Below are 51,727 nucleotides of genomic sequence, written 5' to 3' on the forward strand. Positions count from 1 at the left end.
AGCAGACGGTGACGCAAGAGGAGGTCGGCGATTCCGCGGTCTATTTCCTTTCAAACCTTTCACGCGGCGTCACCGGCGAGGTCCACCATGTCGATTCCGGGTACCATGTCGTCGGCATGAAGGCGGTCGACGCGCCTGATATTTCGACCGTCAAGGAATAGACCCGCCTCGAATATACTCTCCCGCCTCCAGCCTGCTCTCGACAGCTCTCCGGATGACCTGATGTATCCGCTCGTCTACATCGCGCGCCATGGCCAGACGGTGTGGAACGCCGAGTCCCGGCTGCAAGGACAGGCCGACACCGATCTCAACCCGCTTGGCCGCGAGCAGGCGACCCGCAATGGCCATCGACTGGCCGAATTCGTTCATAACCCCGAAGATTTCGATTTTGTCGCCAGCCCGATGCGGCGAACGCGTGAGACCATGGAACGCATTCGCATGGCGATGGGGCTCGATCCCCAAGCTTACCGCACCGATCCGCGGCTCGTCGAAATGAGTTTCGGAGATTGGCAGGGGTTCACCTTTCCCGAACTCGAGGCCCGGCATCTCGGCTCGGCCAGGGAGCGGCGCCTCGACAAGTGGAATTTCCTGCCGCCCGGCGAGGGCGCCGAAAGCTATCAAATGCTGCTCGAACGGGTAAAGCCGTGGTTCGACGCGCTGGACCGCCAGACAGTCTGCGTGACCCATGGCGGCGTCGTGCGCGCCTTATTTCGAATGGTGCTGGGAATGCCCGAGAAAGAAGCCGCAAAGCTGAATGTGCCGCACGATCGCTTGCTCAGGCTGCAGGGCCGACGCTTGGAGTGGCTCTAAGAGACCGTTTGGAAACTCTACTCTGGCGGCCATCTGATGGCGTTTTCTGCGCTTCCGGTGCTCACGGACCAGCGCATGACCCCGGAAACCGATTTCGGTTTCCGGAAAAGGATCATGCGGAAGTGCAAAGTGTTAGAGCGTCCTTGCGCGTCCAATTGGACGCGCAGCGCTCTAATGTCCGCTACGCGCCGGTTCTCGAAACCACCACCATATAACTCGCTTGAATGGGTTGGCCGGAAAGCCTCTATTCGGTTGAATCGCTGTCCGGCAATTGCATGTCGGTGATGATGTTCTCGCCGTTTGCCTCGTCGTAGGCGATCACGATGTCCATGCCGGGTTTCAGCGCTTCGAGATCCGTTTCGGCGTTCAGCTTGTAGGATTTGCCGTCGTCGAGTGTCAGCGTCAACGTGTCCTTGTCGATCTCCTTGATCAGCCCTTCCGTTTGGCCGGCAAAGGCGGCGGTGGAAATCAGCAAAGTCGCGGCAACGGCGCCGATCAGGATACGCATCATCGTCCTCTTATCATTGCGCCGGCTCAGTGGCGGCGGGTGTTCAACAGACGGTGTTCAACAGACGGGTCGAGGGAAGCAGAAACCAACCGAATGTGTCAAAACTAAATCCGCCAGATCACAGTTTGACCACTGCGGAAAACGCCAATAGAACGCAGCTACTGCGCCGCGCGTCCTGACACAGAAACGACGCTGTGGCACTTTTGATTTTGCGCATGATCCTTTCCAGAATCGCTCCGGTTTTCGGGGTCATGCGCTAAGCCGGGTCGATGCCGGCAGGGCTGGTTTTCATGTCTCACAATACGTTTGGCCATCTTTTCCGCGTCACCACCTGGGGCGAAAGCCATGGCGTAGCGCTCGGCTGCGTGGTCGACGGCTGTCCTCCCGGCATCCGCTTCACGCGCGCTGAGGTCCAGGCCGAACTCGACAAGCGCCGCCCGGGTCAATCGCGTTTTGTGACGCAGCGTCGCGAACCCGACGAGGTCAATATCCTGTCCGGCTTCATCCTAGACGACGACGGCGAGACCATGATCACCACCGGCACGCCGGTGTCGATGCTGATCGAGAACGTCGACCAGCGCTCCAAGGACTATGGCGAGATCGCCCGCCAATACCGGCCGGGTCATGCCGATTATACCTACGACACCAAATACGGCCTGCGCGATCATCGCGGTGGCGGCCGTTCTTCGGCCCGCGAGACGGCGGCGCGGGTGGCGGCCGGAGCCTTGGCCCGCAAGGTCGTGCCCGGCATGATCGTGCGCGGCGCGCTGGTGTCGATGGGAGAAAAATCGATCGACCGCGCCAACTGGAACTGGAATTTCGTTGGCGATGCCGAAAATCCATTCTTCACACCCGATCCGGCATCGGTCGCCGTCTTCGCCGCGTATCTTGACGGCATCCGCAAGGCGGGTTCATCGGTCGGCGCGATAATTGAGATCGTCGCCGACGGGGTTCCGGCAGGCCTGGGCGCGCCGATCTACGCCAAGCTCGACCAGGACATTGCCTCGGGCTTGATGTCGATCAATGCCGTCAAGGGTGTCGAGATCGGCAACGGCTTCGAGGCCGCCCGCATCACCGGCGAAGAAAATGCCGACGAGATGCGTATGGGCAATCACGGAAAACCGGTCTTCCTGTCCAACAATGCGGGCGGCATCCTCGGCGGAATCTCGACCGGCCAGGCGATTGTCGCGCGCTTCGCCGTCAAGCCGACCTCGTCGATCCTGACCCCGCGAAAGTCGATCGACAAGGACGGCAATGACGTCGAGATCATGACCAAGGGCCGCCACGATCCGTGCGTCGGCATCCGCGCAGTGCCGATCGGCGAGGCGATGGTTGCCTGCGCGATCGCCGATCACTATCTGCGTCATCGGGGACAGACAGGGAAGGGAGTAGGGGAGTAGGGCAGCAGGGCAGTATATTATCCCGCCGAAGCAGCCAATTTTTTCCTTTTCCCTAATCCCTTACTGCCTTACTGCCCTACTGCCCTATTCCCTGCGAACGAAGCGAGCGTCCATGCCTTACGACCAGAAGAAGATCGTTGAAGCCCTGCGCGCCTTCGAACGCGGCGAGATTGTCGTCGTCATGGACGATGACGGGCGCGAGAACGAGGGCGATCTGATCGTCGCGGCCGTCCATTGCACGCCGGAAAAGATGGCGTTCATCGTCCGCAACACCTCCGGCATCGTCTGCACGCCGATGCCGCGCGACGAGGCCAAGCGCCTCAACCTGTCGCCGATGGTCGCCGACAATGACTCGGCCCACACCACCGCCTTCACCGTCAGCGTCGATTTCAAGCACGGCACCACGACGGGCATTTCGGCCGACGACCGCACATTGACGGTGCGAAACCTTGCCAACGGCAATGTCGGCGCCTCCGATTTCGTCCGCCCGGGCCACATCTTTCCGCTGATTGCGCGCGAAGGCGGCGTGCTGATGCGTTCGGGCCATACCGAAGCGGCCGTCGATTTGTGCAAGCTTGCCGGCCTGCCGCCGGTCGGTGTCATTTCCGAGCTGGTCAATGATGACGGCACGGTGATGCGCGGCCCGCAGGTGCAGGCCTTCGCCGAAAAGAACGGTTTGAAGCAGGTTTCGGTCGCCGACCTCATCGCCTATCGGCAGCGCAAGGAAACGCTGGTCGAGCGTGTCGCCTGTTCGGAGATCGACACGCCCGGCGGCAAGGCGCAGGTCTTCACCTATACGCTGCCCTGGGACTCGATGCACCATGTGGCGATCGTGTTCGGCGACATCCGCGACGGCGAGGAGGTGCCGGTGCGGCTGCATTCCGAGGATGTCGTGACGGACGTCTTCGGCACCGGCCACAGGCTGGACGGCATCATGAAATCGATGGGCGAGCGCCGCCGCGGCGTCATCGTTTATCTGCGCGAAGGCTCCGTCGGCGTCGCCCATCAGGAGCGCAACCGACCGGCCGCCGGCGACCGCGAGGACCATGAAGAGGCGCGCCGCCGCGAAAACGAATGGCGCGAGATCGGCCTCGGCGCGCAAATCTTGAAGGATCTGGGCATTTCCTCGATCAACCTGATCGCCTCGCGCGAACGCCACTATGTCGGCCTCGAAGGCTTCGGCATCCATATCGCCAACACCGAAATTCTCTGAGGCTGGCTTAGCGGATCGCCGGCATGCGTCCGGTCCCGCTTGGGACCGGACGCATGGAGACTATTCGGCAGGAACCGCGACCGCGTCGCACGTGGCGGTGCCGCAATCCGCCGTGGCGAGGCTGCGCTGGCCGGCGAGCACGGTGACCAGCGCGATTGCGCCCGCCGCCACCGACACCAGGAACCCGCTCTGTGCACCGAAGGCGTCCACCACCCATCCGGCGGCGAAGGAGCCGAGCGCCATGCCGATGCCTATGCCGGTCATGACCCAGGTCACGCCCTCGGTCAGCATCGCCTCCGGCACGCGCCGCTCGATCAGGCCGAATGCCGTGATGAAGGTCGGCGAGATCGCCACACCGCTAACCAAGACAGCCAGCGCCAGAAGCGGCACCGTGTCTGCGACAAGCACCGGCAGCGTGGTGAGCGCGATGATGGCGACCGCGATGGCAAGCTGAATCTGCAGTGGTGTTTTCAGGTTCAGTGCGCCGAGGACGATGCCGACGACGAACGATCCGAGAGCGTAGACGCCGATAACGAGGCTGGCAGCGCCCGGCTGGCCGAGCTCCTTGGTGATCGCGACGGTGCTCACCTCGGTGGTCGCGAAGGTCGCGCCAATGAAGATCAGGGCGAAGGTGATGATTTGGACCGGCCGCAGGCGGATTGCCGATCCGCGCGAACCTTGGTCGACCGGTCGCACGCGCGGCTCGGTCGAGCGCTGCAGGATGAGGGCTGTCGAGCCGAAGGCGAGGAACAATGTGCTCGCCAACATTCCCGCTTCCGGGAAGAGCGCGACGCTCAGGCCCACCGATAGCGAGGCCCCGGCGATGTAGACCAGTTCGTCCGCCGCCGACTCGAAGGCGAACGCTGTGTTCATCTCGGGGCGATCCCGGAAGAGCTCTGTCCAGCGCGCGCGCACCATCGCTGGGATGCTGGGCATTGCGGCGGCCAGCAGCGCTGACACGAACAGTGTCCATATCGGCCAGTCCTGATTGGCCGCCGCAATCAGCACCACGAAAGCGAGCACGGAAATGACGGTGGTGGGCACCACAACCCGCGCCTGACCGAGGCGGTCCACCAGTCGCGATATCTGCGGCGCGACGAAAGCATTGGCCAGCGCATATGTCGCGGAGGCGGCGCCGGCCAGCCAGTACTCGCCGTGCGTCTGCGACAGCATCGCGACGATTCCGATCGGGGCCATGGCCATCGGCATCCGGGCGACGAAGCCGGCTGCGGCGAAGCCCTTGGCTCCCCTTGCCTTGAAGATTTCACTATAGGGATTGGCCATGAGAACACTCCTGGATTTTTGAGGCCGAGTCACTTATATACGTGGCGTATGCGAATCAGATAATGGCATACGACGCGTATGTCAATTGATATACGAGACGTATGTGAAGGATTAGGCGAATGGGGCACAAACCACGCAAGGAAATGATCGCGGAAACCCGCGCCAAACTGGTCGCGGCGGCGCGCCATGCCTTTGGCAGTGTTGGCTATGCTGAGGCCTCGATGGACGACTTCACCGCATCGGCCGGGCTGACGCGCGGCGCGCTTTATCATCACTTCGGCGACAAGAAGGGCCTTCTCCAGGCGGTCATCGCCGAGATCGACGCCGAGATGCTGGCCCGGTTGAAGATCGTTTCGGCCAGGGCGGACACGCTCTGGCAGGGCTTTGTCGACGAATGCACTGCCTATATCGAGATGGCGCTGGAGCCGGAGATCCAGCGTATCGTCCTTCGCGACGGACCGGCGGTGCTCGGCGATCCTTCGCAATGGCCGAGCCAGAACGAATGCATCCGCTCGATGAGCGAGAACCTTCAAAAGCTGAGGGACGAGGGAACCATCGTTGCCGTTGATCCCGAAGCCGCAGCAAGGGTGGTCAGCGGCGCCTCGCTGCATGCCGCGCAGTGGATCGCAAATTCGGACGATCCAGAGGCGACGTCGAAAAAGGCGGTGAAGGCGTTCAACGTGCTTTTGGAGGGACTGCTCAAGCCGGGCCGCAGGATTGGCCGTCCACAAGCAGCGGCTGAGGTGGACAAATCGCCGGCCTTAGCCTGTATCAAGACCACCAAAGCCAAGGCGCGACCTCGAATGGGACGGCCGAAGCGCGCCTCAAAATTCGGGCAGCTCAAGGAGAAGTCGCTGGTCTCGGTCGGTCGCTCGCGCCGGACCCACCAGCACCCAAAATTCTAAACCCTGTTGAACGTCGGCCTTTGACGGCTCCAAAACATGGTCAAAGCCGCCGCGCGCGCCTATATCGGGGGCATGGTCACACGGCTTTATACCCACCCGATCTTTCTCGAACATATAACGCCGCCCGGTCATCCGGAGCGGCCGGACCGCCTGCGCGCCATCGAACGCGCGCTCGACGACGATGCCTTTGCGGCCCTTGATCGTGCCGAGGCGCCGGAAGGCGACGAGGCCACCATCCTCTACGCACACCCGCAGGAATTCGTCGAGCGGGTCCGCGCTATGATACCGGCCACCGGTATCGCTCGTGTCGACGCCGACACCACCGCCAGCCCGAAAAGCTGGCAGGCGGCCGTCACGGCGATTGGCGCTGCCAACGCCGCCGTCGACGATGTCTTTCGGGGCAGCGCCGCCAATGTCTTTGTCGCCGCCCGGCCGCCCGGCCACCACGCCGAAAAGACCACGTCCATGGGCTTCTGCCTGTTCAACACCGCGGCGATCGCGGCGCGCTACGCGCAAAGGCAGCACCAAGCCGAGCGTGTTGCCATCGTCGACTGGGACGTGCACCACGGCAATGGCACGCAGGACATTTTCTGGGACGATCCGTCGGTGCTCTATTGTTCGACGCACCAGATGCCCCTTTACCCAGGGACCGGGGCGGTGAGCGAAACCGGCGCCGGCAACATCGTCAACGCGCCGCTGGCGCCGCAGACTGGCAGCGAAGTTTTCCGCGACGCTTTCCTGTCGCGGATCTTGCCGGCGCTCGACAATTTCGCGCCCGACCTCATCATCATTTCGGCCGGCTTCGACGCGCACCACCGCGATCCGCTGGCCGAGATCAACCTGACCGAGAACGATTTCGACTGGGCAACCGGCCAGTTGATGCAGCGCGCCGGTCGCCACAGCGACAACCGGCTCGTCAGCCTGCTCGAGGGCGGCTACGATCTGCAGGGATTGGCATTTTCGGTCGCCGCCCATGTCGGGCGACTGATGAAAGGATAGACGATGGCTGGTGAGAGCAACGAAGACGTCAAGGCGATGAGCTTCGAGCAGGCGCTCGACGCGCTGGAGAAAATCGTCGATGATCTGGAGCGCGGCGACGTGCCGCTCGACCAGTCGATCCGCATCTATGAGCGCGGCGAGGCGTTGAAGCTCCATTGCGACCGGCTGCTCAAGGCGGCCGAGGACAAGGTCGAAAAGATCAGGCTTTCGCGCGACGGCAAGCCAGTAGGGGCAGAGCCGCTGGATGCGGATTGAGGCGCGGCCTCGAACGAATTTCCCCCTTACCGGCTTTTGGACATGATCATGACTGAGGATAATACTCATCCCGTTTGAAACGGCTCCAGGACGAGAGGAGATTGTGAACGATGTGCAGAAACATCAAGACACTGTTCAATTTTGATCCGCCGGCAACCAATGACGAGGTCCGCGATGCCGCACTCCAGTTTGTCCGCAAGCTGAGCGGAACGACGCGGCCGTCGAAACAGAACCAGCATGCGTTCGACCACGCCGTCGAGGCCATAGCCGCGTCGGCGCGCGAATTGCTGGATAGCCTCGAGACGACACAGCATCCGCGCAATCGTGAAGAGGTGGCGGCCAAGGCGAAAGCCAGGTCTGCACTCCGCTTCGCCTGAGGAAGACCGCATGAGCTTCTTCCCCGGAAACGACCCTCTGCCCGGTGACGCCTTCGCCAGCGATCAGATCGAACTGATGGTTATTCCGAACGCCAAGGACATTGGCGGCTTTCAGGTTCGCCGTGCCTTGCCGACCGCCAAGCGTCGGCTGGTCGGTCCCTTCATCTTTTTCGATCGCATGGGACCGGCGATTTTGCGGGCCGGCCAGGCGCTCGATGTCCGTCCGCATCCCCATATCGGCTTGTCGACGGTCACTTACCTGTTCGACGGCAAGATCAGGCATCGCGATTCGCTCGGCACCGAAATGGTCATCCAGCCCGGCGACGTAAATTTGATGACCGCCGGTCGCGGCATCGTCCATTCCGAGCGTACGCCGCAGGAATTGCGCGGTGCGCCGATGTCGGTTTCGGGCCTGCAGACATGGCTGGCGCTGCCGGACGATAAAGAGGAGGTTGACCCGGTCTTCGAGAATACGGCGGCCATGCGTCTGCCCGAGATCGACGCTGAAGGCGTCAGCGGACGCGTTGTCATTGGCGCGTTTTCGGGGCTGCGATCACCGGTCGCGACCGCTTCGGACACGATCTATGCAGACCTCAGCCTGACGCCCGGCGCCAGCGTGAAAATCCCTGCCGACGCCGAGGAGCGCGCCATCTATACGTTGCAAGGCGAGGTTTCGATCTCCGGTGACCGCTTTCCGGCAGAGCGGCTGCTGGTGTTTCGGCCCGGCGACGAGATCGTCGTGTCGTCGGAGGGTGGAGCGCATTTCATGCTGTTCGGCGGCGCCTCGCTCGGCTCCAGGCGCTACATCTGGTGGAATTTCGTGTCATCGTCGAAGGAACGCATCGAACAGGCGAAAGAAGAATGGAAGACAGGCCGTTTCGATATCGTTCCGGGGGATGAAGAAGAGTTCATTCCGCTGCCGGACAATTAGAGCGCCGCGCTCCCTTAGGACACGTAAAAGAAACCCTAACAGTTTGAATCTACGCCGCGTCACTCGCACGCATTTACATTCGTCGGCCAGCAGCCTATTTCGCAGATGAATAAAAAGCAGGCCCTACCACCAGTGAACGCAAAGCTCCATACGCCACTTCTCGACAAGGTCCGCATCCCGGCCGACCTCAGGACGCTCGACGAACGTGCTCTGCCGCAATTGGCATCGGAGCTTCGCACCGAGTTGATCGACGCCGTGTCCCACACCGGCGGACATCTCGGTGCTGGCCTTGGCGTGGTCGAACTGACTGTTGCGTTGCACTATGTCTTCAACACGCCAGACGACCGGCTGATCTGGGACGTCGGTCACCAAGCCTATCCGCACAAGATCCTGACCGGCCGCCGCGACCGTATCCGCACGCTGCGGCAAGAGGGCGGCCTGTCCGGTTTCACCCAGCGCGCCGAGAGCGAATACGATCCGTTCGGCGCCGCCCACTCCTCGACCTCGATTTCCGCCGGCCTCGGCATGGCAATGGCACGCGATCTCTCCGGGGGGCGCAACAATGTCATTGCCGTTATCGGCGACGGCGCCATGTCGGCCGGCATGGCCTATGAGGCGATGAACAATGCCGGCGCGCTCGATGCCCGGCTGATCGTCATCCTTAACGACAACGACATGTCGATCGCTCCGCCGACCGGCGCGATGAGCGCCTATCTGGCCCGCCTCGCGTCGGGCAAGGCCTATCTGGGCTTGCGCGATTTCGGCAAGAAGCTGACCTCCTATCTCGGCGAGCGCGCCGATCGCGCCATCAAGCGGGCGGTCGAGCATGCGCGCGGCTATGTCACCGGCGGCACGCTGTTCGAGGAAATGGGTTTTTATCACATCGGCCCGATTGACGGTCACAATCTCGAGCACCTGATCCCGGTGCTGAAGAACGTCCGCGACAATGCCGACGGTCCGGTGCTGATCCACGTCGTGACCCAGAAGGGCAAGGGCTATGGACCGGCCGAGGCGGCCGCCGATAAATATCACGGCGTCAACAAATTCGACGTCATCACCGGCGCGCAGGCCAAGGCGCCGGCCAACGCGCCGAGCTACACGAAAGTCTTTGCCGAAAGCCTGGTCCAGGAAGGCCGCGAAGATGATCGCATCGTTGCCATCACCGCCGCCATGCCGAACGGCACCGGTCTCGACCTCTTCGGCGAGGCGTTCCCGTCGAGGACCTTCGATGTCGGTATCGCCGAGCAACATGCGGTGACTTTCGCCGCCGGCCTTGCCATCGAAGGCTTCAAGCCTTTCGCGGCGATCTATTCGACCTTTCTGCAGCGCGCCTACGACCAGGTCGTCCACGACGTGGCGATCCAGAAACTGCCGGTGCGCTTTCCGATCGATCGCGCCGGCTTCGTCGGGGCCGACGGGGCGACCCATTGCGGCGCCTTCGACACGACTTTTTTGGCGACGCTGCCCGGTTTCGTCGTCATGGCCGCGGCGGATGAGGCGGAACTGCGCCACATGGTGCGCACGGCGGCAAGCTACGATGAAGGCCCCATCGCCTTCCGCTACCCGCGCGGCAACGGCGTCGGCGTCGACCTGCCGGAGCGTGGCTCGGTTCTCGAAATCGGCAAGGGCCGTATCGTCAGGGAGGGCACCAAGGTTGCGCTGCTTTCCTTCGGCACGCGGCTGCAGGATTGCCTGGCTGCGGCCGAGGAACTCGGCGCGGCAGGGCTTTCCACCACGGTCGCCGATGCTCGTTTCGCCAAGCCGCTCGACGAGGACCTGATCCGGCGTCTGGCGCGCTCGCACGAAGTGCTGGTAACAGTCGAAGAGGGCGCGGTCGGTGGCTTCGCCAGCCACGTTCTGCAATTTCTCGCCCATGAAGGGCTGCTGGAAAACGGCCTGAAGGTACGCCCGCTAGTGTTGCCCGACAGCTTCGTCGATCACGCCAAGCCCGAAAAGATGTATGCCGACGCCGGGCTTGATGCCGCCGGTATCGTGCGCACCGTCTTCGTGGCGCTGGGACGCACCGCCAGCGCGCAAAGCGCCTGAATCAAAATCTCAACGGCTTGCATCAGTTTGCCGACCGGCGGTCGTAACTGACTGTTTGCGTTGTCATTTGGCATTCGCCTGCGGTGTCTCCTGGTACCGGTCTGGACATTCCTTTTGCTGCCTCGCATGGCGGGGAACGCGAGAGCGCCATGTCGCGGACCACCGCCCCGAACTTGTACACCATCCCCGCGCGTGGTATTGGTAAGAATGCGTTTACTATTCGCACTTTGCGCGTTGGCTGTCGCCTCGACACCGGCAGACGCGGGCGATGCGTTGTTCGACGCCATCTCCGCCGGCGACAAGGCCGCCGTCGAGCAAGCATTAGCTAGCGGTGCCGACGTCGACAGCCGGGCGCGCGACCAAGGTACTCCCCTCATCGCTGCTGCTCTCGACGATCAGCTTGCCATTGCGGAATTCCTGCTGAGCAAGGGCGCCGACGTTATGGCGCGCAATTCGGGCGGCTTCACGCCGCTCCACGCGGCGGCTTTTTCGGGCAGCCTTCCGATTGCCAAGCTTTTGCTCGAGAAGGGGGCGGTGCTCGAAGACTCGGCCAACAAGTCAGGGGTCACGCCACTAATAGTAGCGGGTGAGGAAAACCACGTTGAACTCGCAGAGTTCCTTATCAGCAAAGGCGCGGATGTGAACCATCCCGAAGGTCATGGCTACTCGCCGACCACGCGCGCGTTCTGGAAGGGCAATACCAACATCATAAGACTATTCAAACGGCATGGCGCCACGTGCCAGGCCAATATCCTTGGAGCGGCGAACGCTGCGAAGTGCGAAGCCATCCACGATTGAACGGAGAAAGCAGATGAGCATAGCGATCACGACGAGACTGGTTCGCAATCCGGTGTCGGCAGCCGTGTGTGCGCTGGGCCTGATGGCCGGTGCAGGCTCCGCTTTCGCCGACGGCTCGGTGAACACTGGTTATTTCGGCGGCGTGGCGATCATGGGCTACGACACCGTTGCTTATTTCACTGACGGCAAGGCGGTGAAGGGCTCCGAAGAGTACTCCTACGAATGGTTGGGGACGCCTTGGCATTTCGCCAGCAAGGAACACCAGGACATGTTCATGAGCGAACCTGCCAAGTACGCTCCTCAATACGGTGGTTACTGCGCGGGCGAGGTCGCACTCCATGAATCCGTCACCGTCAATGTCGATCCGGAAGCGTTCAAGATTATCGATGGCAAGCTCTACCTGATCTACGACGAAGGGAACGCGGCCGCCTTTGCGGACAATGCCGATGATCTTGTTCCGAAGGGCGATGCAAAATGGCCGGTCGTCGAAGCAAAGTTGGCAGTCGATGAGCCGGATTGGAACTTGATCAATAACCCCTGAGTCTTGCGAGCTCAATTCACTGTCACGAAGTGAAACACCATACTTGCATTGACATAAGAATACCCGTTGCCGGCAGCGTCCCTGCGTTTGTAGACGGGACCACAGATGGGGCGCCCAAACATATTTTCGCTCTGCTCGCATAAGAGATCGCGATCGACGTAGACCCTCTCGGTGAGCATTCGTGTCATCGTGCGGAAGACTGCCGTGCCGTCCTGTTGGATCTGCATAATGGCTGGAAGCCCGTCGGGTTCGAGGTTGCCTTTCAAGGTCTTGCCAACAACAAGAGATGCGATTTCCACGCCGTTCAACCGGTCCTGTTCATCAGCGGTGAAGCCGAACGGCCATTCGGGCAGTCCTGCCTGGCGTAGGGCGTCGATGATCGACGCTAAATCTTCGGCATTGCGAAGATGGGCATACTGATTCCGAAATGCGTCCAACGACCGCAGTCGAGCCAAGGATTCGGTCCTCGCCACCAGCCGGAGGCCGTCCGCAATCGCCGCTTTGGCGTCCTCTGAGCGGCCGGCGCGGGCATAGGCCGCTGCGAGCAGAATCCTAAGGCTGCCCGCCTCTGGAGCATCGTCGCGAGCGCGCTCGAGAGTCTCAATGGCTTTCCTAGTGTCCCCGAGTAAAAGAAAGACAACCCCGACAACCTCCCGGTCTATCGGAGCCAGATTAGGATCAAGCTTCAATGCCGTCTCGACGGCTGATGCCGCTTCGTTATGAATGCCGGCGAACAGCTGGATATAACCAACGGCGATTTGCGTCGCAGCGTCTCCGGAGCCTAATGCGACAGCACGCTCCGCCGAGGTGATCGCATCTTCATAGCGGCGATCCATGACCTGCATAATCCCGAGAACGGCGTAGGGCGATGAAAATTCCGAATCGAGCTCCAAAGCACGGCTTGCCTTCTCATATGCTCTTTTTCGCGCAAGCGCGCTCTGAATGATATCATCGGAGGCAGTGCGCCAAAGATAGACACTCAGCCGTGCGTCGGCGGCGAAGGCATCGGCGAAGGTGGGGTCGAGGTTCTGCGCCTTCTCATAGAGCGCAAGCGCCTCGCGCAATCCGTCGCCTCGACCGGTGCGCGCCTCCCGCTCCGCACGCAGGTAGGTATCATAGGCTTCGAGATTTGCAGTCGGCGGGCGTGCCATTCGCTCGCTCTCGGCTGCCGAAGCCTGGACGCCGAGTGCCTTGGCGATTTCCCGGCTCATCTCGTCCTGGACGGCAAACACGTCCGCGATGCCGCGATCGAACCGATTAGCCCATAGATTGTCGCCAGTGGCGATATCGATGAGCTGCGCGTTGAGGCGGATTTGATCGCCGGTGCGCCTGACGCTGCCGTCAACAACAAAGCGCACGCCAAGGTCATGCCCAACATCTGCCACAACGAGGGGTTTTCCTTTGTAGGCGAAGACGGAGTTGCGGGCGATCACATCCAGGCCGGAAAGCTTCGCAAGGTCGGTGATCAAATCTTCGGTGATACCGTCGGCAAAATATTCCTGGCCAGGATCGCCGCTCAGGTTCGTAAACGGCAATACTGCAATGGATGGCTTTCCGAGCGCGGAGGGCTTTTGCCATTGCCATGCAAAAATGCCTGCAAGCAAGACGGTGAGCAGCGCTGCTACTCCTGCCAAAATCATGATCCAGGAGCCCGGCCGGTGTGGCGCGGCCACGATCTTCCCCGATTGTCCGGGATCTAGCAGGACCCGAAAGACGCGAACCGGATCGGCGATATTCTTGAGGCGCTGCTCTCCCAGACCGGCAAAGCCTACATCCACTTTGTGCGCTGCGTGATCGAACGCCGTGCCGGAGATGCAAATTCCGCCGGGTTCTGCGATCGCCTGCAGACGGGCGGCGATGTTTACCCCGTCGCCGTAGATATCGTCACCCTCGACAATGATATCACCGAGATTGACACCAATGCGAAACCGGATTTGGTGAGCTTCGGCGGTGCTCTTGTTGCGGTCGGCCATCCGGCGCTGGATCACAGCAGCACACTGGACGGCATCGACGACGCTGCGGAACTCGACGAGCGCGCCGTCGCCCATGAGCTTGATCATGCGGCCATGGTGCTTCTTGATCTCGGGGTCGATCAGTTCGCGACGGCAGCTCTTCAGTCCTTCGAGCGTGCCTACCTCGTCCTCGCCCATGAGGCGGCTGTAGCCAACCACGTCGGCAGCAAGTATTGCCGTAAGCCGTCGGTCCATACGTGCCGTGCGCCTTCCCTGGTCGGTCGTAGCGGCTTTGCCGTTCACCCTATTCTAGTCCTGCTTCGGACGCGAGTGTGCGCGACCGTGTTACTCGGTATACCCAACGCGCCGGTCTTTCCATGCACGAGTTGCGAACGGAATGCTCTCTCGACAAGATGTCCGCTTGGGTCGTCATCAGCGCCGGCTTGGCTGATTGTCCGCTTTGGAGACCCGGAATACGGCGGGAATGGCCGACTTGGGTCATGGGTGTGAATTCGGCCGGTCGCGAACGAACCACCGCCAAGGGGTCATCTTTCGCCCTTCCGCACCGGTCCTGAGTGTCAGATTTTTCCGCTAGAACCACATATCGCGCACGCAGCGACCATCGCGCGGCAGGTCGTCGAACGTGTGGAGACCATCGAAATGGTCGATTGGCAGGTCGGCGACGGTGTCTGGCGGCGCAAGCCTCACATTGACGGCGATCCGAGTGCGACCGGCGGCACTGGCGCGCAAACCACGCCAGGCCAGCACACAGGCGCATGTCGGGCAGAACAGAATCTCGAGCGACGGGTCATCCTTCCCGGAGCGCGTATAAGCACTTGTCGGTCCCGCAAGACGGATGCGTTCGTCAACATAATCGTAAGCCCACAACGCGCCATATCGGCGGCAAAGCGTGCAATTGCAGGCTGTGATCGAGCCGGGATCGCCCTCCAACGTCCAGTGGGCCGCGCCGCAATGGCAGGTTCCGGTCAGCATTCGTCCTCCTCACGTTCTGACAGCAACACGAGCATATCGTTCCCCACATTGTGCCGGACCCGGTGCGATATTCAACAGATTGTGGCGCGGCGTGATGCGCTCGCCGCTTTCGCAAGATGTTCGTTGTCTTCCCCAACATCCTTGCCTTCGTCACAGGCATTCGCCATGAAGGCCGATGAGCTCCCCTTTGCCAGCCAGCACACGCCAGCGGCTCGACGAACTCCTCGTCGCGCGCGGCCTGTTCCCCAGCCGCTCTCGCGCCCGCGACGCGATCGAGCGCGGCACCGTGACGGTCGACGGCGTCATCGCCCGCAAGCCCGGCCAGACCGTCCGGGCGGATTGCCTCATAGAAGTCGATGATCCGGCGCAGGGCTATGTGTCGCGTGCTGCGCTGAAGCTGATCGCCGGGCTCGACTATTTCGGCCTCGATCCAGCCGGCAGCGAAGCGCTCGATGTCGGCGCCTCGACCGGAGGCTTCACTCAAGTGCTGCTCGGACGCGGCGCGGCGCATGTCACGGCGATCGATGTTGGGCATGGCCAGATACATCCGGATATCGCTGGCGATCCGCGTGTGACCGTCATCGAGGGATTGAACGCCCGTGATCTTTCGGTCGCCGATCTTGCCGATCGCATTCCAGATTTTATCGTCTCCGACGTCAGCTTCATCTCGTTGAAACTGGCGCTGCCGCCGGCACTCGCCATTGCCAGGAGCGGCGCCAAAGCAATATTTCTGGTCAAGCCGCAATTCGAGGCGGGCCGCGAGGCGATCGGCAAGGGCGGCTTGCTGAAGGATCCATACGATGCCGCGCGAATTGCCGGCCTGCTGCAGGATTGGCTGGACGGCGTCCCCGGCTGGCGCTCGCTCGGACTGCATCTGTCGCCGATCGAAGGCGGCGACGGCAACCGCGAGTTCCTGCTCGCCGGGATCAAGGACGCCGGAGTCGAGAACAGGGGGATCGGAGGCCGATGACCGCGCGCTTCACGATCACCCGGCTGGGCTCCCAGGGCGACGGCGTCGCCGACACCGAAACCGGCGAGCTTTTCATTCCGTTCACGTTGCCCGGTGAAACCGTCACCGCCGCGCGCGAAAAGGACCGTGCCACGCTGATGTCGGTGCTGGAGGCTTCGCCGCTTCGCATCGACCCTGCCTGTCGGCATTTCACCGAATGCGGCGGCTGCGCCATCCAGCATTTTGAGGCCGAAGCTTATCGTCGGTGGAAGCGCGACAAGGTTGCGCATGCGCTCAACAGCAAGGGCATCACCTGCGACATTGACGCGCTGGTGCCGTGCGCGCCGCAGACGCGCCGGCGCGTCGTGTTCACCGCCCGGCGGAGCGAGGCCGGCATGCTGCTCGGCTTCGTTCGGGCGCTGTCGTCCGAAATCATATCCATTGAGGAATGCCCGATCTCGCTGCCCGAGATCGTCGCAATGCTCGACCGTCTGAGAGCACTCGCCGAACTGGTTTGCGCAACGACGAAATCGTTCCGCATGACGGTCACGGCGACCGGTTCCGGCCTCGATGTCGCGGTTCACGAGTCCGGCAAGCTCGGCGAGAACCAGCGCCGCGTCGCCTCCAATTTCGTCATCGGTCAGGGGTTGGCCAGACTTTCGATCGATGGCGAGACCATCATCGAGCCCAAAAAGCCAGTGGTCACGTTCGGCGGCGTCGCTGTCGCGGTGCCGCCGGGCGCCTTCCTGCAGGCGACCGAGGCCGCCGAGCAGACGATGGCGGACATCGTCGGCCGGCACCTCGCGCGCGCCAAAAAGGTCGCCGATCTCTTCGCCGGCTGCGGCAGCTTTGCGCTGCGCCTCGCCGCCAAGTCGGAGGTCCATGCGGTGGAAGGCGATGCGGCAGCGCTTTTGGCGCTCGACCGGGGATTTCGTTTCGCCAGCGGTCTCAAGCGGGTGACCAGCGAACGCCGCGACCTGTTCCGGCGGCCGCTCACTTTCAAGGAACTGAATGGCTTCGACGGCGTCGTCTTCGATCCGCCGCGCGCCGGCGCCGAAGACCAGTCGAAGCAGATTGCCCGTTCCGACGTGCCGCTTGTCGCCGCGGTTTCCTGCAATCCGGTGACGCTGGCGCGCGACTTGCGCATCCTCCTCGACGGCGGCTACGCCCTCAAAAGCGTGACTCCGATCGACCAGTTCCTGTGGTCGCCGCATGTCGAGGCCGTCGCGCTTCTGGAGAAGCCGAGGCGACGGCGGTAGCGGATCCGCATTTGTTGAGCTTGAATTTCGCGTAAAATGAACATATTTTGAGCGTGTTCTGTTCAAAATGCGCTAGGAACCTGTTATGAATACCGCAGCCCTCGATATCAGAGCATCGCGCTTTGGCGACGAGCGGACGCCATTTCTTTCGGCAAGACGGGTGGCTGAACTGCTGGGCGTCAATCTGACCGAACTGGCTGGCCTGATCGGCGTCGCGCGCAACACGCTTGCCGCCAAGACCGGCGCGCGCAAGGTCGACGCCGCATTGAGTCCGATTGTCCGTATCCTGGCGATGGCAGGCGAGATGGCCGGCGATGAACAGCGTGCGGCGATCTGGTTCAAGCATCAGCCGATCCCTGGCTGGGCGGGAAAGACCGCCTACGATCTTGTTCGAGAGGGCAAGACGGACAAGGTGCTTGCCTATCTGGAGGCCGTCCGCTCCGGCATCTATGCCTGAAAACAGGCTGAGCCTGTGGCGCGCCTTCGTGCCGCGTTGGGCGCATCTGCCGCTTTTCGGGGAAGGAGCGGCCCGCTTTGGCGGTCGCTGGAATCCGGTGGGTGCCCCGACGATCTATGCCGCGCGGGAATTGTCCACTGCCTGGGCGGAGTACAATCAGGGCTTTGTCCAGCATCCGGCGCTAATTGCACAACTCGAACTTTCAGGCGCGCGCCTGGCCGACCTGACGGACGCTGACGTGCTGACCAAGCTCGGCGTGACGGCAGACATTCACCGATGTGAATGGCGCGACATCATGGATCAAGCCCTGGTGCCTGAGACGCACACGCTGAGAGATCGCCTGATTGCCGATGGGCAGCATGGCGTGATCTACCCGTCCTTCATGTCGCCCGGCGGCACATGCGTCGCGCTGTGGCGATGGAACGAGAGCAACGCACCCCGTCTGAAGGTTATCGATCCCGACCATCGCTTGCCGAAAACCCCGGCTTCGTGGCTGTAGCAGTTCGAAACTCGGCGTGGCTATCGATCAGCGCCCGGGCGGAAGACTGTGTCGGATGATCGACTGTCAGGTAGCGGTCGATAAGATTGGGATCAATCGCGAGCATGGCGCCGCCGCGCTTCGGCCAGCACACCCGCATCCATTTCTTCCAACGTCTTCGGCCTGCCGCTATGAGGCAGCGACGCGAAGACGTCCTCGGACCGCGTTGCGGCAAGGGCCGGCGCAGACGCCTTCCGGGGTGTCCTCGACCAGAAGGCGTGTGCCGGCCCCCCGTAGCCTCCGCTTGCGGATCGCGCTGGGCAGGGTGACCTGCCCCTTGGTCGAGACAGTGGTTACGAGCCTTTCCGGATTAGCCATCGCGGTGCATTCTCTGAATGTAAGACAAACAGCTGCTTCTATCACACCCGCGTTCCACCGACCGTCATCTGGTTCATCCTGAGATGCGGCTGGCCGACGCCGACCGGCACGCCCTGGCCGGCCTTGCCGCACATGCCGATGCCGGTGTCGAGCTTCATGTCGTTGCCGATCATCGAAACCCGATGCATGGCATCAGGCCCGTTGCCGATCAGCATGGCGCCCTTGATCGGCTGCGTCACCTTGCCGTTCTCGATCATGTAGGCCTCGGTGCAGCCGAACACGAATTTGCCCGAGGTGATGTCGACCTGGCCGCCGCCGAAGGAGACGGCATAGATGCCGTTCTTGACCGAGGCGATGATTTCGTCCGGCTCCATATCGCCTGACGTCATGTAGGTGTTGGTCATGCGCGGCATCGGCTGGTGCGCATAGCCTTCGCGCCGTCCGTTGCCGGTGGCGGTCATGCCCATCAGCCGGGCGTTCTGGCGGTCCTGCATATAGCCGACAAGCTTGCCGTCGTCGATCAGCACATTGCGGGCCGACGGCGTGCCTTCATCGTCGACGGTCAGCGAGCCGCGTCGCTCGGCCATGGTGCCGTCGTCGACGACGGTGACGCCCTTGGCGGCCACCTGCTGGCCCATCAGCCCGGCGAAGGCCGATGTCTTCTTGCGGTTGAAGTCGCCTTCCAGCCCGTGGCCGACGGCCTCGTGCAGCATGACGCCCGGCCAGCCGCTGGACAGCACGATGTCGAACGTGCCCGCGGGCGCCGGGATGGCCTCGAGGTTGACCAGCGCTTGCCGCAGCGCTTCCTTAGCGGCGTGCTTCCAACTCTCCTCGACCAGGAATTCGCCAAACCCTTTGCGTCCGCCCATGCCGTAGGAGCCGCTCTCCTGGCGGTCGCCGTTGCCGACCACCACCGACACATTGATCCTGACCAGCGGGCGGATGTCGCGCACCATCTGGCCGTCGGCACGCATGATCTCGACATGCTGCCAGGAGGCGGCGAGTGACGCCGTCACCTGCCGCACGCGCGGATCCTCGGCTCGAAGCCACGCATCGATTTCCTGAAGGAGCTTGGCCTTGGCCTCGAAGGAGGGCGAGGGGATCGGGTTGTCGTCGCCATAGAGATGGCGGTTGGTGCGGGCGGGGGCCGCGGCAAGCGTGCCGGAATAGCCGCTCTTGACGGTTGAGACGGCATCGGCCGCGCGCAGCAGCGACGCTTCCGAAAGATCGCTGGAATGCGCGTAGCCGCTCGCTTCGCCGGCGACCGCGCGCAGTCCAAAGCCTTGGTCTGTGTTGAAATTGGCGGTCTTCAGCCGGCCATTGTCGAACATCAGCGCTTCGCTCTCGCTGTATTCGAGGAACAACTCGCCGTCGTCGGCGCCGTTGATGGTCTCGGCGACGATCTGCTTGATGCGATCGTCGGAAATGTCGAATTGGCCGATCAGGCTGTTCATGGCAGGTCCGTCCGTGGAAAGAGATTGTCCTCACGATGTAGGCGCGAAGGTGCGTCCAGACAATTGGCAATGACCATTGTCTGTGCATGATCCCGAAAATCGGAATCGATTTTCGGAAAGGATCATGCGCAAAATCAAAGCGCTACAGCATCCTTTGCGCGTCCTTGGACGCGCGGCGGAGTAGCCAAAGGCCAGTCACCATCTCTTTTCGTTGGTAAGGACTTTGGGATCTTGGTCTCAAGGTAGGGCGGCGAAACCGTCGGCGAAACCCTTGAGCTCGACCGGAATGCCGATGCCTTCCTCCGGCGTCTGGAAGACGATGAAGGTGGCCGACGTGCCGGTCTTCAGCGTGTCGAGGAGCGGCTTTTCGAGAATGACCTCGGCATAGCAGCCGTCCTGGAAGCAGCGCACGAAATAGGCCCGGCCGATGTCCTTGCCGTCGACATTTAGGCCGAGCCCGTTGGGCAACAGCACGCCGAGCGGCGCCAGCACGCGCAGGATTTCGGCCTTGTTGTCGGCGGTCCGCAGCACGACGACGGAAAGCCCCATCTCGGGGCGGTCTTCGGCGACGACGTTCTGCATCATCACGCATTGTTCCGATGTGGCGCCAGCCGGCGTGTCGCAGATGATCGACCATGCGCCATGCGTCGTCCGCACCTTGCCGCTTGGCTGCGCGGCATTTGCCTGGCCCATGCCAAACAAGCCAGACTGGCCAACGCCGGACAGGCCAACGCTAGACACTGCAACGAGAAGGATGGCCTTCGCCAAGTTTCTCGAAAGCCCATCTCTCGAGTGCCCAAGTCTCGAAAGCCCAAGTCCCCAAAGCCAAGAGTTCATGACGGCTCCATTGCGAATCACGGCACTTTAAGCCGCGCCAAGGGCAAGTAAAGGATGAGACCACTGCCGGCCTGCCTCGACCAAGGCAATTTGTGCGCTTTTCCCTGCCAAATTCGCCCGAATTGCGACCGCCCGGCGCATTTTGCCCGGACACTCCGCCGCTCGCGCTCCAGCGAGCCGCCACCGCCGCGGCCGCCGCCAAATGCGCAGCCGCGCTTGCGCGCAAAAATGCCGCACGGTTTCCTCCGCTCCTTTCTTGCAGAGGCAAATAGAGTATGGTTTGAACCAGCCTCGGGACTTTCCGGGATTCCCGTCCCGGCGTTGTTCGATATTCTTGCGGTCCGATCGCGAGAAACTGGGAGTTAATGACGGCAATGAGAAAATTCTTAGCAGGCGCCAAACTCCTGGCAAGCGCTGCCGCCACACTGTTGACCGGTGCATCCGCCCATGCGGCCCAGCCTGCGCCGTGGGAGATGACCTTCCAGCCCGCCGCCACCGACATGATGCGGCAGATCGCCCGGTTCGAGCACTATACTCTGTGGTTCATCGTGCCGATCACCCTCTTCGTGCTCTTTCTTCTCGCCTATTGCATCCTGAAGTTCCGCGCGAGCGTCAACCCGATCCCTTCGCGCACCAGCCATAACACGCTGATCGAGGTGATCTGGACGGTTGGGCCGGTCGTCGTCCTGCTCTTGCTCGCCATTCCCTCCTTCCAGCTGTTGACCGCGCAATACACGCCGCCGGAGGAAGCCAAGCTGACCGTCAAGGCGACGGGAAACCAGTGGAACTGGGACTACGAGTACCAGACCGAAAACACGCTTTCCTTCAATTCGGCGATCCTGGCGGATTCTGACCGCGCGGCGGCCGGCAAGGAGGACCGCGGCGCTTATCCGCGCCTGCTCGCCGTCGACAACGAGATGGTGGTGCCGGTCAACACCATGACCCGTGTGCTGGTGACGGCGGCAGACGTGATCCACGCCTTTGCCATGCCGTCCTTCGGCATCAAGACCGACGCGGTTCCGGGTCGCATCAACGAGGTCTGGTTCAAGGCGGAAAAGGAAGGCCTCTATTACGGCCAGTGCTCGGAGCTCTGCGGCAAGGACCACGCCTTCATGCCGATCGCGATCCGCGTCGTCTCCGACGCCCAGTACAAGACCTGGCTGGCAGCAGCCGGCACCGACCTTCCCGGCGCCAACAAGGCGCTGATGGCCGAGGTCGACGGCAAAGACAAGGTAGCGGCCGCCGGCAACTGATGCCGCGACCAGAAAAGATCAGGGAACGGAGCCGAACATGGCAGACGCTGCAGCTCACGACCACGACCACAAGCCGTATCATGGCTGGGTCCGGTGGGTATATTCGACCAACCACAAGGACATCGGCACGCTCTACCTGATCTTCGCGATCATGGCGGGCTGCGTCGGCGGTGCCCTTTCGGTCGTCATGCGCATGGAACTGCAGGAGCCGGGGATCCAGATTTTCACCGGCCTGGCGCAGATGGTCTACGGCTTGAACGCCGACGCCGCGCTCGACGGCGGCAAAAGCATGTACAATGCCTTCACCACCGCCCATGCGCTGATCATGATCTTCTTCATGGTGATGCCGGCGCTGATCGGCGGCTTCGCCAACTGGATGGTGCCGATCATGATCGGCGCGCCCGACATGGCGTTCCCACGCATGAACAACGTCTCGTTCTGGTTGCTGCCGCCGGCTTTCATCCTGCTGATCATCTCGGCCTTCGTGCCGAGTGCGCCTGGTGCCTACGGCGTCGGCGGCGGCTGGACGATCTATCCGCCGCTATCGACCTCGGGCCAGCCCGGACCGGCGATGGATCTTGCGATCCTGTCGCTGCACATCGCCGGCGCCTCATCGATCCTCGGCGCCATCAATTTCATCACCACCATCTTCAACATGCGCGCGCCTGGCATGACGCTGCACAAGATGCCGCTGTTCGCCTGGTCAGTGCTGATAACCGCTTTCCTGCTGCTGTTGTCGCTTCCGGTCCTGGCCGGCGGCATCACCATGCTTTTGACCGATCGCAACTTCGGCACCACCTTCTTCGCGCCGGACGGCGGCGGCGACCCGATCCTGTTCCAGCACCTGTTCTGGTTCTTCGGGCACCCCGAAGTCTACATCCTGATCCTCCCGGGCTTCGGCATCGTCAGCCACATCGTCTCGACCTTCTCCAAGAAGCCTATCTTCGGTTATCTTGGCATGGCCTATGCCATGGTCGCGATCGGTGCGGTCGGCTTCATCGTCTGGGCGCACCACATGTACACGACCGGCCTGTCGCTCGACACGCAGCGCTATTTCGTCTTCGCCACCATGGTTATTGCGGTGCCGACGGGCGTGAAGATATTCTCGTGGATCGCCACCATGTGGGGTGGGTCGATTTCACTCAAGACCCCGATGCTGTGGGCGATTGGCTTCATCTTCCTGTTCACCGTCGGCGGCGTTACCGGCGTCCAGCTTGCCAATGCTGGTCTCGACCGCCCGCTGCACGACACCTATTACGTGGTCGCGCATTTCCACTATGTGCTGTCGCTGGGCGCGGTCTTTGCCATCTTCGCCGGCTGGTACTACTGGTTCCCGAAGATGACCGGCTACATGTATTCGCCTGTCATTGCCAACACCCACTTCTGGGTCACCTTCGTCGGCGTCAACCTGGTCTTCTTCCCGCAGCATTTCCTCGGCCTCTCCGGCATGCCGCGCCGCTACATCGACTATCCGGATGCGTTTGCCGGCTGGAACATGGTGTCGTCCTACGGCTCGTATATTTCCGCCGTCGGCGTGGTGATCTTCCTTTATGGCGTGTTCGAGGCCTTCCAGAAGAAGCGGGTGGCCGGCGCCAACCCATGGGGCGAGGGTGCGACGACGCTCGAATGGCAGTTGCCTTCGCCGCCGCCCTTCCACCAGTGGGAACAGCTGCCGAAGATCAAATAGGCCTCTGCCTGGGAATACGGAACCGCCGGTGCGCCGGCGGTTTTGGCCAACGGAATGATGGACTTTAAGTACGCATGGCCCTTGTCGACGACACATTGACTGACGAACCGGGCTTTCGCATGTCGGAAGCGACGGCGGGCGATTTCTTCGCCCTGTTGAAGCCGCGCGTCATGTCGCTGGTGGTGTTCACCGCCTTTGTCGGCCTGGTCGCGGCACCCGTGACCATCAATCCGCTTCTGGCGGTGATCGCTATTCTGGCTATTGCCATTGGTGCTGGCGCGTCCGGCGCGCTCAACATGTGGTATGACGCCGATATCGATGCGGTGATGACCAGGACCGCCGGCCGTCCGGTGCCGGCCGGCCGCATCCGGCCAGGCGAGGCGCTGAGTTTCGGCCTGGTGCTGTCGGTGCTGTCGGTGATGACGCTCGGCGTGCTGGTCAATTGGTTGTCGGCCACACTCTTGGCCTTCACCATCTTCTTCTATGCCGTCGTCTACACGATGTGGCTGAAGCGCTGGACGCCGCAGAACATTGTCATCGGCGGTGCTGCCGGCGCCATTCCGCCGGTGATCGGCTGGGCCGCGGTGACCGGAACCGTCAGTCTGGAAAGCGTCGTCCTGTTCCTCATCATCTTTTTGTGGACGCCGCCGCATTTCTGGGCGCTCGCCCTCTTCAAGTCCGAGGACTATGCCAGGGCCGGCATACCGATGATGCCGAACGTCGCCGGCCAGGCTTCGACCCGACGCCAGATCTTTGCCTACGCGCTGATCCTTGCGCCGGTTGGCGTGCTGCCATGGCTGCTCGGTTTCACCACGCCCGCCTACGGCGTCTTTGCGGTGCTGCTGGGCGCCGGCTTCGTCTGGTATGCGTGGCTGGTGCTGCAGATGGCCGACGACGACCATGTCATGAAGCCGGCCAAGGCACTGTTCGGCTATTCGCTGCTCTACCTCTTTGCCATTTTCGCCGTCTACCTTGCCGACTGCGTTGTCGGGCGCGTGCTGGCCATGGGCGGAGCATGACCATGGCCGACAAGAAGCTTGAACTCGTCACGCTGACGGAGCGCCAGCAGAAGGCCCGGCGCAACCGCTCGGTAGCCATCGGCCTGGCACTGGCGGTGCTTGTCGTCATCTTCTATATCGCGACCGTCGTGAAATTCGGTCACAACCTCACCGGAACGATGTGAGGCTCAGATGAACCGCCAAACGGTGCCCCATCCTCAAAAGAAGAACACCAACCGCATCGTCGCCGGCGTGTGCATTGCCTTTTTCGGCGGCATGATCGGCATGGCCTATGCCGCGGTGCCGCTCTACGCGATGTTCTGCCAGGCGACCGGTTACGGCGGCACCGTGAAACGCGCAACGCAGCAATATGCCGACCGCGTGCTCGACCGCGATATCACCATCCGTTTCGACGCCAACACAGCCAGCGTGCCCTGGCAGTTCCAGCCGGTCGCCCGCTCGGTCACCATCAAGATAGGCGAGACGGCGCAGGCGCATTATAGCGCGACCAACAAGTTCGTCCGCGCCACCACCGCCCGCGCCACATTCAACGTGCAGCCGGAACTGGCAGGATCTTACTTCAACAAGGTCGAGTGTTTCTGCTTTACCGACACGACGTTGAAGCCTGGCGAGACGCTGGACATGACGGTCGTGTTCTATGTAGATCCCGACATCGTCAACGCGCCGGAGCTGAAGGACCTGAAGACGATTACCCTGTCCTACACGATGTTCCCGGTCGAGAAGAACGAGAAGACCAAGCCGGTGGCGTCTACAGTGCCGGCCGAAGGCACAAGCAACAAAGTTTCACATACCGAACGAAGCCTCGGGGGTTGATATGGCAGACGCGCACGCAAAACCGCAACATGACTACCATCTCGTCGACCCGAGCCCGTGGCCTTTCCTCGGCTCGGTCGGTGCGTTGGTCACCGCGATCGGCGGCGTCTGTTACATGCAGTATCTCAAGGGCGGCGATTTCCCGATCCTCGGCTTCAACATCGCCAATCCGTGGCTGTTCTTCATCGGCCTTTTGATCGTCATCTACACCATGTACGCCTGGTGGTCGGACACCATCAAGGAAGCGCATGAAGGCCACCACACGCATGTCGTGTCGCTGCATCTGCGCTACGGCATGATCATGTTCATCGCTTCCGAGGTGATGTTCTTCGTCGCCTGGTTCTGGGCTTTCTTCGACGCCAGCCTGTTTCCCGGCGAGGCACAGCAATATGCCCGCGCCGCCTTCACCGGCGGTGTCTGGCCGCCGAAGGGCATCGAGGTCCTCGACCCCTTCCACCTGCCGCTCTACAACACCGTCATCCTGCTTCTGTCGGGCACCACGGTGACCTGGGCGCACCACGCGCTGCTTCATGGCGATCGCAAGGGGCTGATCAACGGCCTGGTGCTGACGGTCGGTCTCGGCATCCTGTTCACCATGGTGCAGGCTTACGAATACATGCACGCGCCGTTCGGCTTCAGGGATTCGATCTACGGCGCCACTTTCTTCATGGCGACCGGCTTCCACGGCTTCCACGTCATCATCGGCACCATCTTCCTGCTGGTCTGCCTGGTCCGCGCGATGAAGGGCGACTTCACGCCAAAGCAGCATTTCGGCTTCGAGGCCGCCGCCTGGTACTGGCATTTCGTCGACGTGGTCTGGCTGTTCCTGTTCGCGTCGATCTATGTCTGGGCCTCGAGCGGTGCGGTCATCGAAGGCCACTGAAATCTTCTTGAGGAAATCGATGAGGCGGCTGCGGCGACGTGGCCGCCTTATCTTTTGGGGTGAAGGGCACTAAAGTATCGGAATGAGCGACGACAAGGCGATCTGGCCACCAATCGATCCGATTTCGGCTGGCCTGCACGGCCGCTGCCCGCGCTGCGGCGAGGGACAGCTGTTTTCCGGCTTCCTCACCGTCGGCAAACGCTGCGCCAATTGCGGCCTCGACTATTCCTACGCCGATGCCGGCGACGGTCCGGCGGTGTTCGTCATCCTGATCATCGGCTTCATCGTCGTCGGGCTGGCGCTGTGGATGGAGGTGACGCTGAATCCGCCGCTCTGGCTGCATTTCCTGCTTTGGATACCGCTGACGCTGGTGCTTTGCCTTGGGGCGCTGAGGCTGATCAAGGGTGTGCTCTTGACGCTGCAATACCGCAACAAGGCGGCGGAGGGCAGGCTGGACCTCGGCGAATGAGCACGACATCGGATTCACTCAGCCGTTCGCGGCCGAAGACGGCATTGCTGCTTGGCCTCGGCCTCGTGCTGTTCTTGATCCTGCTGGCGCTCGGCACCTGGCAGGTCCAGCGCCTGTACTGGAAAGAGGGTCTTCTCCAGACCATCGGCCAGCGCACGCATTCCGCGCCTGTGCCGTTGGCCGAGGTCGAAAAACGGTTCGCCGCCAGCGGCGATGTGGATTACACGCCGGTGACGGCATCAGGCACGTTCCTGCATCAAGGCGAGCGACATTTCTTCGCGACCTGGGAAGGCCAGTCCGGTTTCGATGTCTTCACACCCTTGCATCTGGAGGACGGCCGCTTCGTTCTGATCAATCGCGGCTTCGTGCCGTACGATCTCAAGGACGCTGCCAAGCGCCCGCAAAGCCAGGGTGCGGGCCAAGTGACGGTGGTGGGGCTCGCCCGTAATCCGCTGCCGGCAAAGCCCTCGATGATGCTTCCCGACAATGATCCGCAGAAAAACATCTTCTACTGGAAGGATCGCGACGCCATGGCGGCCAGCGCCGGTCTGCCGGCCGGCGCCGGGCTGGTGCCATTCATTATCGACGCGGACGCCACCCCGAACCCGGGTGGGCTGCCGGTCGGCGGCGCGACCGTCATCGACCTGCCGAACAGCCATTTGCAATACGCCGTCACCTGGTACGGCCTTGCCGCTGCCCTTGCCGGCGTCCTCATCTTCAGGCTTCGCTGGCCAGCGAAAGAAGAATGATCGCCACCGGCGCCCTTGACAGGGCAGGGGTGCGCACCTCATTTCGCGCCTTGAGTTCAAGACTTGAGTTCACGCTGCGACCAACCGGCCGGGAATCATGCTTCACACGACCACAAAGCCACCGCTGACGATAAGGCTCTGCCAGCCGCGCGGCTTCTGCGCCGGCGTCGACCGCGCCATCCAGATCGTCGTGCTGGCGCTGAAAAAATACGGCGCGCCGGTCTATGTTCGCCACGAGATCGTACATAATCGCTACGTCGTCGAGGGGCTGCAAAGCCTCGGTGCGGTGTTCATCGAGGAGCTCTCCGAGATACCGGCTGAGCATCGTCAGAGCCCGGTCGTCTTTTCGGCGCATGGCGTGCCGAAGTCGGTGCCGGCGGACGCCCAGGCGCGCAATCTCTTTTATCTCGACGCCACCTGCCCGCTGGTGTCGAAGGTCCACAAGCAGGCAATGCGCCATCAGCGGCTCGGCCGCCATGTGCTTCTGATCGGCCATGCCGGCCATCCGGAAGTCATCGGCACAATGGGGCAGTTGCCGGACGGCGCTGTCACCTTGATCGAGACCGAAGCCGACGCCGCGAATTTGGTGCCCGCCGACCCGCAGGCGCTCGGTTTCGTCACCCAGACGACGCTGTCGGTCGAGGACACCGCCGGCATCATTCGGGTGCTTAAGGATCGTTTTCCCGATTTGCATGCGGCGGCAGCGGAATCGATCTGCTACGCCACCACCAATCGCCAGGAAGCGGTAAAGGAGACCGCCGCGGGTGCCGATCTCTTCCTGATCGTCGGCGCTCCCAACTCCTCAAATTCGCGGCGTCTTGTCGAAGTGGCCGAACGCGCCGGCGCCTCGATGTCGCTTCTGGTGCAGCGGGCCTCCGAAATTCCATGGACCGACATCGCCGGAATCTCGACGCTCGGTCTGTCGGCAGGTGCCTCGGCGCCGGAAATCATCGTCGACGAGATCATCGACGCGTTCCGGCAGCGCTTCGACGTGACCATCGAGCTGGCGGTGACGGCGACGGAAACGGAGGATTTTCCGGTGATGCGGGTGCTGCGTGACGTCGAACTGACGGCGGCCGACATGGCCTTCGTCAACGGAGCCCCGTGAACAGCCCATGGCAGTCTACACCGACGTTAACGAAGGCGAGCTCGGCGCGTTCCTGAAGGCCTATCCGGTCGGCGATCTCCTGTCCTACAAGGGCATCGCCGAAGGCACCGAGAACTCGAATTTCCTGCTGCACACGACCAGCGGCTCCTACATACTGACGCTCTACGAAAAGCGCGTCGACAAGGCCGACCTGCCGTTCTTCCTCGGCCTCATGAGCCATCTCGCCAGGAAGGGTATTTCCTGCCCGCTTCCGGTGACCGGGCATGATGGCGCCGTCATCGGAACGCTTGCCGGCCGGCCGGCGGTCATCATCACCTTCCTCGAAGGCCTTTCGCTGCGGCGGCCGACATCAGGGCATTGCGGCGAGGTCGGCAAGGCGCTGGCGGCGCTGCATCTCGCCGGCGCCGACTTTCCGATGACCCGTCCGAATGCCCTTGCCATCGATGGCTGGCGCAAGCTGTGGAGCGCCGCTCGCTTTCGCGCCGACGAGGTCGAGCCGGGACTGGCCGCCGAGGTCGATGCCGACTTCGCCGATTTCGAGCGGAACTGGCCGAAGGGCCTGCCGGAAGGCATCATCCATGCCGATCTTTTCCCGGACAATGTCTTCTTCCTCGGCGAGAAACTGTCGGGGCTGATCGACTTCTATTTCGCCTGCAACGATCTCTACGCCTATGATGTCGCCACCTGCCTCAATGCCTGGTGCTTCGAGAAGGATTTTTCCTTCAACCTGACCAAGGGCACGGCGCTGCTTGCCGGCTACCAAAGCGTGCGGCCCTTGAGCGGCGAAGAGCAAGCTGCGCTGCCAATGTTGGCGCGCGGCGCGGCGCTGCGCTTCATGCTGACCCGGCTTTACGACTGGCTGACCGTTGCCAACGGCGGGCTGGTCATGAAACGCGACCCGACCGAATATATCAGGCGGATGCGTTTCCACCGGGCGATCAAATCTCCTTCCGAATACGGACTGACATGACCAAGCGCGTCGAAATCTTCACCGATGGTGCCTGTTCGGGCAATCCGGGGCCTGGCGGCTGGGGGGCTGTCCTGCGCTTCAAAGGCGTCACGAAGGAACTGTCGGGCGGCGAGGCTGACACCACCAACAACCGCATGGAACTTTTGGCCGCCATCTCGGCGCTCAATGCGCTGAAAGAACCCTGTGCGGTCGATCTTTATACCGACAGCAACTATGTCAAGGACGGCATTTTCAGCTGGATCGACGGCTGGAAGCGCAACGGCTGGAAGACCGCTGCCAGGCAACCGGTGAAGAATGCCGAGCTGTGGCAGGCGCTCGACGAAGCGCGCAACCGTCATCAGGTGATCTGGCACTGGGTCAAGGGCCATGCCGGCCATCCGGAGAACGAGCGTGCCGACGAGCTGGCGCGGCTCGGCATGGCGCCGTTTAAGAAAGGCCCAATCAAGGCCTCGACGCCGAAGCCAGATCCGCAGTCGAAGCAGCCGGCGGTCGCAAAGCCACGGCGCTCGACCCAGAGTTATTGAATTCCCGCTGCGGGTCCGCTCTGGCAGGACGACCCTATCATGCCGATCGCATACTACATCACGCATCCCCAGGTTCGGATCGATGCCAATGTTCCAGTGCCGGAGTGGGGACTATCCGACATCGGGCGAGCGAGAACGTCTGCAATGCTCGATCAGCCGTGGGTTCGGTCGATTCGGCGCATCGTGTCATCGGGTGAACGCAAGGCGATGGAAACCGCCGAGATACTCGGAAGGCATCTCCGCCTTGAGGTCGAGGTGAGGGAACGGATGCATGAGAATGACCGATCGGCAACCGGTTTCCTACCGCCTGCGGAGTTCGAAGCGGTCGCGGACCAATTCTTCGCCAATTCGTACAGCAGCATTCGCGGATGGGAGCGGGCTATCGATGCTCAGCATCGTATACTGAGCGAGGTAGACACTGTGCTCGGAACAGATGACGCCGCCGACGTTGCTTTCGTGGGCCACGGAGATGTCGGAACGCTTCTGCTGCTTTCTCTCGGCGGCCGGGAGATCAGCCGCGAGGCGGATCAGCCAGCGGGCGGCGGGAACTATTTCGCGTACGATATCCGCGCGCGTCGCGTAGTCCACGGATGGCGGCCGATCGACAGGCTGGCGCAGCACCGCGACGATTAATTTGGCTACCGGATCAGCAGCGCCGTGCCGAAAAGTCCGAGCGCGAACACAGTATGCGACACGAGGTTGAGGGCGCGGATCTGCATCGGGTTGGGGCGCTTTGACGCGGCCCAGCCGGCGCCCATGCCGGGCGCCAGCAGGAACCATCCGGCGCCTACGGTGACGATGCCGAGGATGAAGGCCGGCAGGAAAGTCGGCGCGGCCAGCCATGCCGCTCCCGCCAAAACGGCCAGAATGATGCCGTAGACGATGCCGACAAAATAGTGGAAGGCCCAGCCCAGCGCCGATTCATGCGCATAGGGTGCTGCCTCGCCGATATCGTCATGGAAGACCTTGCCGTCCCTCAGGTGCCAGACCCAGCGACCAACCAGTCCCCAGTTCGGTCGTGGCTGAGCAAACACCGTATTCAGGAAAATCGCCCAGAGGTCCATGAGCGCCGTGGCGCCGATGCCGATCGCCACAGCGCGCCAGAAGTGGTCAAACATCATTGAGGTCCCATAAAGGAGGCAATTCCGATTAGCCAGCGCACGAGCCCGAAACCGGAAACGGTTTTGGTGGGATGATGCGGCTCACAAGTTTTGGATCGTTCTTGCACGCCCAATTGGACGCGCAGCTGCCGAAACAAGCGTGATCCTCAGGCCAAAGGAGCGTGAAAACCTTGGCCTATGCTGTCGTCAAAACCGAAAGCTGTCCGAGAATGTGAGCAGCACCGGATTCATCAACGCCGGGCTTTGTCTCGACATTGATCGCGGTGACCTTGCCATCGACGACGATCATCGAAAACCGCTTCGAGCGCAGCCCCATGCCACCGCCGGAAAGGTCGGCGTCAAGACCGATCGACTTGACGAAATCGCCATTGCCGTCGGCAAGATAGAGGATCTTGCCTTCACCGCCGCTGAAGCGGGCCCAGGCGCCCATCACGTGAACATCGTTGACGGCGACGACCGCGATGGTGTCGACGCCGCGCGCCAGGATGGCGTCGTAATTGTCCAGATAGCCGGGCAGATGGTTGTTGGAGCAGGTCGGCGTGAAAGCGCCGGGAACAGCGAACAGCACCACCTTCTTTCCCGAGAAAATCTCGGCCGTCGTGATCGCTTTTGCGCCGTCGGCAGTCATCGTCTTGAACGTCGCTTGGGGCAGTTTGTCGCCAACGGCAATCATCATCGTGGTCCTCGTTTGACAAATGGAAGGGAGTGTCCTTGCGATAGCGAATTCAGCCGTTCCCCGCAACTGTCGGGGAGGCTGGAGCAAAGGATCTTCGACCTGAACATCCTTTGCTCGGGATCAAGGGAACGGTAGCAGGCCTTCGACGGCGCCGGCCGCAGTTGTCAGCGTGTAGTAAAGCCCGCCATCCGTCGGCGTCGTCGTCGGCCTGTCGAGGATCGGCACGGTAAACACCAGCTTGCCGCCCTTTTCGCTGCGGGCCGGCACGCCGAACATGTAGTCCCGCTCACCGGCGACGAAGAAATCCGCTGCTTCGGGATTGCCCGGAAAGCTCGCCTCGACAATCAGTGTCTCGCGGTTGCCCGCCAGGATATTGACGCCGAAATCGGGTCTTGCGGGAGCAGGCAGCGTTGCAAGGGCCGCCTTCACCAAAGCGGCGTCCTCGACGTTGTCCGGATCGGAGCCCGGATCGATGGTCAGCTTCGTTTGCACCGGGATGCAGATCGTCTCACAAATTCCGAGAAAGATATCGGCCTCGATGACGGCCGGCTCGTTCGGCGCCGACAGCGTGAACGTTACCGGCAGCGAAACCGGATGGTCATAGCCGGCCCATTTGCCGGAGCCGTCGTCGTGGCGCTGGGGTGGCGGAAACGAAAACGTCGCGCTGGCAATGTTGGTGCTGGCCGAGATGTCGATTTGCGGCGGCACGCCCGCGTCGCCCGGATCGCGCCAGTAGGTTTTCCAGCCAGGCTTGAGCGAAATATCGAGGACGCCATGGATGCGCCCGGCTGTGTCGGGCTTGCCGCTGGTCACAAGGCGTACTTTGCCGCCTTCGCTATCATACCAGATCGACGAGGATGCTGCGGCGGGAAGACCGGTTCCACATCCAACAGCGGCGCTGAGCAGAAGGACTTTCAAGCTTTGCATGGCGGTGATTTGAGCGTCCGTTCATGGCTGCGCAATGACTTCGTGGCGTCGCTGTTATCATATTTGCGTGACCTCGGGCACAGCTTTGCGTGACCTCGGGCACAGCTTTGCGTGCCTTTGATGCACATCTGCGACCAAATCGCGCGCGGCGCATCTTTTCGGCGCTCCAGAAACGCGTTACGCTCCCCCTCATGGACTTGTTGCGCCACAAGAAGATGGCTGCGGGACGCGGCTTTCTCGACGACCAGTTCCTGATTGCCATGCCCGGCATGAAGGACGACCGCTTTACGCGCTCCGTCATCTATATTTGCGCGCACAGCGACGAAGGCGCGATGGGCCTGGTCATCAACCAGACACAGCAGATGCTGTTTCCGGATCTGCTCGTGCAACTCGGCATCATGAACGAACAGGAGGCGATCCGCTTGCCCGCGCAGGCCCGCGACTTCGTCGTCCGCAACGGTGGACCGGTGGACCGCAGCCGCGGCTTCGTCCTGCATTCGGGCGACTACCGGGTGGAATCGTCGCTGGCCGTCTCCGACGACATTTGCCTGACCGCGACCGTCGACATATTGCGCGCCATTTCGTCGGGCCGCGGGCCTCGGCACGCGCTGATGGCGCTCGGCTATTCGGGCTGGGGCGCCGGTCAGCTGGAAAGCGAAATCGCCGAGAACGGTTGGCTGACCTGCCCGGCAAATGCGGAGCTTCTGTTCGATACCGACATCGAGCGCAAATACGACCGGATTCTCGCTTCGATCGGCATCGACCTCGCGCATCTCAGCCTGGCCGCCGGTCACGCCTAGGGGTGAAAACCCGATACCTGGCTGGTTACCGCCGCATTGCCATCGCCAGCCGTTTGCCCAGATCGTAGACGAGATTCTCGAAACCCGACGTCCAGGACAGGTCAGCCTCTTTCACGCGCGTTTCGACATCGCTGTATTTGCCGATGCGGGCTTCCAGGAAGGAGCGCAGGCGCTGGTGAAACTGGCCGACGGTGAGCTGTTTTCCCTCGGCCTTGAAGATCGCAGTATTGAAGCGTGCCGCCTTGGGGAAGATTTTGCTGGCCGTGGCATTGGGCTTCTCATCGGCATTCGACAGGAGCGCTGCTGCCCCGTTGGTGCCAAGGAAATGGGGGAGGTAGAGATCCTTTTCATCCATGGCCTTCTCAAGACGAGCTTCGATGCGTTGCTTGGCCGCGAGAAGGTTCTTGGCTGCAAGTGCCGCCGACAGATAGGGATCGCGCCTGAATTCAAGGATGCGCTGTTCTTCGGCCTTGTCCTCGACGAAATGGTATTCGCGTTTGCCATCGGGGCGGGTCCGGATCAGTTCCGCTTCGTCGCCCAGGCCGAATTCTGCACCGTACCTCTTCACCGCCTCGAGCCATGTCTGGTCGAGGAATTGCATAAGACCGAGCGCCGACCCTTTGGACGGGCGATTGTTGATGTCGAAGGAGGATTCCTTCTCGGCGATCGCAAAAAGCGTATCGGCAGGAAATTGGGTGTCCTTGGCTGCACGCAGAATCTCGCTGGCGATGTACTGCGACACCTTGTATTCGCCGAACTCGTGCACCGACATGCCGTCGATGATCTGTTCCGCGCCTTCGGAAAGGATGGAGACGGTGCCCTTCAACGCGTCGGCCAGTGTGCCTTCTCCCTTGCTTCGGGAGGTCGACGTGGTGCCCGGATCGATGATGTCGAACTCGGGCGCGGCCGAGGGGAAACTCAGAGCGGAGTATGGAACAGCAGTGGCAACTGCGGCTTCGGTCACTCCGTTGACCAGGACTCCCGAATAGACCGGCCATGGCATGGCCGCCACTGTCGCCGCCAGGCCAAGCCCCGCGATCGTTTTCGACAAAGGCCGTCCGCCCGAAAGGATGACGCCTCCGCAAGCAAAGAATTCAAATGTCCTTTGGAGTGACGCCAGGTCCCCCTCCGTTCCTTGTCTAGCCGCCCAGATACTTTGGGGCAGATCTATTTCCAACGTTGAGCCGTCAACGTCGAAAAAGACAAGAAGAACGGTCAGTGCTTCATTTAGCTAGTCATGGATAATGGCGGCACAATGGCCACAGTGCGGCAAAATAATTCGAAATGTAAAACAAGCGGATTTTAATCGAGGGCTGCGTAGCCGATGCGTTGCTTGTGAAGCCTCTCGATTGCGAGCAGAAATTTCCCTGGGGTGGTCTGCCCTCGACCGCAGCGGGGCAATCCTTTCGGTTCCCGAACGGAAGATTGTGCATGAGCAGTCATTCTCGGCACAATACTCGATCGAACGAGTTCTCCGTTGGTGAGAGATCATTTAGCCTTTGGCTGTCGCCAGATTGGTGCTGAGCTCGAAGGCTAGTCCCGACCCATTGCTATACGGCTGCAGCACGGGCGCACTCTCGCTCACGATCGCCTCAACGACGCGCTTGCGTTCCTGATCGCCCAATTCCTTGGCTAAGGAACTCATCCCGACCAGCGCCATCGTATTCAAATGCAGGAAAGGTACGCTTTCCCCGAAATGGATGGTGCACGAAACAATCCTCGATCGGACCGCGTGGAAACCGGCGTCTCGCAGCAGCGCCTCAAGTGGAGCCGCTTCCCCGAAGCTGTACCGTTGATCGGCGATGGCGCCCAAATGGCGCTCCGCGACGCGGCGCAGTTCGCGAAAGAACGGGATTTCGTCGTCCGGGCGCCACGTGGCGATCGCCAGCCTACCACCCTTCGCCAGCGCGCTACGCATCTGCGCCGCCGCCGCTGGTTTGTCAGGAAAGAACTGCAGTCCTTGCTGGCAGACGACCACGTCGAACGTCTCACCACTACGCAGAGGCAACTCGCCGGCATTTCCCTGGCGCCAGTCGATGGCTGGTTCTACAGCCCGCGCCACGGCAAGCATGTCCGCGCTGATGTCGACGCCGACGATATATCCGGCTTCACCGAGCCGCTCTCTCGCAACGCGCGCCACTATTCCTGTTCCGCAAGCGATATCGAGTAGGCGATCGCCCGAAGACAATTCCAGCTCGTCAAGAGCCATCTCGGCCCATGGACGGAAGAGAGGGCCGACGAGCGACCGCTCGTACATCTCCGGGAAACTTACCTGGTTCATTGCGTAGCTGGGCAAGGTCATGATCGTCCTCCCTCAAATTTCCATCTGACCATTGTGAGCCTTCACCCGCGCTAGATCCAACGGGACAACCACCCATCGCACCTGAACAATCTATGCGGCTTTCGGGCAGTCAGGCTCGCATAGGCGAAGCGGCCGAAGAATGAGGGTCCGCGCCTCGCGTTTCGAGGATCCGCAAGGCGGGATCAGGCTCGGCAACGTGGCCCGGACTTCAGGGGTTGCTTTCAGCCGTTTTCAACCGTCTGTTGCGAGCAGGGCGCATGACTATGGCAGATCTACTCCACCGGCACCAGCAGGTGCTCGTAAGGCGCGTCGGCCACATTTGGCGCCATAAAATGACGTTTTGCATCGACGAGAAGCGAAAACCCTTCAGCGGCCTTTGGACCAGCAGCCAGAGCGCTCCGCCGGGATGGCAACACTCTTCGCATCACGCGGCTTCGCCGCGTGCAAGGGCCGCCGCCTGCTCCAGACTCACGCCCTTGACAAGGGGGTCGGCGTGCCGATGCACCAAGCGCCATTCCGCCTCTTCGCGGCGATAGACTAGGGTAACCCGCAGCGGCCAATCCTGGGCTGGCAGACCGCCGACCTCGACGTGCGGGCGTTCAATGATCGCGAGGACCACCATGTCGGCGCAACCATAGGCTTGAAGAAGCTCGTGCTCGAAGGTGCCGTTCTTGAAAAAGCGGCCCATCGCCTCGATCCGCTCGGCAGTCAGTTCAGAAGCCCGCGTGGGCTTTCCGCCGAATGGAGACATCAACGTGAAGTCCTCGGTATGTGGGATCACCTCGTAGTACTTCGTTATCTCCCCACGCATCAGCGCCGAATTTGCTTCCGCAGAACGCTCGACGAGATCGGCAACCGTCTGGTCTATAGCAGGCTCCTCAAGAGCCTGTGCCGAGGCTTTCGTTAATCTTGCAGTTTCTGACAATGCCACGCCAGCGCTTGCCGCGGCGAGAAGGGAACGTCGTGATACTGGCATGCGGGTGCTCCTGCATCTGTTTCCGATGCGAAGCGCGCCTTGCGCTGCTCCGCTTGCTCAGGAGATCGCACTTCAATGAGGCTGAATCCAGTGATATGATTTCATCGATATGCTGAACAGAATTGACCTATCCCGCGCAGACCTCAACCTCCTACCTAGCGACACTCAATCGCTGCGCATTTTGGGGGACATGCACTGGTCGTTCTGTTTGAGATCGTGCACGACGAGCGCCATGTAGGCCGGGTGGCCGAAAAGTTGAATCTGACGCCTTCGGCAGTCAGCCATCGGCTAGGGATTGCGCCGCCTTCTTCCTGAATAGGATCGTACCGGTCCAAGGAACACCAGGCGGCAGAAGGCATCTCAAATCAGCATAGCTCACGCCTCAGCAATAAACACCTAGCCTGGCCAATCGAACGTCTGGGCAGCTCGGACCATTGCCGCCGTCGCCGGGCTATAGGGCCGGCCCGGAACGCTAGCCAGGGACACCGTGCGTGCCACCGCGGGTTCGATCAGCGGACGCTGCAAAAGTTCAGGCGATGTCACCGAATATTCAGGCATGAAGGCGAAGCCGATCCGCGCCAGCACCATTGATTGGATCCAATCCTCGCGCTCGGAACGAAAGCGGGCATAAAGGCTGACGTTTCTTTCCCGGCACACACCCATTACCAGGTCCCGCATTTCGCAGGACAGACGATCGACATAGGGTTCTTGAGAGAGATCGACCAACTTGATTGCATTGAGGCTCGCAAGCCGGTGATCCGGCGCGAATACGACGACGTAACGCTCACTGTAGAGATCATGGACACGGAACGCCGCTCCCAATCCCTCCAGCGGATTGAGAACGGCAAGATCGAGATCGCCTTGCTCAAGCCTGTTCTTCAGTTCCTGAACGCTCGCCTCGCTAACTTCAAGCTCGACGCCATGATAGTCGCGCTGGAACTTTGCGAGGAACCGGGCGAGTTTCACATGGCCGATGGTCGACATGACGCCGAGGCGGATCGGCACCTGGTTGAGCAGCCTGAAATTGTCGGCAAGCGTTCTGGTTGCGTGGGCCTCCTGCATGATCTGCTGAAGATGCGGCAGAATGGAGCGCCCGAACTCACTCAGGAGGACGCGCTTTCCCTCGCGGTGGAACAACGGCGCGCCAAGCTCATCCTCGAGCGTCTTGACCGCTTTGGTGAGCGCCGGTTGAGACACATTGCAATCGGTGGCGGCCTTGGTGAAGTTCAGCATCTTCGCGGCGGCAAGCACGTAGCGGACCTGAAACATCTCCATGGCGAGCCCTCCCGAGGCGGTTCCATGAAACGGCATTGTAATCCTTTCATCGATAACTGTCGGCTATCGATCGATAGAAAAAATGTCGTTCTCTTCCGCCCGCCGCTGCATTCAACTCCTGTGGTCACTGTTCACAGGAGGAGATCTGGAAATGACTGTCTATATGGTGGAACGCGATCTCAAGGGCATCAGCATGGATGCTCTGGGAGATGCGCAGAAGGCGGCGATCAGCAAAGCCGCCGAGATGACCTCCAACGGCACCGACATCAGGTACCTGCGCTCGACCTTCGCACCGGAGGACGGGCGCTGCATGTGCCTGTTTGACGCTGATTCCGATGTCGACGTGAAGCGTCTAAACGACGATGCGGGGCTGCCCTATCACAGAATCGTGCCGGCGCTCGATCTTACCCCATAGAGCGGCGCGACCGGGCTCGTGATGACTATCCGGGCCCGGTGTTCTTGCGGAGTTATTCAGCGCGCCAGTTTGATCTTGGAACGACGCAAGGGCCAAGACGTTCGTGCTGCATCCGCCAGCCACACGCTTGTCGTTGCCAGGAGTCGGAACATGTTTGGCAATTCGGGCACCATTCCTCTGCCTCGCCCGCTTGAGCGTTGTGTGGATACTCTTGCGAAGTCGTTCATGCGCCAGCGGCTCGGATCGCAGATGGACTTCTCGACCCCGCAGGGGGAGCCGGCGCTGTTGCCGCCCAACTCGGTGTCGTGGCGTATTTTCAAGAACCCGGTTGCGATGTTCATCGGCGGGGTTACGGCGGTGCTGCTGGAATTGGCAGAGCCGCGGGTTCGTGACGCCATTTGGCAGCACAGCACATTCCGCTCCGACGCGCTCCGACGATTGCAGCGTACTGGCCTCGCTGCCTTGGTCACGGTCTACGGCCCCCGGACCAAGGCCAAGGCCATGATTGAAGGCGTGGTCAGGACGCATGGGCGCGTTTCAGGGCAAACCAGCGAAGGCGAGCCATACCACGCCACCGACCCGGAGTTGCTGGACTGGGTGCAAGCGACGGCCGGGTTCGGTTTCATGGAGGCCTATCACGTCTATGTGCATCGTCTGCATTCTTTCGAACGGGATGCGATGTTTGCCGAGGCTCGCCCCGTCGCGCTTCTCTATGGTGCGGTTGACGCGCCCACGTCGCAGGCCGAGCTTTACGCGCTGTTCGACGTGATGAGGCAAAGACTCGTCGCATCGCCGATCGTCTTGGAATTCCTGCAGATCATGGAAGACGTTCCCGCCTTGCCGGGAGTGGCTCAACCGCTTCAGCGGCCATTTCTGAAGGCGGCTGTCGAGATCCTGCCCCGCTGGGTCCGCAAGCGGATGGCACTAGGCGATCGCTGGACATTGAAGCCGTGGGAGCGCGCTTTTGTGAAGACCACGGCTGCAATCTGCGAGAGCATCGTGCTCCCTTCATCTCCGGCCGTTCAATCGTGCCGTCGCCTCGGCCTTCCCGAGAACTATCTCTATCGCCGACAGAAGGCACCCAGAACACGAGCAGTACGGTCGCGATCATGCGGGTCATCAATTTGATGCCCGCATAAGGGAAAGCGACGCAGGCTGTCGGAAGTGCTCCGCTGGAAGCCGCCCAGGAAGTTCCCTCCCGATCCTATTCAGGGCGTCGCGAGGCCGGTCCCGCGACGGGCCGCATCGACGCTCCACGCGCCGCCTCCTGCGAAAAAGAAGTACAGGAAAATGAAGCAGTAGAGGATCGACGCGTCGCCCTGGTTGACAACCGGAAAGAAGTTTTGCGGTGCATGCGCCATAAAATAGGCGACCGCCATGTTGCCGGACAGAATGAACGCGACGGGCCGGGTGAAGAGTCCGAGGGCAAGCAGCGCGCCTCCGATCAGCTCGATCAATCCCTGAATCACAACAAGCCCCGACAGTTGCATCGGCTCGGGAGCGGGCGGAAAGTTGAAGAACTTTTGAGTTCCGTGCTCCAGAAACAGCAGCGCCGACATGATCCTCACGACGCTTAGCCACACCGGAGCCCAGGCAGAAATCTTGTCGAAACTCATCAGTTGGCCTCCATCATGACCCGGTGATTCCGCCAGCAGGCTGAATTATCGCTGGATCTGCTCTTCGCACCGATTTCGCGAAGAGGGTATGATGCACAGCGCGAGCCGTAAACCATACTCCCAGTTCACAGTCGCGTGACATCCGGTCGTACTATTGATGGAGTGCCGAGCCGCGGGAACCTTGCCGATGCGCTGCCTCCGCAAGTGACGAGCGCCGACGAGGCGGGTGGGACTAGCAGGTCGCGCCACTCCACAAGCAAAACCGCCAAAGCGAATGCCCTTCGTCAGGACCGCGCTTCGAGTGGCCCCGCCCTCCAACGTCCGCTTCCGTCTGCAGCACCGGTCCCTGCGGACGTCGGCTATAGGCCCGTTCTCTGCCAATCCAGGGTACCAATCGCCAAGCTCATGTCGCCCAAAATGGGCAGCGGTTTTGCGACAACGACATAAACAAGATCAAGCCCGAGTCAGCGGATACTGTTCCTTCAGCGTCCTCAGCACCTGATCGCCGGGCATCGGCGCGCCGAACATGAAGCTCTGCACATATTCGCAGCCCATCTGGCGAAGTTCGAGCGCATCGCTTTCATCCGAAATGCCCTCGGCCACGACCGAAAGGCCGAGTTCATGCGCCATGTTGACCATCGATTTGAGCAGCACCGCGCGCTTCGGTGTCGTGTCGTCGACAAAGCTCTTGTCGATTTTGATCGTGTCGAAGGGAAAGCGCGTCAGATAGGCCAGCGATGAATAGCCGGTGCCGAAATCGTCCAGCGACAGGCCGATGCCAAGCTTCTTCAGCTTGTTCAGTACATGGGCTGTCTGCTCGGGATTGTCCATCACCAGCGATTCGGTGAGCTCGAGCCGGAAGCAGCGCGGCTTCAGATTGGCCCGCGCGATCACCGAGCGAACGTCGCTGACCAGATCGCGGCGGATGAGCTGTCGGCTGGACAGGTTGACCGAAACCGACAGCGGCGCGTCGCCGATCTGCTTTTGCCATCCCGCCAGATCTTCGGCGGCCTGTTGCATGGCGAACAAGCCAAGCTGCACGATCAGGCCGCAACTCTCGGCGACCGGGATGAAATCGCCCGGCGGGATCATGCCGCGACGCGGATGGTCCCAGCGCAAAAGCGCCTCGAAGCCGGCAACGCTGCCGTCTTCCAGCCGCACGATGGGCTGGTAGGCGAGTGTGAACTCGCGCCGTTCGATGGCGCGGCGCAGGTCGGACTCGAACTGCAGCCGGTCGGTGCCGACGGTGCGGAAGGCGGGCCGGAACGGCTCGATCCTGTCGCCGCCGAAACGCTTGGCCTGGTGCATGGCAAGCTCGGCGTCCTTGACCATGTCCTCGGCCGAACTCTGCGCCGAGGTCCAGGTGACCAGACCGATCGAGGCGGTCAGCACAATCTCGCGCTTGGCAAAGGTAATCGGATTGTTGATCGCATGCTTGATGGCATCGGCAACGGCTGCGATGCGGGCCGGGTCCTGCTCGGAAAGCAGCATCAGCGCGAACTGGTCGCCGGCAAAGCGCGACAGCGAATCCTTCGGCTTGAGCAGCCGGTGCAGCCGGCGCGCAACAGTGAGCAGGATGGTATCTCCGGCCGAAATGCCGAGCCCGTCATTGACCTGCTTGAACCGGTCGATGTCGATGACGAAGACGGTGGGACGGACCTTCTCTTCCGTGCGCGCGATCGAGATGATCGCCTCCAGCCGGTTCATAAGCAATTCCCGGTTCGGTAGGCCGGTCAGATTGTCGTGCACGGCATCGTGCAACAGCCTCTCCTCGGACTTCTTCTGCTCCGTCACGTCGACCATGGTGCCGACGCAGCGGATGACCTCACCGTCCGATCCGATCACCGGCCGGGCCCGCAGCGAAAACCAGTGATAGTGCCCGTCGGCGCCGCGCAGGCGGAAATCCTGCGACACCCGGCCGCGCCGGTGCTCGAGCACCACGTCGAGCGTGGTGCGGAACGTGTCGCGGTCGTCGGCATGAAGTACCGGCAGCCAGTTGCGGGCAGCGCCGCCCAGGCTGTCGGGCGCAAGGCCAAGCTGGATGCTGACATCCGGCTTGGTGACGACGCGGTCGCGCATCACGTCCCAGTCCCACACCGTGTCGCCCGATCCGGCAACGGCCAGCGCCTGCCGTTCGAGATCGGAGAACAGGCCCTGATGCAGCGCACCGCCGGAAAAGGCGTGCTGCATGACGGTAAAGCCGATCAGCAGGATGATCAGGATCAGCCCGCCGCCCAGTGCCGGCTGGGCGATGTCGTTGTCGAGCATGCCGGTGATCGCCATCCACGACCCGCATAGCCACAACAGGACCATGACCCAACTGGGCACCAGCATGATGGCGCGGTCGTAGCCGCGTATGCCGAGGAAGATGATCAGGCCGAGGCCGGTCAGCGCGGTGGCGGCGAAGGACAGCCTGGCGATGCCGGCGGCGACCGCTGGGTCGACGATTGCAACGCCGGCGATCAGCAGCAGCCCCAGAATCCAGACCAGCGCGCCGTAGCTGAAATGGCCGTGCCATCGGTTAAGGTTGAGATAGGCGAACAGGAACACCACGAAGGTCGCCGCAAGCGCCACCTCCGTTCCGGCCCGCCACATCTGCTCGTTGCCGGGCGATATTTCCAAAACCTTGTTGAGAAAGCCGAAATCGATGCAGATATAGGCGAGCACCGCCCAGGCGAGTGCTGCGGTTGCCGGGAACATCGAGGTCCCCTTGACGACGAAAAGGATGGTCAGGAACAGCGCCAGGAGGCCGGCGATGCCGATGACGATGCCGCGAAACAGCGTGTAGGAATTGACCGAATCCTTGTAGGATTCCGGCTCCCAGAGATAGACCTGCGGCAGTTTGGGCGACGCCAGTTCGGCAATGAAGGTGATCACCGTTCCGGGGTTCAGCGTCACCCGGAACACATCAGCATCGGGGCTGCTCTGGCGGTCGAGCGCGAAGCCCTCGCTGGGCGTGATCGCGGCAATGCGGGTCGAGCCGAGATCCGGCCAGAAGATGCCGGAATTCACCAGCCGGAAATGCGGTGCGACGATCAGCCTGTCGAGCTGCTGGTCGGTGGTGTTGGCAAGCGCGAACACCGCCCAGTCGCCGGTCGAGCGCGCATCATTGGCCTCGACCTCGATGCGCCGCACGATGCCGTCCGGTCCCGGAGCAGTCGACACCTGAAAATTCTCGCCCTGGTTGCGGTAGATTTCGACGGCGCCCGAAAGGTCGAGCGCCACATCGTCGCGGGCAATCTTGATCGGTTCGACGGCGAAGGCCGAGGACGCCGCGCAGAGCACGACGATTGCCGTCAGCACAAAGGCGAACAACGACCCGATTCGCAGGAAATTCGTCAAAATCAGTCCTTCGTTTCTGCGCCCGGCGGATCGTCCTCGATCCGGGCGTAGAGGTAGTGGTCCTGCCAGATGCCGTTGATCCTGAGATAGGATCGGAGAAGTCCTTCGCGCCGGAATCCGGCTTTTTCAAGCACGCGGATCGACCGGGCGTTGTCGGGAATACAGGCAGCTTCGATCCGGTGCAACCTCAGCGTATCGAAGGCGAAGCGCGTCACCACCTTGACCGCGTCGGTCATCAGGCCACGGCCGCTGTAGCGCTCGCCGATCCAGTAGCCGATATGGCCGCTTTGCGCGACGCCGTGGCGGATATTGCCGAGTGTGATTCCACCGACAAGCTTGCCGTTGCCTTTTTCGAAGATGAAGAAGGCAATGGCCGTTCCCTGCGCATAGTCTTCGCGATAGCGGCTGAGGCGATGCCGCCAGGCCGTGCGGTCGAGCTCGTCGGGGTTCCAGCGCGGCTCCCACGGCTCCAGGAAGGCGCGGCTTTCCCCGCGCAGCACCGACCATTCACGGTAGTCGTTGGTCAGCGGCACGCGCAGCGTGACCCGGTCACCCTTCAGTGCCGGCAGGTCACGGCGAAAGAAAGGGAGCGCGAACATGACGCTTTGATGGACTTAGCCGGCGAGCTTTCGGGCCGTGGTCTGCGTGCCCGCAAGCGACTCGAGAACCGCCTCATAGGGAGCGAGCGTGCCCACCGGTCCGACGGCAGTCAGCGTCGGCTTGGTCGAAAACAGCCGTGACGACAGGTCCGTCAACCGCTCGACCGTCAGCGCCGACAGCCGTTCCATCAGCTCTTCCTTGGCGATCGGCCGGCCGAACAGAAGCATTTGCCGGGCGATCTGCGAGGCGCGGCTGGCTGGGCTTTCGGCAGACATGATCAGGCCGGCGCGGTACTGGGCGCGTGCCCGGTCGAGTTCCTCCTGCAGGATGTTCTCGCCGACCTTCTGCAACTCGCCGATGACCACCGGCACCAATTCGGCGATGTCGCTCTGCCCGGTCGCGGCATGGACGCCGAATATGCCGGTATCGGAAAAACCCCAGTGGAAGGCATAGACCGAATAGCACAGCCCGCGCTTTTCGCGGACCTCCTGGAAAAGACGCGATGACATGCCGCCGCCAAGGATCATCGACAGAACCTGCGAGGCGTAGAAGTCGCGTACATGATAGGCGCGGCCCTCGAACCCCAGCACGATCTGCGCGTCCATCAGGTCGCGGTCCTCGCGGAAATCGCCGCCGACATATTGCGCATATTGCGGCATGGTGTTGTCGGACTTGCTGCGGAAACCGCCGAGATGCTTCTCGACCTCGCGCACGAAATTGTCGTGCTTGATGTCGCCGGCGGCAACGACCACCATGCGCTCGGCGCCATATTGCCGTTCGATGAATTTGTGCAATTGCTTCGAGGTGAAGGATTTGACGGTTTCCGGCGTGCCGAGGATGGAGCGGCCGATCGTCTGGTGGCGGAAGGCCGTCTCGGTGAAGTGGTCGAAGACGACGTCGTCGGGTGTATCGTGTGCGGCGCCGATCTCCTGCAGGATCACATGCTGCTCGCGCTCCAGCTCCTGCGGGTCGAACTCGGAATCCTGCAGGATGTCGGACAGGATATCGACGGCCAGGGGCACGTCGTCGCTCAACACCCTGGCATAATAGGAGGTGGTCTCGACACTGGTGGCGGCATTGATCTCGCCGCCGACATCCTCGATTTCGGAGGCGATCTCGAAGGCGCTGCGCCTTCTGGTTCCCTTGAACGCCATGTGTTCAAGCAGGTGGGCCATTCCGTGCTCTTCGCTACGCTCATTGCGGGCGCCTGATTTGATCCAGGCGCCAAGAGCGACGGATTCGAGGCTTGGAAGGGTTTCGGTGGCGACTGTCAGGCCGTTCGACAGACGGCTTACCTCAACACCCATATAGCTGATACTCCCTAACTTGCCGCCCGCGTGTGGCGGCTAACATAATCTTCCACCATTTTCAGGTCGGATGGAAGTACCGTGTATTTTTCCTCTGACGTCATCAACCCGCCTAGCCATGCGGGCAGGGCAGGCGACACGCCGCTGGACGCTTCGACGGCGGCCGGGAACTTTGCCGGATGGGCGGTGCCCAGCACCACCATCGGCACCGCATTGGTGGCGTTTGCAACCGCAACGTGCATGGCCGCCGCCGTGTGCGGGTCGAGCAGATAGTTGCTGGCTGCGAGCGTCGAGCGGATCGTGGCGGCGACTTCGTTCATCGTCGAGCGGCCGGCGTCGAATTCGGAGCGGATCCTGGCGATCTCGCCGGCTTCGATGGTGAAGGCGCCGGACTGCTTGAGGCCGCTCATGTAGCGCCGCACGGTCAAGGCGTCGCGGCCGGCCGCCTCGAACAGCAAGCGCTCGAAATTCGAAGAGACCTGGATGTCCATCGACGGCGACGTGGTCGAAAAGACGCCTTTCGTGCGGTACTCGCCGCTCGACAGCGTGCGCGCCAGAATGTCGTTGTCGTTGGTTGCGATGATCAGCCGCTCGATCGGCAGCCCCATCTTCTTGGCGGCGTAGCCGGCGAAGATGTCGCCGAAATTGCCGGTCGGCACCGTGAAGGAGACCGGCCGGTCGGGCGCGCCGAGCGACAGCGCCGATGAGAAGTAATAGACGATCTGGGCCATGATGCGGGCCCAGTTGATCGAATTGACGCCGGACAGCGATACCCGGTCGCGAAAACCGTGATCATTGAACATCTCCTTCACCAGGCCCTGGCAATCGTCGAAATTGCCTTCGATCGCCAGCGCATGGACATTTGCGGCGATGGACGTCGTCATCTGCCGCTGCTGCACCGGCGAGACCCGGCCGTGCGGGAAAAGAACGAAGATGTCGGTGCGGTTGCGCCCGGCGAAGGCGTCGATGGCTGCCCCGCCGGTATCGCCGGAGGTGGCGCCGACAATGCTGGCGCGCTGGTCGCGTTCGGCAAGCACATGGTCCATCAGTCGGGCGAGAAGCTGCATGGCGACGTCCTTGAAGGCAAGCGTCGGGCCATGGAAGAGTTCCAGAACGAACATGTTCGAGCCGGTCTGCACCAGCGGGCAGACCGCCTCGTGACGGAACGTCGCATAGGCTTCGCGCACCAGGCGTTCGAACACCGGCATCGCGATCTCGCCGCCGAGAAATGGCGACAGCACACGGATGGCGAGGTCGGGAAAGGCAAGGCCGCGCATCGCGCGGATCTCAGCTGCCGAAAACTGCGGCCAGGTTTCAGGGACATAAAGTCCGCCATCGCGCGCCAAACCCGCCAGCACAGCGTCGGAAAATCCAAGCACGGGCGCTTCCCCGCGGGTACTCACATATCGCATCGTCATGTTCCGTTGCTGCCGGGCGGTTTTGTCCGCGGCAAAGTGGTTAATTTCCGTACTTGCTCAGTCGCATTTTTGCCGCGCGGTTGATATACGTCACCCGCTTTGCGAGAGGGAAGTGCAGTTCATGGCGTCTCATACATTTAACGGTCGTTTTGTCGCGGGTCTGGCGCTCACCGGCTTTATGCTTACCGCCGCCGGCTGCCAATCAGGCGGCAGTAGCATGCTGGGCTTCGGAAAGAAGGACACGACACCGCCACCACCTCCAGACCCCAAGGTTCTCGCCAGCCAATTGCTGGCCTATTGTCCGAAAGTGACGCTGCGCGACGGCACCGCCTACTTCAACACCTATGCCAAGGGCAGCCAAAAGCCCAAGAAAAAAGCCGCCCAGGATGCAGAAGCTGCTGCGCTTGACGCGAGCAGCGACCAGCAGGACGATTCCGCGAAGATCATCTACCAGGCTTCGATCACCGATGTGACCCGCGACTGCATCCGTGCCAACGGCTCGCTGACGATGAAGATCGCCGTCGCCGGCAAGGTCGTTCCGGGACCGATGTTCAGCCCGGGCACCATCACCATGCCGATCCGTATCGCTGTGATGCACGGCACCGAGGTCCTTTACTCGCAGCTTCACCAACATCAGGTCCAGGTTACCAATCCCTCGAGTGCCACCCAGTTCGTCTTCACCGATTCGAACGTTGTCGTTCCCGAGCCCACCGCGAAGGATTATCAGGCGTTCGCCGGCTATGACGAAGGCCCGCCGAAGAAGACCGACAAGAAGGTTGCCGCTGCCGAATAGCCGCGGCTTGGAGCTGCGCGTCCATTTGCAGGCCTGCTTCACGCATCCGCCGACCACTCCGACAGGGCGGAGATCACGCTTTTCAGTTCCGCCCAGCGGCGGATGACCGTTTCGGCGCCGGCCTCGGTCAGCGCGTCGGCATGCCCGGGATAGCTGTGCGCCGCTCCGGTGAAGCCGATCACACGCATGCCGGCTGTCCTGGCGCCGGTCACGCCATGCACGGAATCCTCGATGACGAAGGTGTTCGCCGGATCGGCCTGGAGCTTTGCCGCGGCAAAGAGAAACACGTCGGGCGCCGGCTTGGATTTTCCGCTTGGTGTTTCCAGCGAGGAAAAAATCCGGCCGCTGAAAAACGGCAGCAGATGCACCTTCTCCAGCATGAATTCGATCCGCTCGGTGCGCGAATTCGAGCAGATGCAGCGCGGCGCCGTCACCGCGGCGACCGCCTCGTGCACCCCGTCGACGGCGCGCACGTCGCTACGCAGCCGGCGGTCGACCAGGTCTTCGGCGCGATCGATCAGCGAGGCTTGGAACGGGACGCGGGATTTTTCCTCGACCCGCATCATGATGTCCTTGAAGGTCAGCCCGGCATAGGTTTCGGAAATCTCCTCAGCCGATATCTCGTAGCCGGCCGACGTCAAAAGCTCGGCTTCGATGCGCGCGGCGATGATTTCGGAATCGACGAGCACGCCGTCGCAATCGAAGATAACAAGGTCTGGCTGGGGCATAGCGATCCGGAAAGCGGGAGGGAGGAGGCTGAGACGTTTCAGGCCGGCGCGACATACACCAACAGGCCGGCCTTCGCAAACTACCGCGGTCCGGTACCCTTGGCCTTCACCGAATATTTACGCTGATCGGTAACCATAACAGGGAGTAAACAGTAACGCGTGCTTTGGGTGTCACAATGTCTGCCGTGCGTCTTCTCGACGAGCTTTCCCATGCTCCCCAGCAATCCGAATGGCTGGATACGATCCTGAAGGGTGATTGCGTCGCCGCGCTCGACCGGCTGCCCGAAAAATCCATCGATGTGATCTTTGCCGATCCGCCCTACAATCTGCAGCTCGACGGCGATCTGCATCGTCCAGATCAGTCCAAGGTCGATGCCGTCGACGACGACTGGGACCAGTTCGCAAGTTTTGAGGTCTACGACGCCTTCACCCGGGCCTGGCTGCTGGCGGCGCGCCGCGTGCTGAAGCCCAACGGCACCATCTGGGTCATTGGCTCCTACCACAATATTTTCAGGGTCGGCGCCAAGATGCAGGATCTGGGGTACTGGATCCTCAACGATGTCGTCTGGCGCAAGACCAATCCGATGCCGAATTTCCGTGGCCGCCGCTTTCAGAACGCCCATGAGACGATGATCTGGGCCTCGCGCGATCAGAAGGGCAAGGGCTACACTTTCAACTACGAAGCGCTGAAGGCGTCGAACGACGACATCCAGATGCGTTCCGACTGGCTGTTTCCGATCTGCACCGGCGCTGAGCGCCTCAAGAACGAAAATGGCGACAAGCTGCATCCGACGCAGAAGCCCGAAGCGCTGCTCGCCCGCATCATGATGGCCTCGACCAAGCCCGGCGATATCGTGCTCGATCCCTTCTTCGGCTCCGGCACCACCGGCGCGGTGGCCAAGCGCCTCGGCCGCCATTTCGTCGGCATCGAGCGCGAGCAGGCCTATATCGACGCCGCCAACGAGCGCATCGATGCAGTCCGGCCGCTGGACGGCGCTGCTCTTACCCTGCTTACCGGCAAGCGCGCCGAGCCGCGCGTTGCTTTCGTCAGCCTCATCGACACCGGGCTGATGCTGCCGGGCGCCACGCTCTACGACGCCAAGAAGCGCTGGGCGGCCAGGGTGCGCGCCGACGGCACTGTGGCGGTTGGCGACAGCGCCGGATCGATCCACAAGATCGGCGCGGAGGTTCAGGGGCTGGATGCCTGCAACGGCTGGACCTTCTGGCATTATGAGCGCAGCGGCGGCCTGACCCCGATCGACGAGCTTCGCCGCATCGCCCGCCTCGGCATGGAGCGGGCAGGGGCCTGACGATAACCGCTATAGCGCTCTCATTGCACATCGTTCCCGAAGCAGGGAAGACCAGCGCTCGCTGGTTGGAATCTCCCGATCATGCGAGTCGCAGACCGAGGTTACGAACCATCGGGTCGAAGTCTCGGTCATCATGCAACAGCGCGTGTCCGCCCAGGATGCAGAATGTGCCGACAATCATATCGATTGTCTTGCGGATCGTGATGCCCCGCTGCCGGAGCATGCGATAGTTTCGGGCAGCATGGACTGCCGTCGCCGGATCCAGCATCGGCACAATGGCGAATTGTCGGAGGTTCCGCTCAATCAGTTGGGCATGCGGTTCGTTGAGCGCGCCTTGCAGCACTTCCAGCAGGATCAAGTCTCCGACCAGAATCTCCTGAGTGTCATCGAGACGCCTGAGCTTACCGACCGAGACGCTGTCCGTATTGCGGAGATGGGCGATCCACACGGAACTGTCGACGACGATCATCGATGCCGATCGGGCGAACGGCCTTCCCGCATGGCGTCAAGATCGCCCTCCCAGCCGGCGCCAGCAAGGGCGGCGATAGCCATATCCTGCCGGTGCCGGCGCACTAGAGTGCGCAGCGCCGCCTCTATCGTCGCTTTCTTGGTCTTGAGGCCGGAGGCGGCCATGGCCTCCGCGATCAATTCGTCGTCGAGTTCGATGTTGGTTCGCATGGTGATGCTCGATGTGTATAGATTGGACTAGATATACACATTCTGCTCCTGACCAACAAGCCGCGCCTGACCCACAACCCGCTTCAACACGGCGGATTGCAAAAGGATCAATCAGGCCCAGGACAAGACGGCGTGTTATGGTGGTGCAGTCGCTGAGACGCGCGGTCCACGGCACTGCCGTTGGATCGGTCTCGGGCGCTACTTGACGTGAGAAGCGTAGATGCGATCGAACTCACCCGTCGCCTTGGCAAGATGCAGCCATTGGTCGACATAGGCCTTGAAGACGACGGCACCCTCAGGAAGCATATAGCCCATTTCGCCATATTGGAGCGGCTTCTCGGGGTTGATCGCGCAAAGTCCGGGGTGAAGTTTCTCCTGCAACTCGGTTTCGACCGATTCGGCGATCATGACATCGGCTTTGCCGTCAAGAATTTGGCGGAAGATCGTGACATTGTCCGGGTAGATTTCGATTTTGGCGTCACTGAGTTTTTCACGCACGAATTTCTCGTTGGTCCCGCCGGGATTGACAATCACAGTCACATCCGGCTTGTCGATGTCGGCAATCGATTGGAATTTCGCCTCGTCCTCACAGCGCGCAATCGGCGCCTTGCCGTTGACGAGATAAGGTTCGCTGAAGAACACCTGCTTCTGGCGTTCCAGAGTCACCGAAATACCGCCCATCGCGATGTCACACTTGCCGGTTGTAAAATCGGCCAGCAATTTTTTCCAGGTAGTCGCCACGAATTCCGCCTCGACCCCTAGTGAACTTGCCAGAGATTTTGCGAGATCGATATCGATGCCTTGGTAATTGTCCGCGGTCTTGTCATGAAAGGTGAAGGGCTTGTAGTCGCCGGTCGTACAAACGCGCAGCTTGCCGTCCTTGATAATCGCATCAAGCTGGTTCTCTGCGCCGATGTTCTGCGCAATCGCCGGAGGGGCCGACAACACCATGACGAGGGCGGCGACAAACGGCGAGGCAAGAGCTTTCATGGAATTGGTCTCCGTTGGATAAGGGAATCGAGCATTTCGAGAAACGGTGGGCAAAGGTCAATAACTCTTCCTAGGGAATCGCTCACCGTGATGCCTCCGACGGGGCGGCTTGTGACGTCCCAGTGATCACACTCTGATCCCCAGGCGATCGAGG

General features: G+C 61.8%; 54 protein-coding genes and 3 pseudogenes (1 of these 57 cut by a window edge). 34 read left to right on the top strand and 23 right to left on the bottom strand.

Features of this window, described 5'->3' with window-relative positions; translation table 11 throughout:
* Positions 1–161, top strand: the end of a protein-coding gene (gene fabI, locus NMG80_RS15455; RefSeq protein ID WP_254018885.1) for an enoyl-ACP reductase FabI. 658 nt of this gene lie to the left of the window's left edge; only the last 161 of its 819 coding nucleotides appear in the window; the start codon falls outside the window, past its left edge; the stop codon is at positions 159–161.
* 61 nt (positions 162–222) lie between these two features.
* Positions 223–810 carry a histidine phosphatase family protein gene (locus NMG80_RS15460; protein WP_254018886.1) on the top strand — a complete coding sequence of 196 codons (588 nt, stop codon included), beginning with the start codon at positions 223–225 and terminating at the stop codon, positions 808–810.
* A 244-nt stretch (positions 811–1,054) separates the two neighbouring features.
* On the opposite strand, the gene NMG80_RS15465 is transcribed toward NMG80_RS15460, so the two are convergent.
* The gene (locus NMG80_RS15465; RefSeq protein ID WP_254018887.1) at positions 1,055–1,318 is read right to left on the bottom strand and encodes a DUF1344 domain-containing protein; all 264 of its coding nucleotides are present in this window, start codon (positions 1,316–1,318) and stop codon (positions 1,055–1,057) included.
* A 290-nt stretch (positions 1,319–1,608) separates the two neighbouring features.
* Between NMG80_RS15465 and aroC the strand changes: the two genes are divergently transcribed.
* Positions 1,609–2,718: a chorismate synthase gene (gene aroC, locus NMG80_RS15470; RefSeq protein WP_254018888.1), complete on the top strand. Its 1,110-nt coding sequence runs from the start codon at positions 1,609–1,611 to the stop codon at positions 2,716–2,718.
* Positions 2,719–2,830: 112 nt separating this feature from the next.
* Complete coding sequence (gene ribB, locus NMG80_RS15475; RefSeq protein ID WP_254018889.1) at positions 2,831–3,931, top strand: 3,4-dihydroxy-2-butanone-4-phosphate synthase; 1,101 nt, start codon at positions 2,831–2,833, stop codon at positions 3,929–3,931.
* Positions 3,932–3,991: 60 nt separating this feature from the next.
* Here ribB and NMG80_RS15480 read toward each other — a convergent pair whose 3' ends face one another.
* Positions 3,992–5,215, bottom strand: a complete 1,224-nt coding sequence (locus NMG80_RS15480; protein ID WP_254018890.1) for an MFS transporter — start codon at positions 5,213–5,215, stop codon at positions 3,992–3,994.
* Between the two features lie 119 nt (positions 5,216–5,334).
* Between NMG80_RS15480 and NMG80_RS15485 the strand changes: the two are divergent.
* The 8 genes and pseudogenes from NMG80_RS15485 to NMG80_RS15520 form a co-directional block, all read left to right on the top strand.
* Positions 5,335–5,919: pseudogene (locus NMG80_RS15485) on the top strand (TetR/AcrR family transcriptional regulator); the annotation flags it as partial.
* A gap of 273 nt (positions 5,920–6,192) precedes the next feature.
* On the top strand, positions 6,193–7,119 hold the full coding sequence (locus NMG80_RS15490) for a histone deacetylase family protein (protein ID WP_254018933.1): 927 nt from the start codon (positions 6,193–6,195) through the stop codon (positions 7,117–7,119).
* A 3-nt stretch (positions 7,120–7,122) separates the two neighbouring features.
* On the top strand, positions 7,123–7,374 hold the full coding sequence (locus NMG80_RS15495; RefSeq protein ID WP_254018891.1) for an exodeoxyribonuclease VII small subunit: 252 nt from the start codon (positions 7,123–7,125) through the stop codon (positions 7,372–7,374).
* A gap of 110 nt (positions 7,375–7,484) precedes the next feature.
* Positions 7,485–7,751 carry a DUF2277 domain-containing protein gene (locus tag NMG80_RS15500; RefSeq protein ID WP_126039692.1) on the top strand — a complete coding sequence of 89 codons (267 nt, stop codon included), beginning with the start codon at positions 7,485–7,487 and terminating at the stop codon, positions 7,749–7,751.
* Positions 7,752–7,761: 10 nt separating this feature from the next.
* The gene (locus NMG80_RS15505; protein ID WP_254018892.1) at positions 7,762–8,682 is read left to right on the top strand and encodes a pirin family protein; all 921 of its coding nucleotides are present in this window, start codon (positions 7,762–7,764) and stop codon (positions 8,680–8,682) included.
* A 105-nt stretch (positions 8,683–8,787) separates the two neighbouring features.
* Positions 8,788–10,728: a 1-deoxy-D-xylulose-5-phosphate synthase gene (gene dxs / locus NMG80_RS15510; RefSeq protein ID WP_254018893.1), complete on the top strand. Its 1,941-nt coding sequence runs from the start codon at positions 8,788–8,790 to the stop codon at positions 10,726–10,728.
* A 207-nt stretch (positions 10,729–10,935) separates the two neighbouring features.
* On the top strand, positions 10,936–11,526 hold the full coding sequence (locus NMG80_RS15515; RefSeq protein WP_254018934.1) for an ankyrin repeat domain-containing protein: 591 nt from the start codon (positions 10,936–10,938) through the stop codon (positions 11,524–11,526).
* 13 nt (positions 11,527–11,539) lie between these two features.
* A complete protein-coding gene (locus NMG80_RS15520) occupies positions 11,540–12,067 on the top strand; it encodes a YHS domain-containing (seleno)protein (RefSeq protein WP_301943359.1) in 528 nt (175 codons plus the stop codon).
* An 11-nt stretch (positions 12,068–12,078) separates the two neighbouring features.
* Here the strand turns inward: NMG80_RS15520 and NMG80_RS15525 are convergent, their stop codons facing one another.
* Both NMG80_RS15525 and NMG80_RS15530 read right to left on the bottom strand, forming a co-directional pair.
* Positions 12,079–14,274: an adenylate/guanylate cyclase domain-containing protein gene (locus NMG80_RS15525; RefSeq protein WP_254018936.1), complete on the bottom strand. Its 2,196-nt coding sequence runs from the start codon at positions 14,272–14,274 to the stop codon at positions 12,079–12,081.
* A 336-nt stretch (positions 14,275–14,610) separates the two neighbouring features.
* Complete coding sequence (locus NMG80_RS15530) at positions 14,611–15,012, bottom strand: GFA family protein (RefSeq protein ID WP_254018894.1); 402 nt, start codon at positions 15,010–15,012, stop codon at positions 14,611–14,613.
* 175 nt (positions 15,013–15,187) lie between these two features.
* Between NMG80_RS15530 and NMG80_RS15535 the strand changes: the two genes are divergently transcribed.
* The 4 genes from NMG80_RS15535 to NMG80_RS15550 all read left to right on the top strand — a co-directional run bounded on the left by NMG80_RS15535 (position 15,188) and on the right by NMG80_RS15550 (position 18,176).
* Positions 15,188–15,982: a TlyA family RNA methyltransferase gene (locus tag NMG80_RS15535; protein ID WP_254018895.1), complete on the top strand. Its 795-nt coding sequence runs from the start codon at positions 15,188–15,190 to the stop codon at positions 15,980–15,982.
* Positions 15,979–17,220, top strand: a complete 1,242-nt coding sequence (locus NMG80_RS15540; RefSeq protein WP_254018896.1) for a class I SAM-dependent RNA methyltransferase — start codon at positions 15,979–15,981, stop codon at positions 17,218–17,220. The genes NMG80_RS15535 and NMG80_RS15540 overlap by 4 nt, the downstream gene beginning before the upstream one ends.
* 85 nt (positions 17,221–17,305) lie before the next feature.
* Positions 17,306–17,677, top strand: coding sequence for an antitoxin Xre/MbcA/ParS toxin-binding domain-containing protein (locus NMG80_RS15545; protein ID WP_027152353.1), 372 nt, complete (start codon positions 17,306–17,308; stop codon positions 17,675–17,677).
* Positions 17,670–18,176 (top strand): RES family NAD+ phosphorylase, encoded by a 507-nt coding sequence (locus tag NMG80_RS15550; RefSeq protein ID WP_254018897.1) that lies wholly within the window; start codon positions 17,670–17,672, stop codon positions 18,174–18,176. Before NMG80_RS15545 ends, NMG80_RS15550 begins: the two co-directional genes overlap by 8 nt.
* Before the next feature lie 92 nt (positions 18,177–18,268).
* Here NMG80_RS15550 and NMG80_RS15555 read toward each other — a convergent pair.
* The 3 genes and pseudogenes from NMG80_RS15555 to NMG80_RS15565 all read right to left on the bottom strand — a co-directional run bounded on the left by NMG80_RS15555 (position 18,269) and on the right by NMG80_RS15565 (position 20,824).
* Positions 18,269–18,533: pseudogene (locus NMG80_RS15555) on the bottom strand (AbrB/MazE/SpoVT family DNA-binding domain-containing protein).
* Between the two features lie 41 nt (positions 18,534–18,574).
* On the bottom strand, positions 18,575–19,987 hold the full coding sequence (gene tldD / locus NMG80_RS15560; RefSeq protein ID WP_254018898.1) for a metalloprotease TldD: 1,413 nt from the start codon (positions 19,985–19,987) through the stop codon (positions 18,575–18,577).
* Positions 19,988–20,224: 237 nt separating this feature from the next.
* On the bottom strand, positions 20,225–20,824 hold the full coding sequence (locus tag NMG80_RS15565) for an invasion associated locus B family protein (protein WP_254018899.1): 600 nt from the start codon (positions 20,822–20,824) through the stop codon (positions 20,225–20,227).
* A gap of 374 nt (positions 20,825–21,198) precedes the next feature.
* Between NMG80_RS15565 and coxB the strand changes: the two genes are divergently transcribed.
* The 12 genes from coxB to NMG80_RS15625 all read left to right on the top strand — a co-directional run bounded on the left by coxB (position 21,199) and on the right by NMG80_RS15625 (position 30,932).
* Positions 21,199–22,077 carry a cytochrome c oxidase subunit II gene (gene coxB, locus NMG80_RS15570; RefSeq protein WP_254018900.1) on the top strand — a complete coding sequence of 293 codons (879 nt, stop codon included), beginning with the start codon at positions 21,199–21,201 and terminating at the stop codon, positions 22,075–22,077.
* Between the two features lie 37 nt (positions 22,078–22,114).
* Positions 22,115–23,764 carry a cytochrome c oxidase subunit I gene (gene ctaD / locus NMG80_RS15575; protein ID WP_254018901.1) on the top strand — a complete coding sequence of 550 codons (1,650 nt, stop codon included), beginning with the start codon at positions 22,115–22,117 and terminating at the stop codon, positions 23,762–23,764.
* A gap of 74 nt (positions 23,765–23,838) precedes the next feature.
* Positions 23,839–24,783, top strand: a complete 945-nt coding sequence (locus NMG80_RS15580; protein ID WP_254018902.1) for a heme o synthase — start codon at positions 23,839–23,841, stop codon at positions 24,781–24,783.
* Positions 24,780–24,947 carry a cytochrome c oxidase system small membrane protein gene (locus tag NMG80_RS15585; RefSeq protein WP_023799323.1) on the top strand — a complete coding sequence of 56 codons (168 nt, stop codon included), beginning with the start codon at positions 24,780–24,782 and terminating at the stop codon, positions 24,945–24,947. Before NMG80_RS15580 ends, NMG80_RS15585 begins: the two co-directional genes overlap by 4 nt.
* 7 nt (positions 24,948–24,954) lie before the next feature.
* The gene (locus NMG80_RS15590; RefSeq protein WP_254018903.1) at positions 24,955–25,596 is read left to right on the top strand and encodes a cytochrome c oxidase assembly protein; all 642 of its coding nucleotides are present in this window, start codon (positions 24,955–24,957) and stop codon (positions 25,594–25,596) included.
* Position 25,597: 1 nt separating this feature from the next.
* Positions 25,598–26,479, top strand: coding sequence for a cytochrome c oxidase subunit 3 (locus tag NMG80_RS15595; RefSeq protein WP_254018904.1), 882 nt, complete (start codon positions 25,598–25,600; stop codon positions 26,477–26,479).
* A gap of 82 nt (positions 26,480–26,561) precedes the next feature.
* Entirely contained in the window at positions 26,562–26,948 is a 387-nt protein-coding gene (locus NMG80_RS15600; RefSeq protein ID WP_095492400.1) for a DUF983 domain-containing protein, read from the top strand.
* On the top strand, positions 26,945–27,697 hold the full coding sequence (locus tag NMG80_RS15605) for an SURF1 family protein (RefSeq protein ID WP_254018905.1): 753 nt from the start codon (positions 26,945–26,947) through the stop codon (positions 27,695–27,697). The genes NMG80_RS15600 and NMG80_RS15605 overlap by 4 nt, the downstream gene beginning before the upstream one ends.
* Before the next feature lie 97 nt (positions 27,698–27,794).
* The gene (gene ispH, locus NMG80_RS15610; protein WP_254018906.1) at positions 27,795–28,805 is read left to right on the top strand and encodes a 4-hydroxy-3-methylbut-2-enyl diphosphate reductase; all 1,011 of its coding nucleotides are present in this window, start codon (positions 27,795–27,797) and stop codon (positions 28,803–28,805) included.
* Positions 28,806–28,812: 7 nt separating this feature from the next.
* The gene (locus NMG80_RS15615; RefSeq protein WP_254018907.1) at positions 28,813–29,775 is read left to right on the top strand and encodes a homoserine kinase; all 963 of its coding nucleotides are present in this window, start codon (positions 28,813–28,815) and stop codon (positions 29,773–29,775) included.
* Positions 29,772–30,299 carry a ribonuclease HI gene (gene rnhA, locus NMG80_RS15620; RefSeq protein WP_254018908.1) on the top strand — a complete coding sequence of 176 codons (528 nt, stop codon included), beginning with the start codon at positions 29,772–29,774 and terminating at the stop codon, positions 30,297–30,299. Before NMG80_RS15615 ends, rnhA begins: the two co-directional genes overlap by 4 nt.
* A gap of 39 nt (positions 30,300–30,338) precedes the next feature.
* A complete protein-coding gene (locus tag NMG80_RS15625) occupies positions 30,339–30,932 on the top strand; it encodes a histidine phosphatase family protein (RefSeq protein WP_254018909.1) in 594 nt (197 codons plus the stop codon).
* 5 nt (positions 30,933–30,937) lie between these two features.
* Here the strand turns inward: NMG80_RS15625 and NMG80_RS15630 are convergent, their stop codons facing one another.
* The 3 genes from NMG80_RS15630 to NMG80_RS15640 form a co-directional block, all read right to left on the bottom strand.
* Complete coding sequence (locus tag NMG80_RS15630; protein WP_128245673.1) at positions 30,938–31,417, bottom strand: DUF2938 domain-containing protein; 480 nt, start codon at positions 31,415–31,417, stop codon at positions 30,938–30,940.
* Between the two features lie 178 nt (positions 31,418–31,595).
* Complete coding sequence (locus NMG80_RS15635) at positions 31,596–32,096, bottom strand: peroxiredoxin (protein ID WP_254018910.1); 501 nt, start codon at positions 32,094–32,096, stop codon at positions 31,596–31,598.
* Between the two features lie 120 nt (positions 32,097–32,216).
* Positions 32,217–33,023, bottom strand: coding sequence for a protein-disulfide reductase DsbD domain-containing protein (locus NMG80_RS15640; RefSeq protein WP_254018911.1), 807 nt, complete (start codon positions 33,021–33,023; stop codon positions 32,217–32,219).
* Positions 33,024–33,214: 191 nt separating this feature from the next.
* Here NMG80_RS15640 and NMG80_RS15645 point away from each other — a divergent pair, with 191 nt between their 5' ends.
* Positions 33,215–33,823 (top strand): YqgE/AlgH family protein, encoded by a 609-nt coding sequence (locus NMG80_RS15645; RefSeq protein WP_023799312.1) that lies wholly within the window; start codon positions 33,215–33,217, stop codon positions 33,821–33,823.
* A 25-nt stretch (positions 33,824–33,848) separates the two neighbouring features.
* Here NMG80_RS15645 and NMG80_RS15650 read toward each other — a convergent pair whose 3' ends face one another.
* The 3 genes from NMG80_RS15650 to NMG80_RS15660 form a co-directional block, all read right to left on the bottom strand.
* Positions 33,849–34,874 (bottom strand): transglycosylase SLT domain-containing protein, encoded by a 1,026-nt coding sequence (locus NMG80_RS15650; protein ID WP_254018912.1) that lies wholly within the window; start codon positions 34,872–34,874, stop codon positions 33,849–33,851.
* 441 nt (positions 34,875–35,315) lie between these two features.
* Positions 35,316–36,125, bottom strand: coding sequence for a class I SAM-dependent methyltransferase (locus NMG80_RS15655; RefSeq protein WP_367185956.1), 810 nt, complete (start codon positions 36,123–36,125; stop codon positions 35,316–35,318).
* Positions 36,126–36,549: 424 nt separating this feature from the next.
* On the bottom strand, positions 36,550–37,101 hold the full coding sequence (locus NMG80_RS15660) for a nuclear transport factor 2 family protein (protein ID WP_254018913.1): 552 nt from the start codon (positions 37,099–37,101) through the stop codon (positions 36,550–36,552).
* 109 nt (positions 37,102–37,210) lie between these two features.
* Between NMG80_RS15660 and NMG80_RS15665 the strand changes: the two are divergent.
* Positions 37,211–37,395 (top strand): annotated as a pseudogene (locus tag NMG80_RS15665) (helix-turn-helix domain-containing protein); the annotation flags it as partial.
* Between the two features lie 102 nt (positions 37,396–37,497).
* Here the strand turns inward: NMG80_RS15665 and NMG80_RS15670 are convergent.
* Positions 37,498–38,376, bottom strand: coding sequence for a LysR family transcriptional regulator (locus NMG80_RS15670; RefSeq protein WP_167391349.1), 879 nt, complete (start codon positions 38,374–38,376; stop codon positions 37,498–37,500).
* Positions 38,377–38,527: 151 nt separating this feature from the next.
* Here NMG80_RS15670 and NMG80_RS15675 point away from each other — a divergent pair, with 151 nt between their 5' ends.
* Together NMG80_RS15675 and NMG80_RS15680 are read left to right on the top strand one after the other, a co-directional pair.
* Complete coding sequence (locus NMG80_RS15675) at positions 38,528–38,791, top strand: DUF4242 domain-containing protein (protein ID WP_436798619.1); 264 nt, start codon at positions 38,528–38,530, stop codon at positions 38,789–38,791.
* A gap of 150 nt (positions 38,792–38,941) precedes the next feature.
* Positions 38,942–39,919 carry an oxygenase MpaB family protein gene (locus NMG80_RS15680; protein ID WP_254018915.1) on the top strand — a complete coding sequence of 326 codons (978 nt, stop codon included), beginning with the start codon at positions 38,942–38,944 and terminating at the stop codon, positions 39,917–39,919.
* 80 nt (positions 39,920–39,999) lie between these two features.
* On the opposite strand, the gene NMG80_RS15685 is transcribed toward NMG80_RS15680, so the two are convergent.
* From NMG80_RS15685 to thrC, 5 genes are all read right to left on the bottom strand, one after another.
* A complete protein-coding gene (locus tag NMG80_RS15685; RefSeq protein ID WP_254018916.1) occupies positions 40,000–40,407 on the bottom strand; it encodes a DoxX family protein in 408 nt (135 codons plus the stop codon).
* 453 nt (positions 40,408–40,860) lie between these two features.
* Entirely contained in the window at positions 40,861–43,749 is a 2,889-nt protein-coding gene (locus NMG80_RS15690) for an EAL domain-containing protein (RefSeq protein WP_301943360.1), read from the bottom strand.
* 2 nt (positions 43,750–43,751) lie between these two features.
* Positions 43,752–44,348 (bottom strand): GNAT family N-acetyltransferase, encoded by a 597-nt coding sequence (locus NMG80_RS15695; RefSeq protein ID WP_192360732.1) that lies wholly within the window; start codon positions 44,346–44,348, stop codon positions 43,752–43,754.
* A 15-nt stretch (positions 44,349–44,363) separates the two neighbouring features.
* Positions 44,364–45,656, bottom strand: a complete 1,293-nt coding sequence (locus NMG80_RS15700) for a M16 family metallopeptidase (RefSeq protein WP_254018917.1) — start codon at positions 45,654–45,656, stop codon at positions 44,364–44,366.
* Positions 45,657–45,670: 14 nt separating this feature from the next.
* A complete protein-coding gene (gene thrC, locus NMG80_RS15705; RefSeq protein WP_254018918.1) occupies positions 45,671–47,068 on the bottom strand; it encodes a threonine synthase in 1,398 nt (465 codons plus the stop codon).
* A gap of 127 nt (positions 47,069–47,195) precedes the next feature.
* Between thrC and NMG80_RS15710 the strand changes: the two genes are divergently transcribed.
* Complete coding sequence (locus NMG80_RS15710; RefSeq protein WP_254018939.1) at positions 47,196–47,867, top strand: hypothetical protein; 672 nt, start codon at positions 47,196–47,198, stop codon at positions 47,865–47,867.
* 38 nt (positions 47,868–47,905) lie between these two features.
* Here NMG80_RS15710 and NMG80_RS15715 read toward each other — a convergent pair whose 3' ends face one another.
* Positions 47,906–48,595 (bottom strand): HAD family hydrolase, encoded by a 690-nt coding sequence (locus tag NMG80_RS15715; protein ID WP_027152381.1) that lies wholly within the window; start codon positions 48,593–48,595, stop codon positions 47,906–47,908.
* A 176-nt stretch (positions 48,596–48,771) separates the two neighbouring features.
* On the opposite strand from NMG80_RS15715, the gene NMG80_RS15720 reads away from it, so the two are divergent.
* Entirely contained in the window at positions 48,772–49,905 is a 1,134-nt protein-coding gene (locus NMG80_RS15720) for a site-specific DNA-methyltransferase (RefSeq protein WP_254018919.1), read from the top strand.
* 79 nt (positions 49,906–49,984) lie between these two features.
* Here NMG80_RS15720 and vapC read toward each other — a convergent pair whose 3' ends face one another.
* The 3 genes from vapC to NMG80_RS15735 form a co-directional block, all read right to left on the bottom strand.
* Positions 49,985–50,374 carry a type II toxin-antitoxin system VapC family toxin gene (gene vapC, locus NMG80_RS15725; RefSeq protein WP_254018920.1) on the bottom strand — a complete coding sequence of 130 codons (390 nt, stop codon included), beginning with the start codon at positions 50,372–50,374 and terminating at the stop codon, positions 49,985–49,987.
* The gene (locus NMG80_RS15730; RefSeq protein WP_135936002.1) at positions 50,371–50,583 is read right to left on the bottom strand and encodes a type II toxin-antitoxin system VapB family antitoxin; all 213 of its coding nucleotides are present in this window, start codon (positions 50,581–50,583) and stop codon (positions 50,371–50,373) included. Before NMG80_RS15730 ends, vapC begins: the two co-directional genes overlap by 4 nt.
* Before the next feature lie 198 nt (positions 50,584–50,781).
* Positions 50,782–51,573, bottom strand: a complete 792-nt coding sequence (locus NMG80_RS15735) for a transporter substrate-binding domain-containing protein (RefSeq protein WP_254018921.1) — start codon at positions 51,571–51,573, stop codon at positions 50,782–50,784.
* Positions 51,574–51,727 lie beyond the last annotated feature (154 nt).

This window comes from Mesorhizobium escarrei (assembly GCF_935825525.1).
Lineage (GTDB): Bacteria > Pseudomonadota > Alphaproteobacteria > Rhizobiales > Rhizobiaceae > Mesorhizobium > Mesorhizobium escarrei.

Excerpts from the sequence above, each read along its gene's own strand:
- NMG80_RS15460 (WP_254018886.1), top strand. The coding sequence starts at position 223 with ATGTATCCGCTCGTCTACATCGCGCGCCATGGCCAGACGGTGTGGAAC.
- NMG80_RS15465 (WP_254018887.1), bottom strand. The coding sequence starts at position 1,318 with ATGCGTATCCTGATCGGCGCCGTTGCCGCGACTTTGCTGATTTCCACC.
- aroC (WP_254018888.1), top strand. The coding sequence starts at position 1,609 with ATGTCTCACAATACGTTTGGCCATCTTTTCCGCGTCACCACCTGGGGC.
- ribB (WP_254018889.1), top strand. The coding sequence starts at position 2,831 with ATGCCTTACGACCAGAAGAAGATCGTTGAAGCCCTGCGCGCCTTCGAA.
- NMG80_RS15480 (WP_254018890.1), bottom strand. The coding sequence starts at position 5,215 with ATGGCCAATCCCTATAGTGAAATCTTCAAGGCAAGGGGAGCCAAGGGC.
- NMG80_RS15490 (WP_254018933.1), top strand. The coding sequence starts at position 6,193 with ATGGTCACACGGCTTTATACCCACCCGATCTTTCTCGAACATATAACG.
- NMG80_RS15495 (WP_254018891.1), top strand. The coding sequence starts at position 7,123 with ATGGCTGGTGAGAGCAACGAAGACGTCAAGGCGATGAGCTTCGAGCAG.
- NMG80_RS15500 (WP_126039692.1), top strand. The coding sequence starts at position 7,485 with ATGTGCAGAAACATCAAGACACTGTTCAATTTTGATCCGCCGGCAACC.
- NMG80_RS15505 (WP_254018892.1), top strand. The coding sequence starts at position 7,762 with ATGAGCTTCTTCCCCGGAAACGACCCTCTGCCCGGTGACGCCTTCGCC.
- dxs (WP_254018893.1), top strand. The coding sequence starts at position 8,788 with ATGAATAAAAAGCAGGCCCTACCACCAGTGAACGCAAAGCTCCATACG.
- NMG80_RS15515 (WP_254018934.1), top strand. The coding sequence starts at position 10,936 with ATGCGTTTACTATTCGCACTTTGCGCGTTGGCTGTCGCCTCGACACCG.
- NMG80_RS15520 (WP_301943359.1), top strand. The coding sequence starts at position 11,540 with ATGAGCATAGCGATCACGACGAGACTGGTTCGCAATCCGGTGTCGGCA.
- NMG80_RS15525 (WP_254018936.1), bottom strand. The coding sequence starts at position 14,274 with ATGGACCGACGGCTTACGGCAATACTTGCTGCCGACGTGGTTGGCTAC.
- NMG80_RS15530 (WP_254018894.1), bottom strand. The coding sequence starts at position 15,012 with ATGCTGACCGGAACCTGCCATTGCGGCGCGGCCCACTGGACGTTGGAG.
- NMG80_RS15535 (WP_254018895.1), top strand. The coding sequence starts at position 15,188 with ATGAGCTCCCCTTTGCCAGCCAGCACACGCCAGCGGCTCGACGAACTC.
- NMG80_RS15540 (WP_254018896.1), top strand. The coding sequence starts at position 15,979 with ATGACCGCGCGCTTCACGATCACCCGGCTGGGCTCCCAGGGCGACGGC.
- NMG80_RS15545 (WP_027152353.1), top strand. The coding sequence starts at position 17,306 with ATGAATACCGCAGCCCTCGATATCAGAGCATCGCGCTTTGGCGACGAG.
- NMG80_RS15550 (WP_254018897.1), top strand. The coding sequence starts at position 17,670 with ATGCCTGAAAACAGGCTGAGCCTGTGGCGCGCCTTCGTGCCGCGTTGG.
- tldD (WP_254018898.1), bottom strand. The coding sequence starts at position 19,987 with ATGAACAGCCTGATCGGCCAATTCGACATTTCCGACGATCGCATCAAG.
- NMG80_RS15565 (WP_254018899.1), bottom strand. The coding sequence starts at position 20,824 with ATGAACTCTTGGCTTTGGGGACTTGGGCTTTCGAGACTTGGGCACTCG.
- coxB (WP_254018900.1), top strand. The coding sequence starts at position 21,199 with ATGAGAAAATTCTTAGCAGGCGCCAAACTCCTGGCAAGCGCTGCCGCC.
- ctaD (WP_254018901.1), top strand. The coding sequence starts at position 22,115 with ATGGCAGACGCTGCAGCTCACGACCACGACCACAAGCCGTATCATGGC.
- NMG80_RS15580 (WP_254018902.1), top strand. The coding sequence starts at position 23,839 with ATGGCCCTTGTCGACGACACATTGACTGACGAACCGGGCTTTCGCATG.
- NMG80_RS15585 (WP_023799323.1), top strand. The coding sequence starts at position 24,780 with ATGACCATGGCCGACAAGAAGCTTGAACTCGTCACGCTGACGGAGCGC.
- NMG80_RS15590 (WP_254018903.1), top strand. The coding sequence starts at position 24,955 with ATGAACCGCCAAACGGTGCCCCATCCTCAAAAGAAGAACACCAACCGC.
- NMG80_RS15595 (WP_254018904.1), top strand. The coding sequence starts at position 25,598 with ATGGCAGACGCGCACGCAAAACCGCAACATGACTACCATCTCGTCGAC.
- NMG80_RS15600 (WP_095492400.1), top strand. The coding sequence starts at position 26,562 with ATGAGCGACGACAAGGCGATCTGGCCACCAATCGATCCGATTTCGGCT.
- NMG80_RS15605 (WP_254018905.1), top strand. The coding sequence starts at position 26,945 with ATGAGCACGACATCGGATTCACTCAGCCGTTCGCGGCCGAAGACGGCA.
- ispH (WP_254018906.1), top strand. The coding sequence starts at position 27,795 with ATGCTTCACACGACCACAAAGCCACCGCTGACGATAAGGCTCTGCCAG.
- NMG80_RS15615 (WP_254018907.1), top strand. The coding sequence starts at position 28,813 with ATGGCAGTCTACACCGACGTTAACGAAGGCGAGCTCGGCGCGTTCCTG.
- rnhA (WP_254018908.1), top strand. The coding sequence starts at position 29,772 with ATGACCAAGCGCGTCGAAATCTTCACCGATGGTGCCTGTTCGGGCAAT.
- NMG80_RS15625 (WP_254018909.1), top strand. The coding sequence starts at position 30,339 with ATGCCGATCGCATACTACATCACGCATCCCCAGGTTCGGATCGATGCC.
- NMG80_RS15630 (WP_128245673.1), bottom strand. The coding sequence starts at position 31,417 with ATGTTTGACCACTTCTGGCGCGCTGTGGCGATCGGCATCGGCGCCACG.
- NMG80_RS15635 (WP_254018910.1), bottom strand. The coding sequence starts at position 32,096 with ATGATGATTGCCGTTGGCGACAAACTGCCCCAAGCGACGTTCAAGACG.
- NMG80_RS15640 (WP_254018911.1), bottom strand. The coding sequence starts at position 33,023 with ATGCAAAGCTTGAAAGTCCTTCTGCTCAGCGCCGCTGTTGGATGTGGA.
- NMG80_RS15645 (WP_023799312.1), top strand. The coding sequence starts at position 33,215 with ATGGACTTGTTGCGCCACAAGAAGATGGCTGCGGGACGCGGCTTTCTC.
- NMG80_RS15655 (WP_367185956.1), bottom strand. The coding sequence starts at position 36,125 with ATGACCTTGCCCAGCTACGCAATGAACCAGGTAAGTTTCCCGGAGATG.
- NMG80_RS15660 (WP_254018913.1), bottom strand. The coding sequence starts at position 37,101 with ATGCCAGTATCACGACGTTCCCTTCTCGCCGCGGCAAGCGCTGGCGTG.
- NMG80_RS15670 (WP_167391349.1), bottom strand. The coding sequence starts at position 38,376 with ATGGAGATGTTTCAGGTCCGCTACGTGCTTGCCGCCGCGAAGATGCTG.
- NMG80_RS15675 (WP_436798619.1), top strand. The coding sequence starts at position 38,528 with ATGACTGTCTATATGGTGGAACGCGATCTCAAGGGCATCAGCATGGAT.
- NMG80_RS15680 (WP_254018915.1), top strand. The coding sequence starts at position 38,942 with ATGTTTGGCAATTCGGGCACCATTCCTCTGCCTCGCCCGCTTGAGCGT.
- NMG80_RS15685 (WP_254018916.1), bottom strand. The coding sequence starts at position 40,407 with ATGAGTTTCGACAAGATTTCTGCCTGGGCTCCGGTGTGGCTAAGCGTC.
- NMG80_RS15695 (WP_192360732.1), bottom strand. The coding sequence starts at position 44,348 with ATGTTCGCGCTCCCTTTCTTTCGCCGTGACCTGCCGGCACTGAAGGGT.
- NMG80_RS15700 (WP_254018917.1), bottom strand. The coding sequence starts at position 45,656 with ATGGGTGTTGAGGTAAGCCGTCTGTCGAACGGCCTGACAGTCGCCACC.
- thrC (WP_254018918.1), bottom strand. The coding sequence starts at position 47,068 with ATGCGATATGTGAGTACCCGCGGGGAAGCGCCCGTGCTTGGATTTTCC.
- NMG80_RS15710 (WP_254018939.1), top strand. The coding sequence starts at position 47,196 with ATGGCGTCTCATACATTTAACGGTCGTTTTGTCGCGGGTCTGGCGCTC.
- NMG80_RS15715 (WP_027152381.1), bottom strand. The coding sequence starts at position 48,595 with ATGCCCCAGCCAGACCTTGTTATCTTCGATTGCGACGGCGTGCTCGTC.
- NMG80_RS15720 (WP_254018919.1), top strand. The coding sequence starts at position 48,772 with ATGTCTGCCGTGCGTCTTCTCGACGAGCTTTCCCATGCTCCCCAGCAA.
- vapC (WP_254018920.1), bottom strand. The coding sequence starts at position 50,374 with ATGATCGTCGTCGACAGTTCCGTGTGGATCGCCCATCTCCGCAATACG.
- NMG80_RS15730 (WP_135936002.1), bottom strand. The coding sequence starts at position 50,583 with ATGCGAACCAACATCGAACTCGACGACGAATTGATCGCGGAGGCCATG.
- NMG80_RS15735 (WP_254018921.1), bottom strand. The coding sequence starts at position 51,573 with ATGAAAGCTCTTGCCTCGCCGTTTGTCGCCGCCCTCGTCATGGTGTTG.